General features: G+C 58.0%; 49 protein-coding genes (2 of these 49 only partly in view). 27 read left to right on the forward strand and 22 right to left on the reverse strand.

What is annotated here, in order from left to right:
- On the reverse strand, nucleotides 1-664 hold the 5' portion of the coding sequence (gene mdoH, locus F0155_RS14890; protein WP_150525329.1) for a glucans biosynthesis glucosyltransferase MdoH. Its footprint begins 1,166 nt before the window's first position; the window shows 664 of its 1,830 coding nt (coding positions 1-664); its start codon is at nucleotides 662-664; the stop codon falls past the left edge of the window.
- Nucleotides 665-734: 70 nt separating this feature from the next.
- Here mdoH and F0155_RS14895 point away from each other — a divergent pair, with 70 nt between their 5' ends.
- The 14 genes from F0155_RS14895 (at nucleotide 735) to F0155_RS14960 (ending at nucleotide 19,240) form a co-directional block, all read left to right on the forward strand.
- Nucleotides 735-1,763, forward strand: coding sequence for a zinc-dependent alcohol dehydrogenase (locus F0155_RS14895; protein ID WP_244303522.1), 1,029 nt, complete (start codon nucleotides 735-737; stop codon nucleotides 1,761-1,763).
- Nucleotides 1,764-1,797: 34 nt separating this feature from the next.
- Nucleotides 1,798-2,199, forward strand: coding sequence for a 6-pyruvoyl trahydropterin synthase family protein (locus tag F0155_RS14900; protein WP_150525330.1), 402 nt, complete (start codon nucleotides 1,798-1,800; stop codon nucleotides 2,197-2,199).
- Nucleotides 2,200-2,201: 2 nt separating this feature from the next.
- Complete coding sequence (locus F0155_RS14905) at nucleotides 2,202-3,278, forward strand: glycosyltransferase family 4 protein (RefSeq protein ID WP_150525331.1); 1,077 nt, start codon at nucleotides 2,202-2,204, stop codon at nucleotides 3,276-3,278.
- Nucleotides 3,275-4,087 (forward strand): class I SAM-dependent methyltransferase, encoded by an 813-nt coding sequence (locus F0155_RS14910; protein ID WP_150525332.1) that lies wholly within the window; start codon nucleotides 3,275-3,277, stop codon nucleotides 4,085-4,087. Before F0155_RS14905 ends, F0155_RS14910 begins: the two co-directional genes overlap by 4 nt.
- 294 nt (nucleotides 4,088-4,381) lie before the next feature.
- Complete coding sequence (gene bcsA, locus F0155_RS14915) at nucleotides 4,382-6,634, forward strand: UDP-forming cellulose synthase catalytic subunit (RefSeq protein ID WP_150525333.1); 2,253 nt, start codon at nucleotides 4,382-4,384, stop codon at nucleotides 6,632-6,634.
- 4 nt (nucleotides 6,635-6,638) lie between these two features.
- A complete protein-coding gene (locus F0155_RS14920; protein ID WP_150525334.1) occupies nucleotides 6,639-9,032 on the forward strand; it encodes a cellulose biosynthesis cyclic di-GMP-binding regulatory protein BcsB in 2,394 nt (797 codons plus the stop codon).
- Complete coding sequence (locus tag F0155_RS14925) at nucleotides 9,032-10,210, forward strand: family 8 glycosyl hydrolase (RefSeq protein ID WP_150525335.1); 1,179 nt, start codon at nucleotides 9,032-9,034, stop codon at nucleotides 10,208-10,210. Before F0155_RS14920 ends, F0155_RS14925 begins: the two co-directional genes overlap by 1 nt.
- Nucleotides 10,192-12,174 carry a tetratricopeptide repeat protein gene (locus tag F0155_RS14930; RefSeq protein WP_150525336.1) on the forward strand — a complete coding sequence of 661 codons (1,983 nt, stop codon included), beginning with the start codon at nucleotides 10,192-10,194 and terminating at the stop codon, nucleotides 12,172-12,174. Before F0155_RS14925 ends, F0155_RS14930 begins: the two co-directional genes overlap by 19 nt.
- Nucleotides 12,161-13,177, forward strand: a complete 1,017-nt coding sequence (gene bcsN, locus F0155_RS14935) for a cellulose biosynthesis protein BcsN (protein WP_150525337.1) — start codon at nucleotides 12,161-12,163, stop codon at nucleotides 13,175-13,177. Before F0155_RS14930 ends, bcsN begins: the two co-directional genes overlap by 14 nt.
- Nucleotides 13,178-13,380: 203 nt before the next feature.
- The gene (locus F0155_RS14940; protein ID WP_150525338.1) at nucleotides 13,381-13,632 is read left to right on the forward strand and encodes an acyl carrier protein; all 252 of its coding nucleotides are present in this window, start codon (nucleotides 13,381-13,383) and stop codon (nucleotides 13,630-13,632) included.
- 2 nt (nucleotides 13,633-13,634) lie between these two features.
- Nucleotides 13,635-14,819, forward strand: coding sequence for an acyl-CoA dehydrogenase family protein (locus F0155_RS14945; protein WP_150525339.1), 1,185 nt, complete (start codon nucleotides 13,635-13,637; stop codon nucleotides 14,817-14,819).
- Between the two features lie 3 nt (nucleotides 14,820-14,822).
- Nucleotides 14,823-15,731, forward strand: a complete 909-nt coding sequence (locus F0155_RS14950; RefSeq protein WP_150525340.1) for an amino acid--[acyl-carrier-protein] ligase — start codon at nucleotides 14,823-14,825, stop codon at nucleotides 15,729-15,731.
- 3 nt (nucleotides 15,732-15,734) lie between these two features.
- Nucleotides 15,735-16,733 (forward strand): DUF1839 family protein, encoded by a 999-nt coding sequence (locus F0155_RS14955; protein ID WP_150525341.1) that lies wholly within the window; start codon nucleotides 15,735-15,737, stop codon nucleotides 16,731-16,733.
- Nucleotides 16,730-19,240 carry a glycoside hydrolase family 2 protein gene (locus F0155_RS14960; protein WP_192913821.1) on the forward strand — a complete coding sequence of 837 codons (2,511 nt, stop codon included), beginning with the start codon at nucleotides 16,730-16,732 and terminating at the stop codon, nucleotides 19,238-19,240. Before F0155_RS14955 ends, F0155_RS14960 begins: the two co-directional genes overlap by 4 nt.
- A gap of 1 nt (nucleotide 19,241) precedes the next feature.
- Here F0155_RS14960 and F0155_RS14965 read toward each other — a convergent pair whose 3' ends face one another.
- From F0155_RS14965 to F0155_RS14975, 3 genes are all read right to left on the reverse strand, one after another.
- The gene (locus F0155_RS14965) at nucleotides 19,242-20,975 is read right to left on the reverse strand and encodes an alpha/beta hydrolase (RefSeq protein WP_150525342.1); all 1,734 of its coding nucleotides are present in this window, start codon (nucleotides 20,973-20,975) and stop codon (nucleotides 19,242-19,244) included.
- On the reverse strand, nucleotides 20,972-22,489 hold the full coding sequence (locus F0155_RS14970) for a lipopolysaccharide biosynthesis protein (protein WP_150525343.1): 1,518 nt from the start codon (nucleotides 22,487-22,489) through the stop codon (nucleotides 20,972-20,974). The genes F0155_RS14965 and F0155_RS14970 overlap by 4 nt, the downstream gene beginning before the upstream one ends.
- A gap of 77 nt (nucleotides 22,490-22,566) precedes the next feature.
- Nucleotides 22,567-23,493: a glycosyltransferase family 2 protein gene (locus tag F0155_RS14975; protein ID WP_150525344.1), complete on the reverse strand. Its 927-nt coding sequence runs from the start codon at nucleotides 23,491-23,493 to the stop codon at nucleotides 22,567-22,569.
- Between the two features lie 113 nt (nucleotides 23,494-23,606).
- Between F0155_RS14975 and F0155_RS14980 the strand changes: the two genes are divergently transcribed.
- On the forward strand, nucleotides 23,607-24,725 hold the full coding sequence (locus F0155_RS14980; protein WP_150525345.1) for a polysaccharide deacetylase family protein: 1,119 nt from the start codon (nucleotides 23,607-23,609) through the stop codon (nucleotides 24,723-24,725).
- Here F0155_RS14980 and F0155_RS14985 read toward each other — a convergent pair.
- From F0155_RS14985 to F0155_RS14995, 3 genes are all read right to left on the reverse strand, one after another.
- Nucleotides 24,717-25,745 (reverse strand): glycosyltransferase family protein, encoded by a 1,029-nt coding sequence (locus F0155_RS14985; protein WP_150525346.1) that lies wholly within the window; start codon nucleotides 25,743-25,745, stop codon nucleotides 24,717-24,719. The two genes, F0155_RS14980 and F0155_RS14985, sit on opposite strands and share 9 nt — an antisense overlap.
- An 18-nt stretch (nucleotides 25,746-25,763) precedes the next feature.
- A complete protein-coding gene (locus F0155_RS14990; protein ID WP_208999297.1) occupies nucleotides 25,764-26,843 on the reverse strand; it encodes a glycoside hydrolase family 5 protein in 1,080 nt (359 codons plus the stop codon).
- 104 nt (nucleotides 26,844-26,947) lie between these two features.
- Nucleotides 26,948-28,339, reverse strand: a complete 1,392-nt coding sequence (locus tag F0155_RS14995; protein ID WP_208999298.1) for an MATE family efflux transporter — start codon at nucleotides 28,337-28,339, stop codon at nucleotides 26,948-26,950.
- Between the two features lie 203 nt (nucleotides 28,340-28,542).
- On the opposite strand from F0155_RS14995, the gene F0155_RS15000 reads away from it, so the two are divergent.
- Entirely contained in the window at nucleotides 28,543-29,616 is a 1,074-nt protein-coding gene (locus F0155_RS15000; protein WP_425299961.1) for a glycosyltransferase family 4 protein, read from the forward strand.
- A 24-nt stretch (nucleotides 29,617-29,640) separates the two neighbouring features.
- On the opposite strand, the gene F0155_RS15005 is transcribed toward F0155_RS15000, so the two are convergent.
- Together F0155_RS15005 and F0155_RS15010 are read right to left on the reverse strand one after the other, a co-directional pair.
- Entirely contained in the window at nucleotides 29,641-30,957 is a 1,317-nt protein-coding gene (locus F0155_RS15005) for a UDP-phosphate alpha N-acetylglucosaminyltransferase (protein ID WP_150525348.1), read from the reverse strand.
- Entirely contained in the window at nucleotides 30,935-33,019 is a 2,085-nt protein-coding gene (locus F0155_RS15010; RefSeq protein ID WP_150525349.1) for a GumC family protein, read from the reverse strand. The genes F0155_RS15005 and F0155_RS15010 overlap by 23 nt, the downstream gene beginning before the upstream one ends.
- A gap of 394 nt (nucleotides 33,020-33,413) precedes the next feature.
- On the opposite strand from F0155_RS15010, the gene F0155_RS15015 reads away from it, so the two are divergent.
- Nucleotides 33,414-34,184: a WecB/TagA/CpsF family glycosyltransferase gene (locus tag F0155_RS15015; RefSeq protein ID WP_150525350.1), complete on the forward strand. Its 771-nt coding sequence runs from the start codon at nucleotides 33,414-33,416 to the stop codon at nucleotides 34,182-34,184.
- Between the two features lie 8 nt (nucleotides 34,185-34,192).
- On the opposite strand, the gene F0155_RS15020 is transcribed toward F0155_RS15015, so the two are convergent.
- Both F0155_RS15020 and F0155_RS15025 read right to left on the reverse strand, forming a co-directional pair.
- Nucleotides 34,193-34,951 carry a cobalt-precorrin-6A reductase gene (locus F0155_RS15020; protein WP_150525351.1) on the reverse strand — a complete coding sequence of 253 codons (759 nt, stop codon included), beginning with the start codon at nucleotides 34,949-34,951 and terminating at the stop codon, nucleotides 34,193-34,195.
- Nucleotides 34,941-36,035: a cobalt-precorrin-5B (C(1))-methyltransferase gene (locus tag F0155_RS15025; RefSeq protein ID WP_150525352.1), complete on the reverse strand. Its 1,095-nt coding sequence runs from the start codon at nucleotides 36,033-36,035 to the stop codon at nucleotides 34,941-34,943. The genes F0155_RS15020 and F0155_RS15025 overlap by 11 nt, the downstream gene beginning before the upstream one ends.
- 121 nt (nucleotides 36,036-36,156) lie before the next feature.
- Between F0155_RS15025 and cobA the strand changes: the two genes are divergently transcribed.
- Entirely contained in the window at nucleotides 36,157-37,026 is an 870-nt protein-coding gene (cobA, locus tag F0155_RS15030; protein WP_150525353.1) for a uroporphyrinogen-III C-methyltransferase, read from the forward strand.
- On the forward strand, nucleotides 37,023-38,330 hold the full coding sequence (locus tag F0155_RS15035; RefSeq protein WP_150525354.1) for a cobyrinic acid a,c-diamide synthase CobB: 1,308 nt from the start codon (nucleotides 37,023-37,025) through the stop codon (nucleotides 38,328-38,330). The genes cobA and F0155_RS15035 overlap by 4 nt, the downstream gene beginning before the upstream one ends.
- 27 nt (nucleotides 38,331-38,357) lie before the next feature.
- On the opposite strand, the gene cobM is transcribed toward F0155_RS15035, so the two are convergent.
- The 9 genes from cobM to F0155_RS15080 all read right to left on the reverse strand — a co-directional run bounded on the left by cobM (nucleotide 38,358) and on the right by F0155_RS15080 (nucleotide 46,791).
- Nucleotides 38,358-39,134 (reverse strand): precorrin-4 C(11)-methyltransferase, encoded by a 777-nt coding sequence (cobM, locus tag F0155_RS15040; RefSeq protein ID WP_150525355.1) that lies wholly within the window; start codon nucleotides 39,132-39,134, stop codon nucleotides 38,358-38,360.
- On the reverse strand, nucleotides 39,131-40,975 hold the full coding sequence (cobJ, locus tag F0155_RS15045; protein ID WP_150525356.1) for a precorrin-3B C(17)-methyltransferase: 1,845 nt from the start codon (nucleotides 40,973-40,975) through the stop codon (nucleotides 39,131-39,133). Before cobJ ends, cobM begins: the two co-directional genes overlap by 4 nt.
- A complete protein-coding gene (gene cobI / locus F0155_RS15050; protein WP_192913822.1) occupies nucleotides 40,945-41,670 on the reverse strand; it encodes a precorrin-2 C(20)-methyltransferase in 726 nt (241 codons plus the stop codon). Before cobI ends, cobJ begins: the two co-directional genes overlap by 31 nt.
- Entirely contained in the window at nucleotides 41,667-42,869 is a 1,203-nt protein-coding gene (cbiE, locus tag F0155_RS15055) for a precorrin-6y C5,15-methyltransferase (decarboxylating) subunit CbiE (protein ID WP_150525358.1), read from the reverse strand. Before cbiE ends, cobI begins: the two co-directional genes overlap by 4 nt.
- Nucleotides 42,866-43,078: a hypothetical protein gene (locus tag F0155_RS15060; RefSeq protein ID WP_150525359.1), complete on the reverse strand. Its 213-nt coding sequence runs from the start codon at nucleotides 43,076-43,078 to the stop codon at nucleotides 42,866-42,868. Before F0155_RS15060 ends, cbiE begins: the two co-directional genes overlap by 4 nt.
- Nucleotides 43,075-43,740, reverse strand: a complete 666-nt coding sequence (locus F0155_RS15065; protein ID WP_150525360.1) for a precorrin-8X methylmutase — start codon at nucleotides 43,738-43,740, stop codon at nucleotides 43,075-43,077. Before F0155_RS15065 ends, F0155_RS15060 begins: the two co-directional genes overlap by 4 nt.
- Nucleotides 43,737-44,960 carry a sirohydrochlorin chelatase gene (locus F0155_RS15070; RefSeq protein WP_150525361.1) on the reverse strand — a complete coding sequence of 408 codons (1,224 nt, stop codon included), beginning with the start codon at nucleotides 44,958-44,960 and terminating at the stop codon, nucleotides 43,737-43,739. The genes F0155_RS15065 and F0155_RS15070 overlap by 4 nt, the downstream gene beginning before the upstream one ends.
- Nucleotides 44,957-45,190: a DUF6732 family protein gene (locus F0155_RS15075; RefSeq protein ID WP_208999299.1), complete on the reverse strand. Its 234-nt coding sequence runs from the start codon at nucleotides 45,188-45,190 to the stop codon at nucleotides 44,957-44,959. Before F0155_RS15075 ends, F0155_RS15070 begins: the two co-directional genes overlap by 4 nt.
- 311 nt (nucleotides 45,191-45,501) lie before the next feature.
- Nucleotides 45,502-46,791 (reverse strand): Hsp70 family protein, encoded by a 1,290-nt coding sequence (locus F0155_RS15080; protein ID WP_150525362.1) that lies wholly within the window; start codon nucleotides 46,789-46,791, stop codon nucleotides 45,502-45,504.
- A gap of 235 nt (nucleotides 46,792-47,026) precedes the next feature.
- Here F0155_RS15080 and F0155_RS15085 point away from each other — a divergent pair, with 235 nt between their 5' ends.
- The 3 genes from F0155_RS15085 (at nucleotide 47,027) to F0155_RS15095 (ending at nucleotide 49,597) form a co-directional block, all read left to right on the forward strand.
- Nucleotides 47,027-47,431, forward strand: coding sequence for a DUF2946 family protein (locus F0155_RS15085; RefSeq protein ID WP_150525363.1), 405 nt, complete (start codon nucleotides 47,027-47,029; stop codon nucleotides 47,429-47,431).
- Nucleotides 47,432-47,515: 84 nt separating this feature from the next.
- Complete coding sequence (locus tag F0155_RS15090) at nucleotides 47,516-48,919, forward strand: PepSY-associated TM helix domain-containing protein (protein ID WP_150525364.1); 1,404 nt, start codon at nucleotides 47,516-47,518, stop codon at nucleotides 48,917-48,919.
- A gap of 159 nt (nucleotides 48,920-49,078) precedes the next feature.
- Nucleotides 49,079-49,597 carry a glycine cleavage system transcriptional repressor gene (locus F0155_RS15095; protein WP_150525365.1) on the forward strand — a complete coding sequence of 173 codons (519 nt, stop codon included), beginning with the start codon at nucleotides 49,079-49,081 and terminating at the stop codon, nucleotides 49,595-49,597.
- Between the two features lie 63 nt (nucleotides 49,598-49,660).
- On the opposite strand, the gene adhP is transcribed toward F0155_RS15095, so the two are convergent.
- Nucleotides 49,661-50,680, reverse strand: a complete 1,020-nt coding sequence (adhP, locus tag F0155_RS15100; RefSeq protein ID WP_150525366.1) for an alcohol dehydrogenase AdhP — start codon at nucleotides 50,678-50,680, stop codon at nucleotides 49,661-49,663.
- Nucleotides 50,681-50,868: 188 nt separating this feature from the next.
- Between adhP and F0155_RS15105 the strand changes: the two genes are divergently transcribed.
- From F0155_RS15105 to F0155_RS15125, 5 genes are all read left to right on the forward strand, one after another.
- A complete protein-coding gene (locus tag F0155_RS15105) occupies nucleotides 50,869-51,651 on the forward strand; it encodes a hydroxypyruvate isomerase family protein (RefSeq protein ID WP_150525367.1) in 783 nt (260 codons plus the stop codon).
- 171 nt (nucleotides 51,652-51,822) lie between these two features.
- On the forward strand, nucleotides 51,823-52,308 hold the full coding sequence (locus tag F0155_RS15110) for a cupin domain-containing protein (RefSeq protein ID WP_150525368.1): 486 nt from the start codon (nucleotides 51,823-51,825) through the stop codon (nucleotides 52,306-52,308).
- Nucleotides 52,309-52,327: 19 nt separating this feature from the next.
- Complete coding sequence (locus tag F0155_RS15115; protein WP_150525369.1) at nucleotides 52,328-53,110, forward strand: 3-hydroxybutyrate dehydrogenase; 783 nt, start codon at nucleotides 52,328-52,330, stop codon at nucleotides 53,108-53,110.
- A gap of 23 nt (nucleotides 53,111-53,133) precedes the next feature.
- Nucleotides 53,134-54,204 carry a patatin-like phospholipase family protein gene (locus tag F0155_RS15120; RefSeq protein ID WP_150525370.1) on the forward strand — a complete coding sequence of 357 codons (1,071 nt, stop codon included), beginning with the start codon at nucleotides 53,134-53,136 and terminating at the stop codon, nucleotides 54,202-54,204.
- Nucleotides 54,205-54,213: 9 nt separating this feature from the next.
- On the forward strand, nucleotides 54,214-55,446 hold the full coding sequence (locus F0155_RS15125) for an MFS transporter (RefSeq protein ID WP_204934484.1): 1,233 nt from the start codon (nucleotides 54,214-54,216) through the stop codon (nucleotides 55,444-55,446).
- 92 nt (nucleotides 55,447-55,538) lie between these two features.
- On the opposite strand, the gene F0155_RS15130 is transcribed toward F0155_RS15125, so the two are convergent.
- A protein-coding gene (locus F0155_RS15130) for a hybrid sensor histidine kinase/response regulator (RefSeq protein ID WP_161599816.1) crosses the window boundary here: on the reverse strand, nucleotides 55,539-57,671 show its 3' portion. 456 nt of this gene lie beyond the right edge of the window; only the last 2,133 of its 2,589 coding nucleotides appear in the window; the start codon falls outside the window, past its right edge; the stop codon is at nucleotides 55,539-55,541.

The raw sequence follows: 57,671 nt of genomic DNA on the forward strand, positions 1-57,671 counted from the left end.
CGAGTTCCACCAGCTTTTCGCCGGACACGACACTGTCCGCGTCGAGGGTCACGGCGAAGTCGAACTCACTGCCCCAGCGGTCACAAAAGTCCATGATATTGCCGGCCTTGAAGCCGGTGTTATCGGTGCGCCGACGATAGGTGATCCGAAGTGCTTCACCCCAACGGGCCTTGAGTGCGTCCACCATGGCCGCTTCTTCTGCCGCAATGTCAGCCTTTGACGTGTCACTTAGGACAAAAAGCGAGAAGTGTCCGAGTGCCTTGTTCCGCTCAAGATCGACCAGCATGGCGGTCAGCTTGCGGGACAAGGGAGCAATATCTTCATCTCGAATGCAGGACAAAAGGGCTGTTCTGGAGGTGGGTGCCTGATCTTTGCGTCCCAGATCAATCGGGCATACGCTCGCCACCGGATCAGAGCTGAACCGCATGAGCATGAGACCGATGACAGCGTTCAGAAAGCCGATGATCGTCCAGGGAAGCGTGATCATGAAGCAGATCAGCAACAGAATATCGATCTTGCTATAGCCGCCCGGCATCAGGGTCAGCGCCATCAGCGCGGTCAGACCAACAAAAGCCACTATGAACATCGAAACAAACAGCAGGCGCCGACGTGTCATTCGATCCGCGAAGGATCCGGAGGCGGACATGGTAGGTTGATCACGCATTCTTGTGCAGTCCAGTATTGCCGAGAAAAGCGAATTCTCTTTTGGTTTGGGATGTTACGCGCGAAAACGCGTGATAGTTCAGGACGGAGCGAAAATCCATCACAAGGGTGTCGAGATTGTGTCTGAAACTCGGAATGTAGAAGCGTTGTGGTACTCGGCTCCCGGCACCTGCGAACTGAGGAGCGAGCCTCTTGCTGCAATGGGCATTGGAGAAGTCGAGGTCCATACCCGCTTCAGTGCGATCAGCCGTGGCACCGAGCGCCTTGTTCTTGAGGGCAGGGTTCCCGAATCCGAGTATGAGCGCATGCAGGCACCGTTCCAGAAGGGGGCTTTCCCCTTCCCGGTCAAATATGGCTACGCCTGCACGGGTGAAGTCGTGCAGGGACCATCCGAGTGGCTTGGTCGCCATGTGTTCTGCCTTCATCCTCATCAAACCGGCTTCATTGCCGATCCCGCCAATCTCGTCTCTGTTCCAGCGGCTGTTCCGCTCAAAAGAGCGATCCTTGCCGCGAACATGGAGACTGCACTCAACGGTTTATGGGACGGAAATCCTTCACCTGCAGATCAAATTTGCGTGGTTGGAGCGGGAGTTGTCGGCCTTTTGACGGCCTATTTGTGCGCTCGCATACCCGGAACCGAAGTAACGGTGGTGGATGTGAACCCGGGCCGGCGCACCATCGCAGAGGCGTTCGGTTGCCGGTTTGCCTCATTAGCAGACGCGCCTGTCGACCAGGACCTTGTTTTCCACGCCAGTGCTAACGCGAGAGGACTGGAAACGGCGCTGAAAGCTGCGGGAAAAGACGCAACCGTCGTGGAATTGAGCTGGTATGGCGACAAACCGGTCGAGGTGATGCTGGGCGCTGATTTTCACAGCCGTCGTTTGACCCTGCGCTCCAGCCAGGTCGGCACCATCCCGGCCCACCGGCAGGCGCGGTGGACCTATCAACGGCGTCTGACTGCGGCGATCAATCTTTTGGCAGATCCGGTTATCGACAAACTTTTGACCCATGAGATTGCTTTCCATGACTTGCCAAAGCAGCTGCTGGAGCATTTAACCGGAAACCCGAATGTTCTGACGCCCGTCGTCCGGTATCCGTAATTTCATTCCAATCCCAGTTCTGGAAAGCCTGACCATGTTTGCTGTTGAAGTCCGCGACCACATCATGATTGCTCACTCCTTCCGGGGTGAACTGTTTGGACCTGCGCAGGCCCTCCACGGAGCGACCTTCGTTGTCGATGCCGCCTTTCTGTCGGAAGCCCTTGATGAAAACGGGGTCGTGATCGATATCGGCCGGGCACACGAGGCGCTGAAGGAAGTCCTTGGCCCGCTCAACTACAAGAATCTTGATGACATCGAAGAGTTTCGGGGAAAGAACACCACCACGGAATTCCTGACCAAACACATTCACGACCATCTCGCAAAAGCGGCAAGGGAAAATCGTCTGGGCCGCGCCGGAGACGAGTTGAAGGCAATTCGGGTCACTCTGTCAGAATCCCATGTGGCCCGCGCCTGGTACGAAGCGCCGGTCGCCTGATCATGACAGAGCTGACATTCGCCTATCCGGGGGATATCGACACGCCGACCGGCGGATATGTCTATGACCGAAGGATCATCGCCGGGCTGAAGCGGCTCGGTTGGACGGTTGATCTTCTTCCACTTGGGGAGGGGTTTCCGTTTCCGGACAAAGCCGTGGTTGAGAATGCTGTTGCACGGCTGCTGGAGCTTCCTGAAGGAAGACGGGTGGTGGTGGATGGTCTTGCTTATGGGGTTCTGGACGAAGCCGCGGCACGTCTTGGCGCGCATCTCGACCTGACCGCCCTTGTGCATCATCCTCTTTGCAAGGAGACGGGACTGTCAGCGGATGTTGCAGAAGCTTTTCTCGTGCAAGAGAAAGCAGCTGTTCGCGCTGTCGGTCGGATCATTGTCACCAGCCCGGCAACGGCAATGCAGGTGTCTGAACTGTTCGGCATCGCACCGGATGATATCCATGTCGTGCTGCCCGGAACAGAAGCAGAGCGACCGTCGGTCAAGCAGGTTTCTGACCCGACCGACGTGTGCGTGCGGTTGCTGTGCGTGGCAACGGTCACCCGCCGCAAAGGTTATGACCTTCTCATCCGGGCGCTGTCGACTTTGACCGCGTATCCCTGGCATCTTGATATTGTCGGAGACACAAGCCGCGATCCGGCGTGCTTTGCCGAAATTGAAACCCTGCTTGCGGAAGCGGGTTTGCAGGATCATGTCACTTTTCATGGCGCGGTGACGGCAGAAGAGCTTCCGGGCTTTTACGCGTCTGCCGACATCTTTGTGCTCGCAAGCCGCTATGAGGGCTATGGGATGGCGTTTACAGAGGCTCTGGCTCACGGTCTTCCAGTGATCGGCAGTGGTGGCGGTGCGGTGCGTGATACCTTGCCTGATGACGCCAGCATCTACTGTGAGACTGATGATGTGGAAGGTTTGAGAGCGGCGTTGGAGCAGCTGATCTCCTCGCCCGCTCGGCGGCAGCAGCTCTCCAGTGCAGCGCTGGTTGCTGCCGCACGATTGCCTTCCTGGTCAGATGCGGCAGACCGTTTTGCCAAAGCCCTGACTTCCAGACCTGCCGGAGCCCGCCCATGAGCACCTTTGACGCCGAATGGCTGGCGCTTCGGGAGGCCTACGATCTGCCTGCCCGCTCGGATGAAGTAGAGCAGGCGTTCATTCAGGCTTTGCCAAACGATCGTGTTCAGCTGATGGATCTTGCCAGCGGTTCTGGGGCAACTGTCACCGCGCTTTCGCATAAACTCCGGCAGTCCGGTCGGCAGGAGCAGAATTGGACGCTGATTGATTTTGATGCAGGTCTTTTGGCACGAGCGGTTGAAAAGCATGCAGGCAAGCCCGATCTGAGCGTTAGCGCCAGAACAGTCAATCTGGCCACCGATCTCTCCGCTCTGCCCTATCAGGATATCGATGCGGTGACGGCTTCGGCATTCTTTGATCTGGTCAGTCAGGAATTTATTGTCGAGCTCGTGGGGCATCTCGCGCGCCACCGGCTTCCGCTTCTTGCAAGCCTGACTTACGACGGGCGCACCGAGTGGACACCGCACAATGGGTCAGATGCAACGATCCTGGGCGCTTTCAATCAGCATCAGACTGGCAACAAGGGATTTGGTGCGGCATTGGGCCCAAATGCTCCGGCAATCCTTGCTGGTGAGCTGGAAAAGGCAGGCTACCGCGTGATCCGGCAAACATCAGACTGGGTGATTCCAACCGGACATCTGCCGATGCAGACCGCGCTTCTGGAGGGCTGGCTGCAGGTTGCCATGGAGTTGGAAGTAGATCCGCGGATACGCGCGAACTGGGATGCTGACCGACGTCGCCAGATGGCAGCAAATGGCCTGTCGATGACCGTTGGGCATGTCGATCTTTGTGCTATTCCTGAGGATTGACGGCCAGGGAGGCGATTTCCTTAGGGTTATTAGGGGTCTTCCAGCTAAGTCATTCCGCGGCAGAAATATTGAGAAACAAATCATATTTCAGAGAAAATGGTGCGGCATGGGGTCAGTTGAAAGAAAAACTAAAGATTGCACAAAATAAATAATACAACTGATGGGATATGTTCTTGTAATTAAGGTGGTTAGACAACGTAATTTAGATTTTGTTTACCAATAATATTGAGTCATTTTTTAACATTCATTGCAAGGATGCGTTAACTGAGTTGTTAGTTTTCAGGACGCGTATCCATGTCCCAAGTTATAAAAATCAGCCTGTGGGCGCTGTCTGCCCTGCTATTGGCTGGTCTGGTGGCCCTTCCCATAGGCACATCATCCCAGCTGGTGGTCGGACTCAGCCTTCTGGGAGCCCTGATTCTTATCTGGGCTTTCGTCCGGGCACCCATTCAAAGACCGCTGATGATGTGTGTCGGTACCATTCTGGTGCTGCGCTATCTCTATTGGCGCGTTTTTTACACGCTCCCCAACGTCCATGATCTTCCGGACTTTATCCCGGGCGTGATTCTTCTGGCGGCAGAATTGTTCTGCATCGGAATGCTGTTCATCAGCTTGTTTGTCGTCATGCGTCCCCTCGATCGGCCGCGTGCGCCGCAATTGAGTGATGAAGATCTGCCGACCGTTGACGTCTTCATTCCGACCTACAATGAGGAGATCGGGATTCTGATGGCGACCTTGGCAGCCGCCATCGGTCTCGACTACCCGACCCACAAGCGCACGGTTTACCTGCTGGATGATGGCGGCACGGACCAGAAGTGCATGTCGGATAACCCGGAAGCGGCTGCCGCTGCCAGGGAGCGCCGCAAGAAGCTCATGGCTTTGTGCGACGAAATGGGCGCGGTCTATCTCACCCGGTCGCGCAACATTTCAGCCAAGGCTGGTAACCTGAACAATGGCCTGCAGCATTCGACCGGAGAGCTCGTTGTCGTCTTTGATGCCGACCATGCGCCGACGCGGGAATTCCTGCGCGAAACTGTTGGGCATTTTTCGGTCGATCCGAAACTGTTTCTCGTTCAGACACCTCACTTCTTCCTTAATCCGGACCCGATTGAAAAGAACCTGTCGACCTGGCGTCGCATGCCGTCCGAAAACGAGATGTTCTACTCGGTCATCCAGCGCGGACTGGACTACTGGAATGCTGCCTTTTTCTGTGGTTCGGCCGCAGTGCTGCGTCGCTCGGCCCTCGCTGAAACGAACGGTTTCTCCGGCATCTCGATCACCGAGGATTGCGAAACTGCGCTTGAGTTGCACTCACGTGGCTGGAACAGCCTCTATGTCGACAAGCCCATGATCGCCGGTCTCCAGCCGGAGACGTTCTCGAGCTTCATTGGCCAGCGGTCCCGCTGGTGTCAGGGCATGATCCAGATCCTTTTGATGAAGAATCCGGTCTTCAAGCGAGGTCTGTCGCCAGCCCAGCGTATTTGTTACCTGTCGTCGGCGCTGTTCTGGGCGTTCCCGTTTCCGCGCCTGACCTTTCTGGTCGCACCGCTGCTGTTCATTTTCTTTGAACTTCGGATTTTCGTGGCTAACGGCCAGGAGTTTCTCGCCTATGCGGTGACCTATCTGTTGGCGAACATGATTCTCCAGAACTACCTCTTCGGGAAGGTCCGTTGGCCGTGGGTGTCCGAACTCTACGAGTACATCCAGTCGTTCTATCTCGGCCCGGCGATTGTTTCTGTTCTGCTGCGCCCCAAGAAGCCGACCTTCAACGTGACCGAGAAGGGACTCACCACTGATCGCGATTCGCTGTCCTCTCTGGCAGGTCCCTATTTCGCGTTCTTCGGCATCCTTCTTGTCGCGATGATCTATGGCGGATGGAAGTATTTCGATCAGGCCGTCGACAAGGATCTTCTGATCGTTGTTCTCATCTGGAACACGGCGAACCTTGTGCTCGCGGCGGGCGCGCTCGGTTGCGTGACCGAACGGTCGGAAAAGCGCAAGACACAGCGCCTTGAAGTCAACCGCAGCGGCTATCTGGAATATTGCGGGAAATACTACCCGGTCAGCATCTTTGATGCGTCAAGCGAAGGCGCCGGGGTGTTCTTCCTGCCGAGCGCATCGCTGCCACCGCGCATCGAGGGGCATGCCTTGGGTAACCTCTACATCACGCCGGTCGATGGCAGCGAAACCACCACAAGCGTACCGATTATCGTGCGGCGCGGCCTCTCGTCGGGCGGGCGCACGGGCTATGGCGTGCAGTTCTGCGCCGTCTCCAGCCTGCACCACAAGCTGATCGCCGAGCTGATGTTCGGACGCGCGGATCCGCTCGCCGACTTCTGGAATGTTCGGCGGGTTGGCAAGGGCATCATTCGGGGGACGGCACACTTCCTCTCCATGTCCGCTCGCCAGATCTTCCGTGCAATCAAGATTGCCTGGCGCGACTGGGTGCCCCGGTCTTCGGGCACTCCGGAAACAAATCCGCCGGTTCCCCTTCAGGGCGCGTCTAGCCCACCGGCCGGGGTCCTCGCACCGGTGATGGAGAAATAGGTTCATGACCGCAATTTCAGAAAAAAAGCGCCAGAAGGCGAGTGGGCGTCATATGGCTCGGCTGAAATACTCTCTGGGGATTCTGGCATGCGTGGGGTTTGCGAGCCTGCCCGCGTTCGGTTTGGAACTCCAGACACTGGAGCTTCCCGATACCGCGTTCCGGCCGCTTCCAGCTCTTTCGACCGACCTTCGCCTGACCGGGGAGGCCGACTATCGCGAATGGCCGGTTTATCTCACCGCGTCGCAGGCGGAACAGAAGCTCGTTTTCGAGGCCGCTCTGACATCTGCTGTTTCCGTCATGCCAGAAGGATCGCTGATGCGCGTGACCGTCAATGGTCATGTCATTGACGAGCGGTCGATTGAGGCAATCGGCAAGCAGCAGCTGATTGCGTTCGATGTTACTCCCGGTGCATTTCAGCCTGGCTACAACGTGGTGCGTATGCAGATGCTGCAAAGGCACCGTGTCTCTTGCGAAACGGCTGCCACCTATGAATTGTGGACCGAGATAGATCCCTCACGGACAGGCCTGCGCTTTGAAAAGCCCAGCCTGGATCTCCTGTCCTTCAAGGATATTGCCGCTCTCGCGCCTGACCATCGCGGCGCAATTCGGCTCAGGGCCGTTCTTGGACCAAATCCATCTGATGCGCAACTGACGCGCGCGGTCCGGGTCTTGTCTGCTGTCGCCGTCACTTCAGGCTTCACCTACCCCTATGTGGAAGTGGTCGGGTCCGGAGGGGCTGGCGATGGTCTTGATCTTTTCATGGGAGATGTCGATCAATTGACGGCGCTTGGGGCGCCGCTCATTCCCGAACTCAACACACTTGCCATCACGGAGAACGGATCAGGGGTCTCCTTGGTGATCCATTCAGATGATGACGACACTGTCGACACGCTGGTCGCGCAAATCCTGGAGAACGGTCAGGACTTTTCTGCTGACGAAGCGAACAAGACACTCGGCGCCCTTTCCCGGGCCCTGAACAAGACTGTGGAACCCGGCTCTGAACTCTCACTGTCGGAACTGGGGGCCGAGACCATCGAGTTTAACGGTCGCCTTTTGCGGACCCACTTCAATCTGCGCATGCCGGAGGACTTCTATCCGGTTGAAACGGATTCGGTGGAGCTCAATCTGGCTGGAGGATATTCGTCCGAGCTGCAGGACAACAGCCAGATTGTTGTTCGTGTGAACGGTCTGATTGCTGCCGGTATTCCGCTTTCCCAGAAGGATGGAGAAGTCTTCCAGCAAAAGACGCTGCGTCTTTCGCTGGCCAAGTTCCGCCCCGGCGTAAATACGGTCGAAATCTCCACGCAGCTTATCAAGGCGCAGGACGAAGATTGTGACACCCTTGCCGCACTGAGCGCACCACCTCGGTTCCTGCTGCTGGACGATACCAAGGTCAGCATTCCGGAACTGCCGCGCATTCTGGCGCTTCCCTCATTGAATGCGGGTCTCACTGGTGGTCCAGTTGGTGAACGGGATCAGCTCCAGCGTATTTTCATCCCTTATTCCGATCCAGGCATGATGTCGGCAGCGGCAACAATTGCGGTTCGTCTCGGACTGGACAGCGAAGGGCAGGTTCCCGCGCAGATTATCTATGGACGCCCGGATCAGGAAAGCGGCGGCGCGATCATCCTGGGCTCGCATTCGAACCTGCCGCAATCAGCTTTGAAGAGCGTCGGGCTTTCGCCGGAACGCATTCAGACCGCGTGGACGCAACCTGCTCCCTACTACGAGACGGCCGAGTACGTGAACATTCACAGCTCCGTTCAAAGACGCGTTGTCTCTTTGCAGTCGATCAGCGATCAGGAGCCGTTGATGACGGCGTCCATCGGTTCAGGTCCGGAGGCGCCGCAGGTGCAGAAGCCGATCGTGCTTTCAAGCCTTCCTCGCGCCAATGATGCCGAGATCATGAAGCGCTGGGAGGAGAACGTCGACGGCAAGTGGAACATCAAGAATTCGCTGGCGGGTATCGGCGAAATCCTGACCGGTACCGAAGAGCTAGATGACGAAGTCACGAAGGATGTGGGGTCCACGACATCGCTGGTCATTGCGCAAGGAGAAGCCGCCGGGAGCAAGGACGGGTTCTGGACTGTGTTTGCCTCGCCAAGTTCCACCATTCTTGCCTTGTCCATTCAGGACATCGTCAGCCCTCATCGCTGGAGGCAGGTGCGTGGCAAGGAAGCGCGGTACGACATGATTGCCGACACGATCGAAGTTACATCGATCGCGCCGACCCGGTACTTTATTACGCAGCCGTATTCACTGAAGAACTGGCGGCTGGTCACTGCAGGGTGGTTGTCGAGGAACCCGTTCATATATGCAGGCTTGCTCCTTGTTGTTGCGGTTTTCGTCGCATTCACAACGCGCATGATGTTGTCCTTGAACCGGAGGGGTCAGTGATGATCCGGTTCCTGTGGGCAGTTCCGATCCTGTGCCTGGCAGCGGTTACGACGCAGCCCTATTGGGGTGAGCCGTTTCACAAGGCCATGGCCTTCATGACGGCAGATGCCCCTGATCCGGCAGGCGAGGTGAAGGTGGAAGTTGTCAACGTCGCAAGGGTTCAGCCGGGAGCACGGCCAGTCGAATCTGCGGTTGCCGATCGTCTGAAGTCACCCGGATTCTGGAAGGCCTATCAGGACAGCTTTGTCAGCCCGCAAGGGCGTGTCATCGATACGGCCAATGGCAATATCAGTCATTCCGAAGGGCAGGGCTACGGGATGCTGCTTGCCTTGGCGGCTAATGATCGCAAGGCCTTTACCCGCATCTGGGACTGGACCCGCAGCCATCTGGACATTCGCAGCGACGCGTTGTCGGTCTGGAAATGGGACCCGCAGACAGCTCCCAACGTCACCGACGAAAACAATGCGTCAGATGGCGACATTCTGATCATCTGGGCTCTGAACGAGGCGGCCAAATATTGGAAAGACGACAGCCTGAAGGATGTTGCCCGAACCAAGACCAGGGATCTGGCGCGGCTTGCCATCACAAGGGTTGGTGAACGGGATCTGCTTTTGCCGGGAGCGCGAGGGTTTTCGGAAGGAGAGCGGCAGGACGGTCCGGTCGTCAACCTGTCCTACTGGGTGTTTCCGGCCTTCGCCGCGCTTCAGGAGCTTGACCCGGATACGGACTGGACCGGTATTCGCGAAGCCGGGCTTGATCTGCTGGCAGGCAGTCGGTTCAGCTCCCGCAACATGCCACCTGAATGGCTTGCCCTTGGGGGAGACCGGCCCAAACCGGCCGAAGGCTTCGAAACCGTCTTCAGTTACAACGCGGTGCGCATCCCGCTCTACCTCGCCTGGTGGGGCGGAGGAGAGCGGCACCTGCTTGCTCCTTTCGTTGCAGCCTGGTCAGACAGCGCACCCTCAATCGTCAATCTCAAGACAGGTCGGTCCAGAGGTCACCTGTCGGGAGACGGCTATCGCGCGGTTGCCGATCTCACCTTTTGCGCAATGAACGGTAAGGCGCTCCCGCGCGATGCGGACCAGCTGACTGACGAACACTACTATCCGGCGACCCTGAAGGGACTCGTCCTGATCGCTTCCAATCACAGGTATCCCGAATGCAGACAGAGTTTCTAACGCGCAGCTCGCATATTGCCCTGATGGTTGCCGCTCTGTGGCTGTCCTATCCGGACATCGCATGGAGCAACGCGACTGCTGTCATTCAGGTCGATGAGAGCGCTCTTCGCTACTATGCCTCGCAGAACAATCGGGAACGCGTGGATGCCGAGATCCGGCGCTTGAAAACGCTCCATCCGAGCTGGGCACCGCCGAATGATCTCTACAAGGCCGACAACTGGATCAACCCGGAACGTGACCTTTGGGAGCTCTACGCGTCCGACCAGCTGAGTGATCTGCGACAGGAGATCAGCCGTCGTCAGCAGAAAGATCCGCAATGGCAGCCGTCTTCGGACCTCCTGAACAAGGTTGCGGTAAAGGAAGCACGCATCCGGTTGATCGAGGCCTCTGACGGCAAGCGCAATGGCGAGGTTGTTCGTCTGGTCGAAAGCCAGCCGCTCCTCCTGACAATTGAGGACCTCGACGTTCTGTGGCGTGTCGCTGAAGCCTATTCCGATACTGGCGCCGTTGCCGATGCTGCGGACCTCTATCTGCTTGCCCTTGGCAGCGGATCGGTGTCTGCCGACCTGAAGCAGGCGACTTCGCAAAAGGCGGTTGCGGCCCTGCCGTTGGATGAGGCTTCGGAGTTGTTGGACAAGCTTCGCGACCGGCAAAAGCAGGGGACGCTCGATTTCGAGATTGGTCCACTTGCTCGCCAGATCGGACAAAGGTGGATTGCCGGGTATCTGGAAGGCAATTTTACCGAACAGCCGCCAACTCATCTTGTGGCAGCGCTGGAGGATGATCCTGACAATGATCCGCTGATGGTGAGCGAACGATTGCTCGCATGGTATGACCGGATTTTGGGGCGGCACGGCGAAGCGCTGCGCAGGTTCGATGAGGTTTTGGCGAACGGACCGAATGCCGATGCGACGCTGGGACGTATCCTGTCGCTTGAAGCGCTGGGCCGTGTTGGCGAAGCCTGGTCCCTTGCGCGGGACATGAAGGAAGCTTCTCCACTCATTCGAACGGCTTTCGTGCGCCTGACACTTTACACCGTCAATGGCAGCGGACTGGCAGCGCTTACCGCGGACGATCTGAAGGCATTTGCTGACGACATTCGCGAAGCACGGGATCCGGCGGGCGCTTCCGCTCTGGCGTGGTTTGCGTTCAAGGCAAACCAGATGGAAGCTGCTGCCGGCTGGTTCTCGACAGCACTCAAATGGGGTGGTGGGTCGAAGGATGCCGAGGGCCACATTCTCTCGGTGGAGAAGCTGACCAACACACACGAAGCAATGAAACTTCAGGCGGCATATGTCCAGCGCTACCCTGAGCTTGGTGCCCTGCGGCTCAAGCCTGCCGTTGTGCACAAGGGCGGCTCGGGGCGGTCCAGCAGCAATGGTGGCAGCGGTATTGGGCCGGCTCTCAAGGCACGCGAACGGGGAGATTCGCGAGGCTGTCTAACAAAGCTCGCGGCCCTGCCCAAACAGGGAGCGGATGCGGAATTGCTGCGAGGCTGGTGCCTTCTGGATCTGGATCGTCCGGAAGAAGCCGCAAGGTCCTTCGATATTGCCATGCGGGGCAAGCATCAGGTCGCAAAGGATGCGGCTTACGGACGATCTTTGGCGTTGCTGCGTGTGGGACGAACATTTGACGCTATCGAAAGTGCCGGACAGGTGCCGCAAACACGCGTCCGTCGCCATGAACTTGCCGCCGCTGCACTCGCCCAGACTGCAACGTCGGCATTCGATGCCGGCAACTATGTTGAGGCTCTGGAAGCATTGAACAAGCGTCGCGCCATCACCCGCGAACCGCGCGACCTCATGCTGCTGCGTGGCTGGGCCCTCTACTACACGGGGGATCGGCAGCAGGCGGCAAGTCTGTTCCGCTCGCTGGATCAGCAATTGTCCACCAAGGAAACAAGATCTGCCGTCATGCAGACAAGCGGGATATGGGGAGGAGCGCCAGTTAATGGGAACCGATAAAAGACGCCGCCAGTTACTGGTTCTCCCGCTCGTTGCTGTGATCGCTTCCTGCGGGCAGATCCCCTATGCCCAGAATGCGTACAACAACTCGCCGTTCTCCGGTGATAGCGTGGCTGCCTATGCCGTAAACGCCCAGCGTCCACTTGCCGAGTTGCCATTCGGAGCGGGAAGGGTGATCTCGGTCAACGAGAACCCGGACGGACTAGACCTTGTCCAACGTATCGTTTTGCAAGGGGAACCAGGCACGATCGGGACAAACTATATCGACGTTCGCCTTGTACGCAGCGCGACCGAGCGACCGGCCATGACCGACGCAGAGCTTTTGAAGGAGTTGAGAGCGGCAAACCCGGAGCGGCGTATGTCGATCTCCAGCTATATGCCCGCCAACAGCTACGGACCTTTTGGCGTAGCGAGTGACGGCATCGGCTGCTCGTATATTTGGCAGAACATAAACAGCAACTCGCGGAACAATTTCAGTTTCTTCCGTAAGCCCGCACTGAGAGCTGTAAATGTGCGCGTTCGCCTGTGTCAGGGCCGTCCGAACGAGAAGCTTGCGATTTCCTACATGCAGCAACTCCGGTTGTTTGTTGGTGGGGTTCCGCAAAGCGAGACCGCAACAATAGCCGGTGTTGATGACCTTTTGATGCAGGAGCCGGAACCCGTGCGTCCGGCACCTCAAAAGACAAGGCCGGTCACGCCGACGGTCGCCTATCAACCGCCCGCGGTGCGGCAGACACCCGTCGCTCAGCTGGAACAGAAACCGTCGTATCTGCTGCCTGTCCCTCCGGCGGACATCCCGAATGTGCCGGCAAGACAGTTTCCGTCGGCCATAACGCAGGAAGTCCTGCTGACACCTGTTACTCCGGAAGTTCCGGTTATGCAGCCGGTGGTGCCAACGACCACAGCTGCCCCGCGTGTCATCTTCCCGCCAGTCGCAACAGAACCTGTACCGACTTCCGGGGATGTGGTGACCACGGCCGCGATACCCATTCCCTTGCCGTAAGGGGATGTAGATACGGAAATGCACTTTCGGCACACATGCAGGCGATCGCCTGTGTGTGTTGCCAAGCCGTCGGGCGCATTCTTGTAATTGGTGTCAGGATTTTTAACAGTTACTTTAAGTTGGTGTTTTAGGGCTATATCGACCAGACACATTGCCGGGTTCCGCTGCGAACCGCGACTAAACCTTGAGACAGGGCTTTAGAGATGAACGATATTGTCCGCGAGTTGCTCGCCAAGCATGGAAGCCTGCCGGTTTCCGTGGACCAGATTTCTGATGATGCCGATCTATATGATGCCGGGCTGTCCTCCTTTGCCTCCGTTCAGCTGATGCTGGCTCTGGAGGAGCATTTCGATGTGGAGTTTCCCGAACACCTTCTGAACCGGAAGTCGTTCTCTTCGGTGGAAGCCATCGTAGCTGCTCTTGCGGAGATCACCGGCGACCAACAGGCAGCCTGACCATGACAGCAGCAGGGCCGGTAACGGCATCAAGCTTATCAGACCGCGCGACGCGGGTTGCCAAGAGTGCTTCGGAGTGGGCAGACAAGGTTGATCGAGAGGCACGGTTTCCTGCCGAAGCACTGTCCGCATTGAAGGCCGAGCGGCTGATGGGCGTCATGATCCCGGCGGAATTTGGCGGCGAAAACGCGTCACTGACCGAAGTTGCCGATATCTGCGTCATTCTCGGACAGGCCTGCGGCTCTGCCGCAATGGTCTACGCGATGCACCAGATCCAGATCGCCAGCCTGTGTGGCTATGCCGTGGGCAGCGGTTGGCATGAAGACCTGCTGCGCCGGATCTGTGATGAACAGTTGCTGATCGGGTCGGCTACAAGTGAAGCAGGCGGGATTGGCGGAAACCTCCGCAACTCGATCTGTGCCATTGAGAGCGAGGGCGATCGCATTCGCCTGGAAAAGGACGCGACCGTCATTTCCTACGGCGAAGCGTCCGATGCGATCATGGTGACCTCGCGCCGCCACGCGGAGGCTGCCGCCGGAGATCAGGTCTCCACCGTATTCATGAAAGACCAGTACACACTGGAAAAGACGTCCAACTGGGACACGCTCGGCATGCGAGGGACCTGTTCCGACGGGTTCATTTTCCGCGGAGAGGGGAGCAAGGAACAGATCCTGCCGCGTCCCTTTGCTGAGATCGCCGCACAATCGATGCTGGCGGTTTCGCATCTGCTATGGAGCGCGCTGTGGTACGGAATTGCCGTTGACGCGTTCAACCGTTCCCAGTCCTTCGTCAAGGCGGCTGCTCGCAAGAACCCGGGGCAGACACCTCCCGGAGCCCTCCGTGTTGCCGAGGCCGCAAATCTGCTTCAGCAGATCAAGGGCAATGTGGTGTCCGGCCTGAAGCAGTTTGAGCAGGCGAAAGGAAATCCCGACGCGCTGAATGCCATGAGCTTTGCGGTTGCCATGAACAACATCAAGGTGGGGACGTCCCAGTCGATCCTGACGGTGATCAACCATTGCATGCTGATCTGCGGGATCATGGGATACAAGAACGGAACGCCCTACAGTCTTGGTCGCCATCTGCGTGACGCCCATTCGGCTCAGCTGATGATTTCCAACGACCGTATTCTCGGCAATACGTCCAACATGCTTCTGGTCAACAAGCCAGATCCCAGCCTGGCAGGATGAGGCATGAGTTCATCGAAATCATTTCTGGACCAGCTGTTTGAAAGCCGCATCCTGCATGCCAGCGGGGTGGACGGTCTTTATGCGCGAAGTGGTACGTTCGAGGATGTGGTCAGCCGCTTTGAGACATTTGCGCTGACTTTCGGCGAGCACGAGATCACCGAAGCCATGGTGTTCCCGCCCGGCATGCCCATGGCAGACTTTGAGACCAGCGGCTACATGAAGAACTTCCCGCAGTTGGCGGGGACCGTCCATGCATTTTGCGGCGGCGACCATGATCACATGGGCCTGTTGCAATGTATGGCAGCGGGCGAGGACTGGACCAAGGGGCAGGAAGCAACCCAGGTCGCGCTCATCCCTGCGGCCTGCTATCCACTCTATCCGATTCTGGCGAGGCGTGGCGCTCTGCCGGAGAACGGGGCCTATGTCGCCTTGCAATCCTACTGCTTCCGGCATGAACCCTCGAAAGATCCTGCGCGCATGCAGATGTTTCGCCAGCGGGAATATGTGCGTGTTGGAACCGAGGACCAAGCGATGGCCTTCCGGGAGACCTGGAAGGAACGCGGTCAGGAAATGATGAAGCGCCTGTGTCTGCCGCATGAGGTCGATATTGCCAATGATCCCTTCTTCGGTCGGGGCGGACGCATGATGGGGGCCAGTCAGCGTGAGCAGGCTCTGAAGTTCGAGATGCTGGTTCCGATCAATTCGGTTGAAAGCCCCACCGCCTGCATGAGCTTCAACTACCACATGGACAATTTCGGAAAGGCCTGGGACATCAAGCTTCAGGACGGGTCGCCGGCCCATACGGCCTGTGTCGGTTTCGGCCTTGAGCGGATCACCCTCGCGCTCTTCCGCCATCACGGGCTTGATGTTGCCGCTTGGCCGGAAGACGTCCGCAAGGCCCTTTGGGGTTAAGCCGTGTCACACGCCATTTTCCCGGACATCGATCCCGCGACCTATCAACGCCACGCCCTTCATTCGGCAGAGCGCGACTGGCCGGAGACCAACTGCTATCTGGATGTCTGGATCGAACTGTTGAACGCGATGGGCCTTCCGCCGGAGGCCTGTCTGGGGTCCATGATCACGCAGGACTTTGAAGGTGATCAGTTCACCTTCTTCAAGGTACCTTTGGAGGACCTTGAAACCCTGTTCGGCATTCGGGTCACCGAGCTTGCGATCTATGACCGCGTTGAGGTTCACGTTCTTGAGCAGCTCGCACGGGGCCGTCTGTCACTTGTCGAAGTCGACAGCTTTTTCTTGCCGGATACCCAAGGCTTCGGTTATCGCCAGTTCCATGGCAAGACGACGATTTCGGTGAACCGTCTCGACCTTGATGCCCGCAGGATGGATTATTTTCACGGCCTGTCCCACTACCGGGTGGAAGGGGATGATGTTGACGGCATTTTCCAGCGGGGGGACCACGCCCGGGACTTGCCGTTCATGCCGTATACGGAGTTCGTGAAACTTCCGGAGACCTTCCCCGAGACCGGGCAAATTGCCGACCGGGCCTTGCATCTCCTTCATCACCACATGGCGCGGCGACCGGCTGAAAACCCCATCAAAGCCTTTGCAGCTGTTCTGCCGCATCAGGTGAGCCAGCTGTTAGACAAGCCCTTTGAAGCCTTCCATCTTTATGCCTTCAACACGTTGCGCCAGCTTGGGGCAAATTTCGAGCTGTTCGCAACGCATCTCGAATGGCTTGGTGCACATGGGGCAGGAGAGTTTGGACAGGCCGCAGAGCATGCTCGCCAGATTTCCAAAACCTGCAAGACAGCGCAGTTCCAGCTGGCCCGTGCAGTGACGCGCAAGAAGACCGACAAACTTGAAATACTGCTGGAGTCTGCCGTTGAAGCCTGGGACAACCTCGTTCAGACTCTGGACACTGTCCTTGTGTCCAAACAGGCCGCCGCTTCGTGAGCGATAACGCAATTCACCTGCCTGTCGTCTCTCCCCGAGGATGGGAGATCAGTCCGCCGGAACAGGTTCTCTCCGGAGGATGGAGATTGCTTGTAACGTGCGCGGGGGAATATGCAGATGCGTCGCTTCTGCCCGCGACGGGTGATTGGATCCCGGCACCGGTTCCGGGCACCGCTGCAAAGGCGCTTGCTGAGGCAGGGCGCTTTGATCCCGCTGATCCCTTGCCGCTGCATGACAAGGATATCTGGTACGTCACAAGTTTTCGGTCCGAGCAGTCCGGACCACGCCGGTTGGTCTTCGGTGGTCTGGCGACACTTGCAGAAGTTTATCTGAACGGGGAAAAGGTTCTAGCGAGTGAAACCATGTTTTCAGCGCAGGAGGTCTGCGCGCGGGTCGAGGAAAACAATACGTTCGCCATAGTCTTTCGGGCACTGGAGCCAGAACTTAGCCGCAAAGGGCCAAGGGCCCGATGGAAGACGCAGCTGACCCCGTCACAGGGCCTTCGCCACCTCAGAACGACGCTGCTTGGCCACATGCCCGGCTGGTGTCCGGATGTGCACGCGGTCGGTCCGTGGCGTCCAATCACCCTTCATGAAGTGGATGCCCCGTGTCTGCGCGATCTCGCGATCAGGGCGGATCTCGCACATGATGGCACCGGACATCTCTATGTCTCTTTTGATTGGAACAAGATCGGCGAAACCGCGATCGTTGAATGCGCGGGCCGATCCGTGATGCTTGAAGCTCGGGCGGACGGGAAAGTGGCTGGCGAGTTGTCTTTGCCGGGCATTGAGCCGTGGATGCCTGCAACGCACGGAAACCCGGCCCTTTACGACATCTGGCTGGGTTTTGGCGGGCAAAAGATGCATCTGGGAAAGACCGGGTTCCGCAGGATCGAGGTGGATCGCGGCTCGGATGCGAAGGGCTTTGGGCTTCATGTGAATGGCGTGCCGGTATTCTGCCGCGGAGCTGTCTGGACCACCGCTGATCTCGTCGGCTTGTCGGGTGATACCGACACTTGTCGCCCGCTGCTGGAGCTGGCGCGGGATGCAGGCATGAACATGCTACGCATCGGCGGTACGATGGTCTATGAAAGCCGCGCGTTTTTCGATCTCTGCGCGGAACTGGGCATCATGGTCTGGCAAGACTTCCAGTTCGCCAATTTCGATTATCCGGTCAGCGATGTACCGTTTTCAGCCGCGGTCAAAGCGGAAGCGGACCACCAGCTCACTCTCTTGCAGGGCAATCCCGCGCTGACCGTTCTGTGCGGGGGCAGCGAAATCTATCAGCAAGGCGCGATGATGGGTTTGCCTGAAAGTCGCTGGCGCGGTGAGCTGACGCGCACGGTGCTTGCTGACTGCAGCCAAGAGCGAAGACCGGATGTACCTTATGTGGAGAACGCCCCCTGCGATGGGGCCATGCCGTTTTCCTCCAATGAGGGCATAGCGCATTATTACGGCGTTGGGGCTTATCGGCGGCCTCTTGAGGATGCCCGCCGGGCTGATGTCCGCTTTGCAGCTGAATGTCTCGGCTTTTCCAATGTGCCGTCCGCGCAATCCCTCACGGAGTTCGGTCTCGCAACGCCGCATGGCCCGGGCTGGAAGGCCGGTATTCCGAAGGATCGCGGCGCGGACTGGGACTTTGAGGATATTCGCGACCATTACCTCAAGACCTTGTACGGAATAGAACCGGAGGCGTTGCGGCGGGAGCGCCCTGACCGGTATCTCGATCTGTCGCGGTCCGTGGTTGCCGACATTCTGGAGGCCACGTTTGCAGAGTGGCGGCGGCAAGAAAGCAGCTGCAAGGGGGCTCTGGTCTGGAACTTTCAGGATGTTCGGCCCGGCGCCGGGTGGGGAATGCTGGATGTGGCAGGGCGGCCCAAGGCGTCCTATTTTGCGCTCAAGCGAGCCTTTCGCCCGCTGCAAGTCAGCCTGACCGATGAAGGCACAAACGGCCTGATGGTTCACCTCGCTAACGAGACACCGAACGAACGACATGTGCAGTTGGAATTGACCTGTCTGCGAGACGGGCGATTGCCGGTGGTCAGGGGCGCGCGGGACCTCACCCTTGCATCCCGGGATGCTCTGACAATTGCAGCAACAGACATCTTTGGCGCGTTCTTCGATACCACATATGCGTTTCGGTTCGGCCCGCCGTCTCATGACGTGACCTTTGCGCGTTTGACAGATCAGGCAACAGGTGAACTGCTTGCCGAAGCCACCTATTTTCCTCTCGGGTTTTTTGACGAAAAACACCCGCTGGAGCTGGACTGCACTCTCACAGAACGCGACGACGGGACATGGGAGCTGGAGCTGGAAACACAGCGCAGCTGGCGCTTTGTCCAGATCGACTGTCCCGGGTATCGTTCTTCCGACGACGGGTTCCATCTGCATCCCGGTGCAGCACGAAAGATCCATCTCTCCCCTGAGACTGCATCGGTAACGTCCTCGCGCCCGAAGGGAGCGCTCAGGGCCTTGAATGCGGACAATGCGGTGGTGTTTTCCGGATAAATCAGGTGCCGGGCCGGGCTGTTGCCAGATCTTCGAGCTTGTCGAAAAGGGCAAGCCTTGCAGGCCGAGGCGTCAGGTTATGGTCGGCACCCGGAAGGATCATCAAGGATGTGTTCGGATAGGCTGCGAGCCCCTTTTGACCCTTGCCGAAATACAGCGCGAGCTGCTCAAGGCTCTGATCTGCATCACTGCAAACGAAGTGCATCGCAACATCACGTTCTTTAAGTGCGCGGAACATCTTGTGGCATTCGGCGCGAAACCGGGCGTGTTTCGAGATATTCGGAAAGATCGGTGCCAAGAGATGTGACAGTCGGGTTTTCGCATGGCTGCCAAGACCGCGAAGAACGCCCGGAATGGAAATGTCACCCGTAACGAGGCGCTTGAGTGTTTTCGGATCGACAAAGCGCTTCTTGTAATCGCCCATGGATCTCGGGCCCATGCGGGCCGGGTCGGTGAGACTTTCCTCCGGGTCCCAGATCAGGCGAACCTGATTGCAGAGCAGCAGCTGGCTGATCCGGTCATCCCGATAGGCCGCGTGAAAGGCGGTGTAGGCTCCGCTGCATCTGCCAACCAGGGTGATCGGGCCTTCGTGACGCTTGCGAAGGAAATCCAAGATGGCATGCGTGTCGAGAATTGGTCCGTCCGAATATAGAACCTGTTCCGGCGCTCCGTCCTGCGGGCCGCTGTCGCCGATATTTGCGAAGTCGACGCGCAGCGATACAGCGCCCTTGGCCGCAAGGCGTCTTGAGGCATCGACCCACGCGCGCGCCCAGCCGCCGTGGTGGTCATAGCCTGAATTCAGGAAGACAAAGACCGGGGCATTTTGGGTGATTGCCCTGGGGCGGCATTCGATTGCGTAAAGCCCCGGTGCCTCGCCGATGTAATGCCCTTCTTCCTGAAAGTCTGACCCGTCAAGAGCGGCTGCCGGGGGAGGCATATTTTCGGTCCGTCGGTTTGGTCTGGAGTTGCTCTCCGCACACCAGTCAGCAATCTCGTCAAGGAGAGTGTGGGGAATAACCGAAGCTGTAGGGTCCTCCATCAACCGGTCATAGCCGACAAAGGAAAGTTCATCGATTTTGCTTCCGCTCTCTCTCAAACCTGATGAAAACTGCTGGTCAGCGTCAATGCCGGGGCGGGCGACGACAAGGGACGGTTTTGTTGTCGATGGCGTTGTGGCGGATTTGATGTCGGAGACCAGCCGGTCGTCCATCACCAGCCCGGCGATCGAGGTGGCATCCTTTGCAAGAGCAGTTTCCGGCAACCCCAAGCCTTCGATGATCACTTTGGCGCGAAGGGTTGTTTCGCGGAAATAGCGCCGCGGACTTGTCACAGGAGCCGCATGGACAACACTGCGAACAGAAGGGTGGTCGGCGAGAAGGCCTGCAATAAAGCTCCCGAGGCCAAAGCCGAAAAGAACCACATCCTTGCATCCACTCTGGCGCTTCAGCAATTCGATCCCGGCTTCTGCCGCCGCTAACCAGCTTTCAAGGCTTTGGCCTTCAGGTGGATCAAGGGCATCCACGGTTCCCGGATAATCGAACCGCAGGGAGGTCATCCCCTTTGCAGCAAGGCGTTCGGCGAGCGCCCTGAAGAACTTGCGGGTACAAAGCTCGTCAAACCCCCAGGGGCGCAGCAAAAGCACGCTGGTTGCAAGCCGATCTTCTGAGGGCGGAAAGGTGAGGATGCCGTGGCATCCGGCGAAAGCGACCGGAAGGGTGTTAGAGGCGGCACTCATGGCTTCGCATCGTCTTTGCGAGACACCAGAAGCAGGAGAACGGCAATGCTCACATCACGCAGGCGCTGCGGAATGATATCCGGCAGGTTTCCATCAAGAGCCAGGACATCACCGATTGGAATGCATCTGAACAGGCGCAGGGACACGAGATAGGCAGCCGCTCCTGCCAGAATGGCAAGGCACAGCCCGACAAAGCCAGAATAGGCGACGAGCGTCAGGTGGGCAGCGAGTGCGCAGGCTGCCCCGGAGAGAAGCAGTTTTGCCATGTTCGCCAGATCAAACCGCACGCTCAAGCGATGCCAGCAATACCACAGAAGCCACCCAAGCCAGATGGAGTGAATGGCTGCGCGGGTCCATGCCGCGCCAATGCCGCCCCAATTGGGAACGACCATGGCGAGAGCTGCGACGGAGACGACGGCCAGAATGGGTGTCGAATACAGAAAGAACGACGAATGCTCCCGCGCACTTACGGTCAGCGAAGGCACCAGGGAGAGGGCGGTGGCAAGGGCGGAGGCGACAATGATGATCGCCATTGGAATTGCCGGAGTGAACTCGGAACCAAACAGCAGCGGCAGCAATTCGGGAATGACCGCCGCTCCGCCAAAGCAAACCGGGATCATCAGCAAGGTTATCCAGCGCAAGACCCGTTGGTAGGTTGTGTTGATGCGGGTAAGGTCGTTGTTGTCGTGATGCTTGCCCATGTGAGGGGTAAGCGCGGCAACCATCTGCGCAGGCAGCTGCACTACAAGGCTGGCTAGGGTCAGGCCTGCAGCGTAGTAACCGATGTCGGTCGTTGAGAAATACAGGCCGAGAAACAGGATTTCGATGCGTCCCCAGATAAGCAGCCCCATACCATCCGAGAACCATTCGTTGCGGCCATGCGCTCGCATGCGCGGTTCCACTTCGACATCGTCTGCCGGGCGATGGCGAACATACTTGAAGATCTTGAGGGCTTGCGGAATGTAGCGCGCCACATAGCCGGCGAGCGCACCGGGTACGCCGAAGAAATATCCGCCGAGAAGGACGAGCGGGAGCTGGAAAAGGCAGCCGATGAAGACAAGGCGCCCCGTTTCGTCAAACCTGTTCAGCCCGCGAGCGGCAGCTTCGGCCACCGAGGCAATGCTGAAAACCAGAAACAGGACCGCAATCATCAGCCATGTGTCGGGCGAATAGGTGTAGTCACTTCCGCTGGCATGCAACCAAACACCGTAGCCTGCGAATCCAATCGTGGTGAGACTTACCGGAATAGCGAAATTTGGAAGGAGCACGCGTGTGAGGCCGCCGCCGGGGTTGCCGGGCCTGTCGAAGCCCGCCATGTAGCGGTTGAGGATGTGCGGGACACCGAAATTCGCCACGAGCGTCGTTGTTGTGGCCAGCCATAGCGAGAAGGCGATGGCGCCACTGCCTTCGGCGCCGAGTAGACGCGCAACGGCAATGCTGCAGAAAAATCCGAAAGTAAGGGAAACGATACCGGCCAGAGTGCTGAGTGCCGAGGCTGAAATGAAACTGGCCATGGATCTGTGTCGGAATACTCGGAGAAACAACAGGTTACGGAAGGATCACAAGAGATTGGGATTTTAGGCCATGTTCGTTAATTTTCCGAACCCAGAAGCCGTCTCAGGATGCGCTTCCTGACGATGCGACTGGTCGCCACGAGCCGAAGCATCGCCACGAAATCCCGCTTCGCCTTGGCTCGATGGAATGCCCCGATGGGCGCCATCTGGTCGAAGTCTTCGATGCGGCGGTCCAGCGCCTCAAGCTCTTCCGGTGACATCCGGTCTTCCATGTCAGTGCGGAGTTGGCGCAAGGCGGACAGGAGTGCCGTGGTGTCAGCGGAGCTGCGCGAATGGGGCGAAGCAACCTTGCTAAGAGGGCCGACTGGCAGGGCGTAGACATAGAGCGGTTCTTTGACATACAGCACCCGCGCGCCAGAAAGCAGGATCTGCAAGTTCAAAAGCAGGTCTTCGCCTGCCCGAATGCTCTCATTGTAACGAATGCCGTTCTCTTCAAGAAAGGACCGTCTGATCAAAGGTTGGAGATAGCCGAGATCATGTTCGCCCTCACGGCGCGCGCGCACAAAGTCGCTGAAGGTGAGCGGGCCGGTTTCGCGGTCAAGATAGATTGCCCCGGTTTGAGTTTTCGCGGTTGCATCGTAGCCCATGATGTTATCGGCAATGAAGTCGGCAGTTTCGGATTGTTCGAGCAGATGCGATAGCCGGTTGGGAAGCCACCAGTCATCGGAATCAAGCAAACCGATCCACACGCCGGTTGCGGCATCGAGCGCAGCATTTCGGGCAGCCGATGGCCCCATGTTGCGGGCAAGACGGATCAGCTTCACCCGTGGTTCGTTGCCATAGCGGTCCTGAACCTCGATATACGTGCCGTCCGTCGAGCCATCATCCACGACGATGACTTCGACGGCATGTCCCTTTTGTTCAAGGGCGCTGTCAATTGCAGTCGCAATGCAGGCCTTTGTGTTAAAGCACGGTATAATCACAGAGACATCTGGTGCTTGCATCAGGCACTCGCCAAGGGATTGTCGGAAGACTATCAAGGAACCAGTGGTTCTATACCGCTGCGGATCGTTTCCGCAAATGAAGGATTGCTCACAGTCGTGAAATTGGCAGCTAGATGTCGCATTTTTTGAGAAACTTGAGACGTGTCGGTCGGGAGATCAGGGATGTGCCGCTTGGGCAACTCCCCGAAACCCTGACCGGTTTTGCAAAGCCTAAACTCGAAAAGGCATTCGAGGAGGCACTCTACAGGTCTGGCCTCATGGCCTTCTCAAGTCGTCGCTTTTCAGGTCTCGGCATTGCACTGATGTTCCACGAGATTCAGGATGATGTAGAAGGCGAGCTTTACACCGGCTGCCCTCAATCCCAGCTGGCCCGCATCCTTGCCGAGGTGAAGAAATCCGGGCGCGAGATCGTCACCATCGAGGAAGGGCTGCAGCGTCTGAAAGACCCGGCAAACTCCAAGCCCTTTGCCTTGTTGACCTTTGATGACGCCTATCGGGACAACCTGTCCAACGCACTTCCGGTTCTGGAGGACGCGGCAGCTCCCATGACGCTGTTTGTGCCAACGGGAATGATAACCCGCCAAATTGACACTTGGTGGTTGGGCTTGCGGGACCTCTTGCGTGTGAACCAAGAGCTGCATTTCCCGCCCATGGACCGTCTTTTCAGATGCACGGACCTTCTGGAAAAATCAGCGGCTCTTCGGCAGATTACGGCCTGGATTGGCACTGACCAGTCAAGGGCGGAGCAGCTTGGCAGCTTTCTCTCGGCGTTGGGCATTGACGGGCCAGCCCTTGTCGACCGCTATGCCATGGACCGGGAGACCTTGCAGGCCTTTGCAGCTCATCCGCTGGTGACTATCGGCGCTCATACGGACACCCATCGCATCCTTTCTGCACTCGACGACGAGACAGTTCTGACCGAATTCGTTTCCAACAAGGCGTTTCTTGAAGAGTTGACCGGTGTTGAAGTCAGCTATCTGGCTTACCCCTATGGAACGGAAGGGGCATGCGGATTGCGGGAGGCCGACATGGCAGCAAGAGCGGGGTTCAAGGGAGCCTTTACCACGCGCCCCGGGCACCTGTTCCCCGAACATCTCTCATCGCCATTTCTGTTGCCGAGAATTGATGTCGGCTATTTTCCGCAAAGGCAATCGGCTCTGGCCAGTCGGCTGACCGGCTTTCAGCGTGCGCGGCTGACGCGCTGGAGGGAACCGGTGGCGACCTTAACCTGAGGCACGGGTGCGAAGTATGTCCTCATAAAGTGCGACGTGCTTTTGCGCGATTGTTGACCAATCGAAGCGGTCCGCGATTTGGCTTGCCCGGCCACGGAGCTCCTTCAGGCTATCTTCGGACACGCCTTGCCCGAACAGCAGGTCAGCCGCCTGTTCCGGCGTATCCGCTTGAAGTGAGTTTTGACGGATCCAGTCCGGGGTGGCATCGCCGTATCTTGTGACCAGCGTACAGCCATTCACCAAAGCTGCAGCCATGCTGCCCCTGCGTTCATCCGCTCCAGAGGGAAAAGGAAGATAGGCGAATTCATGCGCAGCAAGCTGGCGGGCGACTTCGCTTGCCGGAAGATCGATATGCAGCGCGAACCCGATTTCTTCCGCCTTTGATCGAATATGATCGAGGAAGGCTTCCTTTCCGGCCACGGGTGCCCCTATTACCGATAGGCTCGCGGGATCGATGCCGGCTTTCTTTGCCAATTCAGCGAACGTGATGAAGTCTTCAAGGCCCTTCCCCGGCCAGAACAGGCCGAAATAGGCAACACTGCTCCGCCGCCGCTCCACTCCGTCAGCCTTTGGAATATTGCTGCCGATGGGAATGATATGGTCCTGTCCCTTTCGGGTCGGGTAACTTTTTGCAAACCGGTCCAGTTCTTCGGTGCGCGAAAACACCCGCGCAGCCATCTTCAAGGCGATCGGCGCAAACACGAACCGCCAATAGCTGCGGTAAATCTGAAACTCGTGCAGTGTAATTACCGTCGGGCAATCGAGCTTGAGGTATCCTGTGGTTGCAGGAAGGAGCGAGCGTTTGTACCCGATGCTGGGATATTGGACATGCACAATGTCCGGCGCACTTTGCCTGAGGGCGGCCCTGTAACGACCAGCATTGAAGATAGACCAGTCGTCCATGGCAATCCGGTCGACTTGAATTCCCTTATGCTCAAGGGCATTGGACAGCTGACGCGCGTAGTCGCCAACGCCGCATTTGCCTTCAGTCCAAGTTCCTGAAACCAGAGCTACTTTCATAGAAAACTGCCGAAATTCCTATTGTTCGCGAACCGGCTGCTGAAGAGCGGCGCAATTGTCCGGTTCTGAAATCACCGGCTTCCAATAGGCAGAAAGCAGCTTTGTCTGCGGGCGGTCTCCAGCTTCGGTCGGTTGTAGGGACAGGTAGTAGTCCCCCCACCATTCGCCGGCAGCCCAGGCCGTCCAGCCGATCCACACATCGCTGTTTCGATTGAGGTAAAGGATCACTTCTGCCATGCCTTGCAGGCAGTCGGGCGAGCTGGTGCCGCCAAATTCGCCCAGAAATCCAACGTAGCCTTTGTCTCGAAACCAGCCCTCGACACGGCGGAGGGCCGCGATCGCGTCATCCGTTCGCGGGCAGGTCAGGTTCGTGCCGGAGAAATTCTCGTCGAGATATTGATGGATATCGAAAACATAGTTGTTCAACGGGTCCACAACGCCAGTCAGAAGATCCGCATTTGAGCCGCCCTCCTGCTCGTCAAACCAATGCACTGCACCGGTCCACAGGGTGCCCGGCACCATGATCATGTTGGACGCACCGGCCTTGCGAATGGCGGCAATGGACGCATTCGTCGCCTCAAGCCACGTTGCGGCGGTGACCTCGATCGGTTCGTTCATCAGGAGGTAGATCACGTCGTCCCGGTTGGCAAAAAGAGGCGCAAGTCTCGCCCAGAAATCGGCGAATGCCTCAATCGTGACATTCCCGGTGCCGATCTTGTGCAAACCATATTCGGCAAAATTGTGTGGGCTGAGGACGACTTTCATGCCCCGTGCCGTAATGCGCTCCACCACGTCCGTCAGGCGGCCAAGTTCGTCTGCATCAAACGGCGCATGCAGCGAGGTCTGCAGGCGCTCCCATCTGAATGGAAACCGGACCGTGTTGACGCCAAGACCCGCAAAATGATCAAGCGTTTCATCGGTCGGGTAGATGTAGTTTGTCCCGAAAACACCCGGAAGACTGCCGAACTCTGCCCCGGCGATGTTAACGCCGCGCAGGCATGTCATGGCCTGCGCAGGACCTGCACCAAGCATGGCAAGGCTCAATAGCGCACACATGGCGCGCACCGAAATCGCGCGCAAGAGACGGCTTGGTTTCAAATGGCTCACCGGTTGTTAGTCGCGGGTCTGGTCCAGCCCCCATGGCGGACGGGCAGACCCAATGGCTTATCGGGTTGGGTATAATGACCATAGGTTGAAAAACGTTACCATACCCTTTGACCAGTAACCTGATGAAGGCGTTTCTCTTCTCCTTCGAAGCTGTCCGGGTTTGGGGCAGGTTCAAGGTTTGTCATCAGCCGCCGCGCGGCAAGGATACCGACAAGTGCGAACAGGATCCCGCCGAAAGCCTGTCCCGCCAGAACACCTGCGGCCCCTGCGAAAGAAGCACCAAGCAGCACAAAGGGCAATGTGCCAATCGTATGACGTGCCCAGTTCAGTGCGGTGGAGTAGATCGGTTTGCCCAGATTGTTGAAGCTGGCGTTGCAGACAAACAATGCCCCATTAAAGAATTGCAACAAGGCAAGCGGACCACAAAACAGGAACAGAAGCGCCGCCATCTCTCCGGTCGCGTTAAACATTCCGGCAATCAGATCCCGCAGCAGGAACAAAAGCACCGAGACGAAGAGCACATAGAGACCGACAAACAGCAATCCGTCGAGAAAGGCGCGACGGACGCGGTCAAGGCGGCCCGCTCCGAAATTCTGGCCGATAATCGGCCCAATCGCGCCGGAAAGGGCAAGGACGACAGCAAAGGCCAGCGGCGTCAGGCGGCCGATTACCGCCATGGCAGCAACAGCATCAGTGCCGTATTTCGCCATTTCACGTGTCACGATCGCGTTGCCGACCGGCGTGGCCAGATTGGTCAGAACCGCAGGGCCGGCAATGGCCAGCATGGGGCGGAGGTCCTGTGAAACCGCAGAAAGCGAGGGGCGTGCATAGCCGTTGCATCGGGAAACCACCAGCCAGATGCCGCCTGCCATCATGAAGGCACGTGCAACAACCGATGCATAGGCTGCCCCGTCCAGCCCAAGATCCAGCCCGAAGATCAGGATCGGATCGAGGATGGCGTTGACGACACCGCCGCCCAGTGTTGTCAGCATGGAGGCCTTTGCAGCTCCATAGGCCCGCAGGACCGCCATGGAGGTCATCGCAAGACCCATGCAGATCATGGTTGGCAGGATGATGGTGCAGTATCGTGTGGCAAAATCCAGTGTCGCCCCTTCCGCACCCAGAAGGCTGAGGATTGATGGCAAATTCGGGACCACCACCATCGGAACCAGCAGGGACACCAAAGCAGCAAGCATGGCAACGGAAGTGGCAAGCCTGCGGGCTCGTTCTGCTTCATAGGCGCCAATCGCCCGGGCGACGAGGCTACCTGCTGCAATGGAAAGACCGATATTGATCGAGTTCGTGAAAAAGAGGAGTGTCCCAGCATACCCGACTGCGGCAGCCAGCTCTGCTTTCCCAAGCATGGCAATGAACATCACATCCACGAAATCGACAGCAAAGACGGCCAGAATGCCGATTGAGGCAGTCGAGGACATGACAGCAACGTGCCGCATCAGGTTGCCAGTGAGGAAAACGGCTTGGGACATGACGGGTTCCCTGAAGGTTGGGTGAAAATGCGGCGGCGAAAGGAACTGTTCAATTATGGTCTATACAAGCCGTGACAGGTTTGGCCACGGCATATTTCGCGAAGGACGCAATGGGAAACGCAGAGGTAGAGGGCCGGGACACGACAAGCGGCAATGATTTTGGGGGCACCCGCATTGTTCATGTCGTCAGACAGTTCGCTCCCATGGTTGGCGGACTTGAGGATGTGGTGCTTAACCTTGCGAAAAACCAGACCAAGCGCTTCGCAAATGTCAGGGTGATTACTCTGGACCGACTGTTTGTGAAGCCGGATGAAAAGCTTCCGCACCACGAAATCATCGACACTATTGAAGTGGTGCGTATCCCTTATTGGGGCAGCAAGCGATATCCGGTCGCGCCAGAAGTCCTTCAGCACCTGAGGGATGCGGACCTCGTTCATGTCCATGCCATTGATTTCTTTTTCGACGCTCTTGCCGCGACACGGTCACTGCACAGACGCCCTCTTGTTGCCACGACGCATGGCGGCTTTTTTCACACGGACCGGAATGCCGGCCTGAAGAAGGTGTGGTTCAACACCGTCACCCGTTTTTCCGCATCCCGTTATCGCGGCATTGCCTGCTGTGGCGAAAATGACTTCGAGCTGTTCCAGCCATTGGCACCCGATCGCGTCCGGCTGATCGAAAACGGAGTTGATCTGACGAAGTTTGCAGACGCGGCGTCGATCAAGCCTGTCAAACGATTGGTGACGGTCGGCCGGTTTTCGCAGAACAAACGCCTTGAGCGGGTGCTTGATGGACTTGCGGCAGTCAGGGCACGGGACGAAGCGTTTGAACTGGATATCATCGGCTCCCCCTCGGATCTTTCGATTGAGGATCTGGAAAGGGCAGTCGAAAGCCGCGGTCTTAATGGGGCTGTCGATATCCATGTCGGCCTTTCGAATGATGGGGTCCGAACAGCTTTTTCCGGGGCGAGCCTGTTTGTCAGCGCTTCCGATTATGAAGGTTTTGGCCTTGTACTGATCGAGGCGCTGAGTGCGGGCTTGATACCGGTGGTGCATGAAAATGCAGCCTTCCGGAGTTTGGCCGGGCATCATCCGACCGTCCGTTTGACCGACTTCTCAGCGCCGGAGAAGGCTGCCGACGCTGTGCTGGAAACGTTCGCGCATCTTGTTTCCGATGAGGATCTGCGGGCGCGGGCGCAACAATCCTCCCGACGTCATGGTTGGGAAAAGACCGCCCGTGACTATGAAGAGTTTTACGCCGCAGCCTTGGAGCCGTAGCGCTGTCCGGTCCTTATGGCTGCGCTACCTGCCTTGCCCATAGGCCAAACGCTCCCGGATTACCTCCGCGCGGCTTTTTTGCCTGTCTGTTTCTGAAACAGTCGTCGACGCCTGTCTGCCGGGCAGGAAATTGTCTGCAGCGCCTGCCGCAATCCAGAAAAGCGCAGCCATCTTGATCGAATAAAACGCATTCGAGACGGAGAACATCAGGCAGACATAGGTTGCAGCCAAAACCTTGAACTTGAAAGCCTCGTCCGATTTCGTCGGTGCATAGATGAACAGCGTCCAAAGGGCCAGCATGCCGACAATGCCGATCTGTCCAAGTGTGTAGGCATAGCCATTATCGTCCAGGAAGGGCAGCGTTCGATCCAGCCCGAATACGGCTGCGGGCGACAGTTCCTGCATCAGCAGGGCCGAGTTGAGAATTCGGCCCGGGAAGTTGTCTTCCCATCGGGTTTCGGTGGTCAGAGATCCGTAGAGGGCGAGGATCAACGTGATGGCAAAGGGCAGGGCCCACCAGATGAACTTGGGCGCGAGGCGGTAAACTGGAGCCACAATCAGAAAGGCGATGCACACATACCCGCCAAACCGGGCATCACCCATGATGATGACCACGATGGCGAGTGCGTAGAGGATGAAGCGAAAGCGCATGTGGGTGCGGAATGTCGCCCACAGGAACAGGAACGCGCCAAAGTTTCCCATTGTCACCGGCTCGAGAAACACCGAGGAGGATCTGATGTCTCCCAGAAAGGGCAGGAAGTAGCGTCCGCCGACACGCGTGGCACTGATGAAGAGGTTTGAGCCTTCAATATAGTTGTCGTCAGGCTGGAGGGTGCCTCTGGCGACGTAGTATTCGAAAATGTTCACGATCCCAGTGAAAACATCCAGAAACAGCATCTCGAAGAGGCCGAAACTGATCACCAGTGTCGCACAGAGAAATACCAGGCGATCAACATCCTCGATGGCGCGCATGTTCCGGCCAATGAAGTAGAAGGTGATGGGGATCAGAATGTCGCGGATGGCCTTCAGGTCCAGCTCAGGCCGAAGCGACATGATCAGCACGATATATGTCAGGTAGACAAAAAGCACCGCATAGAAGGAGATGCGGCGATCAAGTGCGAGAACAAGAGCGACCGAAAGCAGTGTCATCTCGGATAGCATGACCGTGTTTTCGCTGATACGGGCAACGTTCGTATTCACGAAGGCCAGCATCAGATTGAAAAGAAAACACCCGGTGACGACAGCGAAAACCGTGAAAAGCCAAAGCCGATAGTTTCGGTCGGCCTGTTCCTGCAGCCAGCCGGAAACGGCTGTTCGATCATGCAGCTTCCAGGACGACATTGCCGATCACCCGATCTTGCCATGGCTGGAGATATGCAAGTGTCCGGTCCAGATCACCGACATTCGTCTCGCCGATGGTGCTGACCAGAAGTACTCCGTCGCAGTGTCGAAGAAGGACGGGCAGGAACGGGCTGTTGCGCGCAGATCCCGCATCGACGATCAGAAAGGATTCGTCTGCCGCCAAATCCGGCCCGCCACCATATTTGCGACGGCTGTTGAACTGCTCGACCTTCAGATAGCGCGCGAGCGCCCCGGTCGGTTCAAGTGAGCGGCTTCGGCTTTCCGAACGATGTCTGTCATCGCCGCCACCTGCGAGCCTGGACAGGTTTCCGATACGGTCCTTGCGATCGTTGGATCTGGAGCGGCGTTTCTCGGGCTCCAGTGTCTTTGTTGTGATCTTTGTGGCGGTCTGCGCCAGCAACACATCTTCACCCATTTCGAACAATTGCGTGGCAATTGCCCGGGCGACCGACTCCGACTGTCGGGCATCATCGTCTATGGAAAGAACAAGAATGTTCGCGGAGTCATGATCTTCAAAGTCATGACGCAGCGCATAGGCAACCCGGCTGAGAGCAAGTCCCTTTTGTGTCTCGCTTCGACGTTCTGCCCCGGTCAGCTTGTGAACAAGCGTTCCAAGGATTGGAATACCGACCGGGCGCATGTTCGGAACCAGAGAGACAATCGGCAAACCCGTCCGCTTGACCAGATCCCGTTCAGAAGTGACACGGCCCCGCAGAACGGTCATCGCGACGCTCAGTCCGGCGGGTACGGCCACGCCGAAAAGCGCCGCTGCCAAAAGCACGATGAGAGAACTCGGTCCGCTGGCCTTGGATGGGACTTGCGCCTCGCTCAGGATACGGGATTCGTTTGTGTCGAGCTCCGGCTGTTCTTCAAGTTCCTTGGCCCGGCGCAGGAAGGCCTCGTAGACGCTGCGGCTGGATTCCGCTTCAAGCTGAAGCTGGCGCAGTTCAACCAGATCCTTGCCCTGTTCCGAGTTTTCCGATTGCAGCGCACGGGACTGCGCCTGGAGCGCTGCCAGCGTTCCCTGCGCCTGTTCGTACTGACTTTTGATCGTGCGTTTGATGCGCTGAAGCTCGCTGTTGATCTGGCGCTGGGTATCAGCCAGCTGGGATCTGAATTCACGTAAGGTTGGGTGACTTGCGCCCAGCGTTGTGGCGGCCTGAGCTTCCTGCTGGGCCACACGTGCATATTGAACGCGCAAAGAATTGAGTGTGGACGTTTCCGTCGTTTGCGGCAAACCGCCTGCCTCGACATCTGCGAGGGTCAGGGGGGCGACGAGGTCAAATGTAGATTTGGCACGCTCCAGCTCGCCCTGCGCCTGGGCAATCTGGGTGTTGAGTGCCTGAATCTGCTGATCAACAACGAGCCCGGCGGTGCCGGTGCTGATCAGGCCCTTTTCGCTCTTGTAGGCTTCAACAGCGTTTTCGGCTTCCTCCACCCGTTGTTTCAACGCGGTGGCCTGCCTTCCGAGGGAAGAGCTCGCCCGCGTTATGACATCGCTTCGCGATTCCACGGTGTAGGACAGATAGGATTGTGCGATCTCATTGGCGATGGTGGCCGACATCACCGCATCCGGATGGTCGACGACGACCAGAAATACAAAGGAACGACCCTGCCGTTCCACCCTGATCCGCTCTCTCAGGTTTGCAATTGTTTTTGCCCGCAATTGTGTATCGGACAAGGTGCTCGGTGCTGCGGACCCAAGCAGACGCTTCAGCAATCTTGGCTGATGAAGTGCAGGATCGTTGTCCAGACCGAGCTTCTCGGCCACCTGGTTGAGCACCTGGGTGGAGACGAAAATATAAGCCTGACTTTCCAGTTCTACGCTCTGGAAATCCGCGCCGGCAAGACCGGAGCCCGGACCATTTGCCAGCACCTGCACACCGCCTTGAGGCTCAATGAGAATTTCAACCGCCGCGCGGTAGCTGGGGGTCTTGAAGGCCAGAAAACCGAGGGCAAGCGGGATTGTCAGCAGTGGCCCGATCAAGAGCCACAGCATGTTCCTCCGCAAAATACCCGGGATGTCCGAAATATCGACCATTCACTTCCATCATCAAGATCTGCGGAGGCACTTTGGGACCCTGACCTGCTCATGCCTCCGGTTGACAACCGAAGTGCGTGGCAAACGCCGCAAACATTCCATCCCCATGTATCCCTGATCATGATTAACAGAGTGCAAATGTCTCGCTCAATGGTTGCAAAATCTACGAAGTTCAATAAATAGGAAAAGAGGAATATGATCTTGCTCTCTGCAAGGGAAGGTTGCCGTCAACGCTGTCACGGTCGAAGGAGAATTTCGGAGATCCGTGCAACCGTTGATTAACCACCGTAGATGTTAACACGTGATGTTAACTCGATATTTCAAAGGGGCGTCAATTATCTCAGGTAGTGTACCCGACAGCACAATCGCACAAGAGCATCGGTCCGACGCGAACATGTTGCAGCAGGAAATAACAAGTGGGCTGCCGCTTCGGGCGGAGAAAATCAGTATCGGGCCGTTCGACCTGAATGCGTTGACCGAGCGTGATGCTATTTCCGAAATTCGGGCCGCCATCGTGATGCGCCGACGGATGAATGTCGCGATCTGCAATGCCCACACCCTGTTGACCGCCTTTGATGACCAGACTTACGCCGATGTCCTCCAGAAAATGACCCTTCTGAATGACGGGATCGGTGTGAATATCGCCAACATGGTCCTGAATGGCAGGCGGTTTCCGGCAAATCTCAATGGAACCGACTTTGTTCCACAGCTCTTGAAAGAGATAGGCATTCCGCTGCGCATCTATCTGCTCGGTGCTCGTTCCGAGCAGCTGGACGGTGCGGCCGCAGCCATTGCGGCGGACTATCCGCTCCACAAGGTGGTTGGAAAGCGCAACGGTTATTTCGATGCGGTGGATATCGAAACTATTTGCGCCGACATTTCTGCTGCCAAACCGGATCTGCTGCTTGTTGCGATGGGCAATCCGCGGCAGGAGCGCTTCATCATGGAGCATCAGGACAAGCTCCATGTGACGGTGGCAATCGGGGTCGGTGCGCTGTTTGATTTCATGTCAGGAAGCGTTGTCAGGGCACCGCGCATCCTGCAGTTTGCCGGACTGGAATGGCTGTTCCGCTTTGCTCAGGAACCCAGACGCCTCTTCAGACGATATGTTGTTGGAATTCCAAGGTTCCTGTATCGCGTCTGGCGTCTCAAACGTGACGCGTAGCTGATCCGTCAGGACGTCATCAGCTGTGCGGATATCATCTCCAGCAGCTCTTCAACCGCGCTCGCCGTTGTTGTTGACGGGAGCTTGGGGCGCTCGACCATAGTTACCGGCAGCTTCAGGAGCCTGGCAGCCTCCAGCTTGGCGAAGGCGCGTGTTCCACCGCTGTTCTTGCAGACAAGTCTCGTGATGCGGTGCCTTTGAAGCAGGTCAAGTTCGGCTTCAACAGATTGGGCCGGTCGCGCCAGCTCCAGATGCCAGCCCGAGGGGAGGGCATAGTCGGGTGGTTCGATCATTCGCGCCAAAGCAAAGAGGTCGTCGCGCTTGAGAAACGGTTGCAGGTCCTTGCGCCCAACGGCAAGAAACACACGGCTTTGGGGCTCAAGCTGATCGCAGGCCGCGTCCATGGACGACACTCCGGTCCAGTTGTCCTCTTCAGACGGAAGCCAGCTTGCGCGTTCTAACCGTATCAGCGCTGTCCCTGTCTGCTCGCAGGCAATGGCTGCGTTCCGGCTCATCTGCGCCGCATAGGGATGGGTCGCATCGACAACCAGCCGCACGTCCTTTTTGCGCAGATAATCAGCTAATCCCTCCACCCCGCCGAACCCGCCAATGCGGGAAGGGAGCGGCAAGTCGGGCAGGTCGCTGACGATACCAGCATAGGACACCACCGCTGCAAGGTTCGGCGATGCTTTGAAAACCGCATGTGCCAGTTGGCGCGCTTCGAAAGTGCCGGCAAGGATCAGCAGATCAACCGTGTCAGCTTTCAAAGCCGGTCTCCCCGAGCACTTTGCCCTTCCGGTCGACAATCAGCACTTCCACCTTGATATCGGCATCCCGAAGGATGTTGCGTACCGCTTCTCGCGCCTTGAAAGCGAGAGGTGTTGAAAGGTCTATACCTTGCCCTTCTGCCTCGTCGAGAATTTCCTTTGCCGTGTTGGCAGAGTGCGCAAGGTCAATCAGGTCCGCTGGCGCATCAGCTTTTTCAAGCAGGGTTCCCAGAAAGGCGAAATCGACCTGGCTTCGTGCAGAGTGCAGATCCAGCGCTCCCTGGGCCAGTTTGGTGAACTTGGCAAAGCCGCCCGCCATGGTCAGACGTGGCAAGGGATGGGCGCGCAGGTATTTCAGCAATCCGCCCGCGAAGTCGCCCATATCGAGAAAAGCAGCTTCGTCAAGCTGGTAGCGCTCGCGAACGGCGTCTTCCGAGGTTGAGCCCGTCGCACCAACCACATGGGTAAGGCCGCTGGCCCTGGCGACATCGATTCCTCTATGGATCGAGGCAATCCAGGCGGCGCAGGAAAACGGCCTGACAATGCCCGTGGTGCCCAGAACCGAAAGCCCGCCGATAATACCGAGCCGGGGGTTCATGGTCTTGAGAGCAAGTTCAGCGCCCCCTTCGATGGAAATCTCGATCTCAAGATCCCCCGCAACGCCCGTCTCGGCACAAATCTCCTCCACCGCCGCCCCAATCATCTGGCGGGGGACAGGGTTGATCGCCGGTTCTCCGGGCGGGATTGGCAAGCCCGGTCTGGTCACCATGCCCACGCCCGGTCCTGCCTTGAAAATCAGTCCGCTTCCGGTTGGAAGCTTGCGGACTGTCGATGAGACAAGTGCGCCATGAGTGACATCGGGATCGTCACCTGCATCCTTTATGATGGAGGCGGTTGCCCGGTTCCCGGAAAGGCTGTGCCCGGCAAGGGCAAAATCGGTTTTGGCGCCTTTCGGCAGGGTAATGGTCACCGGGTCGGGAAAGTCGCCCGTAACCAGTGCTGCAAAGGCTGCCTTGGTTGCAGCTGTCGCACAGGCCCCCGTGGTCCAGCCGCGCCGCAATTCTGTTGGAACCGAACTTTTCATGCATCTGGTTATAGCGCAGTTTTTTCCGTCTGCCGCGCGGCATTTGTGTCGATGTCGGAGTCAGGCCTTTCCATGTCCGAAATCCCCTTTGCCAAATGACACCAAGGGATTACAAGAGGGTATGAGTGACGGAATCGACAAGCTGCCACAGTCCGACGCCTTGCCTGTATTCGAGGCGGGATGGGTCTGGCTGGCCGGTGCGGGACCCGGAGATCCGGGTCTGTTGACCCTGCATGCCCTCAATGGCCTGCAGCAGGCGGATGTCGTTGTCTATGACGCGCTGGTTGACACGTCGATCCTGCAATGGGTGAAGCCCGGTGCAGTGGTGGATTATGCAGGCAAGCGCGGTGGCAAACCGAGCCCGAAGCAACGTGATATCACCCTCAAGCTGATTGACTATGCCCGTGAAGGAAAGCGCGTGCTTCGTCTGAAGGGCGGCGACCCGTTTGTCTTTGGTCGCGGCGGCGAAGAGGCCCTCGGGCTAGTTGCCGCAAAAGTGCCGTTTCGCGTGATCCCCGGCATCACCGCCGGAATCGGTGGTCTCTCCTATGCGGGGATCCCGGCAACACATCGCGATTGCAACCAGGCTGTCACCTTCCTCACTGGTCATGATCAGACAGGTTTGACACCAGATGCGATTAACTGGGACGGTATCGCCAAAGGGTCTCCGGTGATCGTCATGTATATGGCGATGAAGCATCTGGAGACGATTGCCGACAAACTGATCGCCGGTGGGCGCTCTGCCAGCGAACCGGTGGGCATCGTGTGCAACGCTTCCCTGCCGTCGCAGCAGGTTCTGGAGACCACACTGGGCGAGTGTGCCGAAGCGGCGAGAACGTCAGCGCTTGAACCGCCTGCCATCGTCTGTGTTGGCGAAGTCGTGCGCCTGCGGGCAGGACTGGATTGGTTGGGCGCGCTCAATGGGCGCGTGCTTGATGCCGATCCGCTGGATCTCAAGAACACTCTTGAGGCAGCTGCGGGCAGGTTGTGACCAACGGAGCCGCAAAAGGTATTGTCATCGCTGCGCCGTCTTCCGGCAGCGGCAAGACCACCGTCACGCTTGCACTCCTTCGCGCGCTCAAATCAGCCGGACATAAAGTGGTTTCGGCTAAGTCCGGCCCGGACTATATCGACCCGAAATTTCATGAAGCAGCCAGCGGGGAAGAGTGCATCAACCTGGATGCCTGGGCGATGAAACCGGCTGGCATCCGCTCCATGACCGGCGCGCATTCTCATGGACAGGACCTGCTGGTCGTTGAGGCCGCAATGGGTCTTTTTGACGGGGCTGCAAACGGCAAGGGCTCTGCTGCAGATCTTGCGGTCATTCTGGGCTTACCGGTGGTTCTCGTTGTTGATTGTGCCCGACAGGCGCAATCGGTCGCCGCTCTGGTCAGCGGGTTTGCGCATTTTCGCTCAGATGTCGATATTTGTGGCGTCCTCTTGAACAAGGTCGGAAGCGCCAGACATGAGGCAATGCTTCGAAAGGCCTTGGCCCCTCTCGGCATTCCGGTGATCGGGGCACTGCCAAGAAAACCGGAACTGGCCTTGCCCGAGCGCCATCTCGGCCTCGTACAGGCTGGCGAGCATGAGGCGCTGGAAGAGTTTCTTACTGCTGCGTCAAACCTTTGCAAGGATCATGTGGATCTGGACCTTGTGGCAAGTTTGTGCGGGAGGTTGGCTCCCGCCGAAGCCACAGGTATTCTGCCGCTGAAACCACTGGCGCAACGCATCGCAATTGCGCGCGATATCGCCTTTGCCTTCTCCTATCCGCACATGCTCAACGCATGGCAGCAGGCAGGAGCGGAACTCAGTTTCTTTTCGCCGCTGGAAGATGAAGCGCCCGATCCTAAGGCCGGTGCAATCTTTCTGCCCGGTGGCTATCCCGAACTCCATGCCGAAAAGCTCGCCGCAGCACGCAGGTTCAAGTCAGCTGTGCTGGCTTCGGCAGAAGCCGGAACGCTGATCTATGGGGAGTGCGGCGGCTACATGACACTTGGCGAAAGCCTGATCGATGCCAACGGCACCGCCCATGAAATGCTGGGTCTCCTGCCGCTGCAAACCAGCTTCGCAACCCGCAAGCGGCACCTCGGCTATCGCCAGCTGACACCTGAACCGGGTGCGCCATTCGAAGCGCCTCTTTCAGCTCACGAGTTTCACTACGCCTCGATCCTGCATGAGGGCGACTGCAATCGGCTGTTTCAGGCCGCCGATGCAGAAGGCAACCGGCTCGATCCGATGGGCCTCAGGCAGGGATCTGTCATGGGCTCATTTGCCCACATCATCTGCGAAGCCTGAAGCCGCTCGATCTGATCAGGTTCGGCTTCACGCCTTCGCGGTTTTCCGCTTGGGCCGCAGCACGTGGACATGGTCCGCGTCATAAAGGGCGCTGTCGCGGAAATCCTGATCCGGCTTCAAGGCGTGTCCGACAAAGACAAGCGCCGTACGGGTGATCTTTGCCGCGCGGACCTTTTCGGCAATGGTGGAAAGGGTGCCGTGAATGAAGGACTGGTCCGGCCAACCCACACGGTAGGCAACAATCACCGGGCAGTCCGATCCGTAATGCGGGGCCAGCTGCCGCTCGATTTCCCGCAAGTTTCGGATCGAGAGATGGATTGCGAGGGTCGCCCCGCTCTTGCCCAGTGTGTCGAGGTCTTCGTTGTTCGGCATGGCCGAGCTTTTCATGGCCGTGCGCGTGACGATGATCGTCTGGGCAACTTCCGGGATCGTGAGTTCCGTCTTGAGGGCCGCAGCAGCGGCTGCAAAGGCGGGAACACCGGGGGTAACGTCATAGTCGATGCCCAAGGCGTCGAGACGGCGCATCTGTTCGGCCGTCGCGCCATAGATCGACGGGTCGCCGGAATGAACACGGGCCACATTCTGACCCTTTTCATGGGCGTCCTTGATTTCGGCAATGATCTCGTCGAGCGTCATGGGCGCCGTGTCGATGACACGGGCACCTTCCGGCGCAGCGGCCACGATCTGTTCAGGCACCAGCGATCCGGCATAAAGGCAAACCGGGCAGGACTGGATCAGTTTCAGGCCGCGCACGGTGATGAGATCAGGATCGCCGGGACCGGCTCCGATGAAATGAACGGTCATTCTGCAGCTCCTTGCAGCTGGTCCTTTGGGGCGTCGATGCGCTTGGCATAGCCGCGCGGCGTGTAGACAAACGGCTTGCCGTCGCCGCGCAACACGGCTTTGGAATTGGACGACCCGACAAGGACTGTGGTCAGCATGTCCACTTCATCCACTGTCAACTTGCCCAGCGTGGTGACACGCACGGTTTCTTCCAGGCGGCCGAGATTGACGCCAAGCACGACCGGGGTGGTTTCCGGCCGGTGTTTCAGCAGGATTTCGCGCGCAGCCGCCAATTGGGATCGGCGGCGTTTGGACACCGGATTGTAGAAGGCGACAACGAAGTCGCCGCTAGCTGCCGCATGAAGACGCTTTTCGATCGCTTCCCATGGGGTGAGCAGGTCCGATAGGGATATCGCACAAAAGTCATGGCCAAGCGGCGCGCCGATACGAGCCGAAGCTGCCTGCAGGGCGGAAATGCCGGGGGCGTTTGTCACGCTGATCCGGCGCGCTGCATCAGATACACCGCCGTTCGCCTCGTCGCGGTCCAGCAGTTCATAGACCAATGCACCCATTGCGTAGATGCCCGCATCCCCTGACGAAATCAGCGCAACATTCTTGCCCTTGCCCGCTTCCTCCAAGGCAAACCGCACCCGATCCTCTTCCGCGCCAAGCGGGAAGTTGTGATGGGTCTTGCCCTTGATGTGGGTGGACACGATGTCGAGATAGAGCGAATAGCCGACAACATCTTCTGCCTGGGACAGGAGACGTGTTGCCTGCGGCGTACGCCACTCATCGGCCCCGGGGCCAATGCCGATGACCGAAAGGTGACCACGTGCCCGGCCAACGGATGTTGGATCAACCGGACTGGGCGCGCGAGCGATCGCGCAGGTCGCATTGGCCGTCTTCTGCTTTTCGACGACCAGCTCGCCATCGGGTCCAACAGCTGCGAGAGCAGCGCCTTCGCTAACGCCGTGGCAGCCGACTTCTTCAAAGACGACGTTTGACGGATTTTTCAGACGCGGCGTTTCCGCCTCCAGCGTCGCTGCATCAAAGACACGGAACGGAACTCTGAGATGATCGCTGAGTGCGGTCATCGCGGCCTCGTCGGCCTTGAGGTCAATGCTGGTCACGCAGGCAATTGCGCCTTTGGCTAAGCCGCTTTCGGAAATCTGACCATCTACAAGATCGATGAGTTCCTGCGGATCGCAGCCGCGGGCACAACCGACGCCAACCACGTGCGTCTGCGGATGATAGACCAGCCGCGTCGGCGATCCTTCATCTGCGCGCTCTGTGACGGCAAGGCTGATGGCGGCATCATCGGCGACAGGAAAGCCGGCGGAGGAGAGCCAGTCCGACGTTCCCTCAATCCAGACGGATGCGCCGGAGAGGATCTCCGCCATCACCGGTTTCGCATCTTCCGGATTGGCCAGCACCAGCCCTTGCGGCGGCGCATCGAGCGCAATTCCAAAGGCACTGTCGCCTGCAGTGGTGATTGCCGCGTGGCCATCAAGAATACCTGAGATGTCGCGGGCTAGATCATTTGCACCCCGGTGTCCGCCCAAAAGCGGCACCACGCTTTTCCCATCCTCGGACAGGGCAAGAACCGGCGGCTCGGTGCGCTTGTCGGAGAGGACAGGAGCAAGAGCCCTGATCAGGATGCCGCTGGCGCAAATGCCGATGATCGGGTGTCCTGCGGCAAACAGCAGGCGAATATGGTCCAGAGTCTCGTTGAAAAGCGTGTCCGCTTCACGAATGCGACCGGCAAGCCCATGGATTGCTGCCCCCGGAAGGGCAGCCTCAAGGCGGCGGGCCGTTGGAAGACCGGCTTCGTTCAGGACGAGAAGGATGGGGGAAGCGTCCACGCTTCGTCTCCCTTGTAGATGAGGATCATGGAAAAATAGGGGGCCTTTTCAGCGGGCACATTGGCCAGCCGGAAGACCCGTTGTTCTGGAAGGCTGGCCCGTTCCACATAGCCTGCCTTGTCCAGCAGGCCCATGTCATCAAGAAGAGCTCTGAGCCGGGGCAGATGGCGGCCAACTTTCATGATGGCAATGGCTTGCGAGTTTTCGATACGGGGGCGCAGCTCCGTGTCGTCCAGCGGGCCGGGCAAAACCGTCAGAACGTCGGTCCGGCTGGTGAGCGGGCGCCGCAACTGAGCGGCGCAGGCTGTGAGCGACGTGACACCCGGAACGATCTCGCAGGGGAAACGGTCGGACAGACGCTCGAACAGATACATGAAGGAGCCGTAGAAGAACGGGTCGCCCTCGCAGAGCGTGACAACATCTTGCCCCGAGGCGAGAACCTCGGCGATTTCCAAGGCGGCCTTGTCATAGATCTCCTGCGCCGGAAAACGGTCGACCCGCATGGGCACCACAATCGGGATTTCACGAGCGTCTGCCGGAATGACATGTGCCGCGATGGAGCGGGCAAAGCTCTCACCGGAATCCGGGGCCGGATAGGCAATCACCCGGGCCGAGGAAATCAGCCGGTGCGCCTTCAGCGTCATCAGTTCCGGATCGCCGGGGCCAAGGCCCACGCCATAGAGCGTTCCCGTCATGGTTTTACAAAACTCCATTGTGTGACCGGCATGAGTGGTCGCCAGCCGGTCAACCCGCCAACAGCGCTTGCGCGATGGACAGAAAGCCGGGTCAGCTCACCGCCAAACTCCTGCCAGGCTTGCTGAAGCACCGCTTCGCCCTCCAGTGTCACCGCGTTGGCGACCAGCCGTCCGCCGGACTTCAGAGCCTTGTGGCAGGTTTGAACGAGGCCATCTGTCGTCAAACCGCCACCGATGAAGATCGCATCCGGCGCAGGCAGGCCGTCCAGACCGTCCGGGGCAGCGGTATTGCGCACATCAAACTGGGGAACACCGAGTTCAAGCGCATTTAGATCTGCCATCTGACGACGCTCGTCATGCGGCTCAAGACCAATGGCCTTTCCGCGAGGCGATGCCCGCAGCCATTCGATCCCGACGGACCCGCACCCGGCACCGATATCCCAGAGTGTTGCTCCGGGGTGGGGCTGAAGAGCGGCCAGCGTGACAGCGCGGATTTCGCGCTTGGTCATCTTGCCGTCGTGATGAAAGGCATCATCGGCTAGGCCAGGCGTCTGGTGCAGGAACCTTGCCCCGGCAAGCGGTTTCAGCTCGATGGCCAGCGTGTGAAAATCGGCTACGTCTTCCCGCCAGCCTTCTGCAGAACCTTCCACGATCCGCTCTGCGTCTCCGCCCATATGCTCCAGAACAGTCATGCGAGAGGGGCCGTATCCGGCATCCGTCAATATATCGGCAACCCGCGCAGGAGTTTCGCTGTTGCTGGTCAAGGCAAGAATACGCGCGCCCGGATAAAGCACCGTCTTCAAGGTTTCCACCGGGCGACCGTGCAGGGAAATGCAGTCGCAGTCTTGCACCGCCCAGCCAAGGCGACTGGCTGCCAGCTGGAAGGCGGAGAGGGAAGGCAGCACGCGCATCTCGGATGCCGGAAAATGCCTTGCCAGTGTCGAACCAATTCCGAACCATTGCGGGTCGCCGGTCGCCAGAATGGCAACCTTTTGTCCGCGAAGCGCTTTTAGATGGTCATAAACCGCGGAGAACGGGCTTGGCCATGTTCGCTGTTCGCCGGAAACAGGACCAATCAGCTCGAAATGCCGTGCCCCGCCATAGATGACATTTGCCGTTGAAAGCAGATGTCGGGCGGCAGACGAAAGCGAGCCATCCTCGCCAATGCCGATGAGGCTCAACCATTTTCCGGACGTCATGATTTCCGCTCCAGATTGAACGGTTTAATGGCGGGTTTTGTAGCGAGTTCTTCTGTCTTGCCTTCAGAGGAAGGTTGAACGCCGCGTTTTCCGCGGGACTTGTGATGGGCTTTCGGGTCCTCGCCGGGCGCGGCAGGTGTTCCGCCATGGGAGCGGAAACCGTAGGACTTGAGCGGCTTGCCGGTCTTGATGGACTTTCTCTCGCTCATGCACGTTCCTCCGGCAAGCCCGCTGCAAGCGCATTCACGGCGGCCGCTGCAATGGCTGATCCGCCGCGCCGTCCTTTCAGCGCCAGAAAGGGCAAATCAAGCATGTTGGCGGCTAGGGCGTCCTTGGACTCCGCCGCGCCAACGAACCCCACCGGAAAACCCAAAACCGCGGCAGGTTTCGGCGCACCCTTTTCGATCATTTCCAGAAGATGGAAGAGCGCAGTTGGGGCATTGCCGATGGCAACCACGGCGCCATCCAGATGCGCGCGCCAATGTTCAACAGCCGCGGCAGACCGGGTGGTTCCGATCGACTGCGCAAGTGCCGGCACGTCTTCCCGATTGAGGGTGCAGATGACCTGATTGTTTGCAGGCAGGTGCCTTGGAATGATCCCGTGCACCACCATCTCCACATCGCAGAGCACAGGCGCGCCCTTCGTCAATGCATCATGTGCGATTTCGGCTACCCCGTCAGACCACATCAGGTCATGGGGAATATCCGTCATCCCGCAGGCATGGATCAGGCGAACCGCCACTGGCTGCAGGGCCGGTGGCAGGATGCCAAGATCAGCTTCGGCCCGGACGATCGAAAAGGACTGCCGGTAAATCGCGGCAGGATCCTTTTCATACGCAAATGAGCCGGTGCCCGCGTCGTCCGATATCACCCGTTCTTGTCCATTGACTTGGGTCCAAGCGGGTGATCCGCATGGGGGTAAGGGTGATGATGGTGATCGTGCCCATGCCCGTGATCATGCGAATGCCCGTGATCATGCGAATGCCCGTGATCATGCGAATGAACGTGATGATGCCCATGATCGTGCGAATGGCCGTGGTCATGCCCGTGGTCATGATGGTGATGATCATGGCTGTGGTGATCATGCCCGTGCCCGTGCCCGTGCCCGTGATGGTCATGGTGATGATGATGACCGCCCTTGCGCACTTCCTTCTCGCAGGCCCCGGTGCAGATCTCGTCGCACAGCTTGCATTCCGCTTCCGCGCCAAGACCTTCCACATGATGGTGGTGGCTTTCCTGCGCCAGGCCGATTTCTGCCTCAAAGCCAAGCACCTGCTCGCGGTACTTGCACATCTGGCAGTTCATCAGGTTCTGGCCTTCCAGAATCTCGGTCACCCGGTCCGCCATCGTGTCAATCACTTGCGGGTGGTCGTTGAGATAGCCTGCCTTAAGGAACTCGATCTCCGGGTGAGCGGCGGCAACTTCATCTGTCGCTGTATAGATCCGCTGCACCAGAACGCCGGTGAAGAGGAAGTAGGGGAAGACGATAATGCGCTTGTAACCAAGTTTGGCTGCATGCTCGAGGCCCGGTGTTACAAGCGGAAAGGTGACACCGGAGTAGCAGGTTTCTGCCCATCCAAAGCCGAACCCTTCCCAAAGGAGGCGGGTGATTTTGGCCACGTTGGAATTGGCATCGGGATCCGACGCTCCGCGTCCGACAACCATCAACAAGGTTTCATGCAGCGGAATGTCGCTCTCGGCAGCGTCAATGGCTTCCTGAATGCGTGCCCCGGCGGCGCGCACCATGCGCATGTCGACGGCAAGTTCGCGGCCATAGGTGATCTTCATACCCGGGTTCTGGGCCTGATAGGTATTCAGGACAGAAGGAATGTCGTTCTTGGCATGACCAGCGGCAAAGAGCATGCCCGGCACAGCCAGAACATGCGTGCAGCCCTTGTCCTTAAGCTTGTCGAGGCCGTCCTTGATGACCGGATTGGCAAATTCAAGATAGCCATATTCAACAGGCCAGCCGGGAAAACGGGCCGTCAGCCCCTCGGCCAATTGAGCGAACTGCTTCACGGCGCCCTTGTTGCGGCTGCCGTGACCACAGATCATCAGGCCGAGTTTCTCGCCCGTGTGTCTGTAACTCATTGGGCTGCCTCGGTGTCCGCATCTGCAGTTTCGCCTTCCGGCTTTTCATCCTGCTTCTTGCGGGTCTTCGTGGCGACGATGGCTGCGACTGCAGCAGCAGCGGCCAGTGCGCCCATGGCAATCCAGTGCGAATGGCCGGCAAGTTCGCCGACATGCCCTGCATGGGCATGGGCAAAACCTGGCAAAAGGGCAGCTGCGGCCATGGTGGCCAGACCGGTTACGTTTTTCAAAGGTGTCTCTCCCTGCTCATTCCGGCTCACGGAGAGCCGGTCGCATCACATGGTTCAAGTGGAGGCCCGGCAGGAGAGAAAGCGGGCACAGCTGACCTGCGGCACATTGCAGGAAGCAGAACCTGTGACAGCTCCGGAGTTGGTCCCCGAATTGGGTCAACCTCAGCCAGAATCGCTTTCAGTCCCTCAAGGGACGCCGTCGAATTCCGGCAACCTAGAGAACGGAGCCTGCTGGATCAAGCACGAAAACGACATGGAAAGGCAGCGGTGCGGTAAGCGGGCTCGCCAGCGCGCCTTTCCCGGCGAAATGCCTATTGCACGGCCCAGGCTGCGGCATCTTCGCGCGTGCCGATCATGGCCAGCCCCTTTGCGACGGAGGTCAGCTCTTCACCGCCCGACAAACGGCTCGCTCCAAACCGGGTCTCGAACTGTCGGCGCAAGGCCGGAACGAAGGAGGTGCCGCCGGTCATGAAAACATGATCGATATCTCCATCTGTAAGACCAGCTTCCTGAATGGTCTTGTCGAGGGCCTGATCCATGCGTTGAAGGTCCGGAGCGATCCACTCCTCGAAGTCGCTGCGGGAAACCGTTGCGACAAAATCTTTTCCAAGAGGCGCAAATCTGAGTTCCGCCTGATCCTCGCTGGAGAGGGCGGCCTTGGTCGTCGAAACAGACTTGAACAGGGGGTAACCCTGATCTTCCTCGACCAGCTCGATGAACAGCTCGATCTTTTCCTGATCATCGCAGTAGCGCAGCAGCTTCTTCAGTTCCTTGTAGTCATTGGAGGTCTTGAAGATCGACAACAGGTGCCAGCGCGCGAAGTTGGTGAAGAGGTTCGGCGGAACCTCCAGTGTTTTGCCCATACTGGAATAGGTCGTGCCCTTGCCGATTTCCGGAAGGATGACCTTTTCCAGAATGCGGTAGTCGAAAGTGTCTCCGGCAATGCCGACACCGCCGCGCCCCAGCGGATCTGCAGACAGGACATCGCCCTCCTTGCGGAATCGCATCAGGGAGTAGTCGGTCGTGCCACCGCCAAAATCGGCGACAAGAACAGTTGCGTCCTTCTCCAGCCGATCGGCAAAGGAAAACGCCGCACCAACGGGTTCATAGACAAAGAGCACGTCTTCCACGCCGAGGCGGTTCAGTGTCTCGCGGTAACGGGCCATGGCAAGTGTCTCGTCGGGAACATTGCCAGCAAAGACCACTGGCCGCCCGACGACGACGCGGGTGCCTTGTGGAAACAGGGGCGCACCATGATGGTCCCCTGCCTTGCGCAGGAAGGTTTCCATCAGGTCCTCAAACTCAAAACGTGTCCCGAAGACGCCGGTGCCATTGAATAGGCTGCTGGCGACGAAGGTCTTCAGCGACTGGATGAACCGCACGTCGTCCAGGCTTTCCAGAAAGGCACGAATGGCCCAGGGACCAATGGCTGCCTCCGGGCGCCGTTGCGGGCCGCGGTCAATGAAACTGAGCACCGTTGGAAGGCTCGCAAAAGCCTCGTCTCCAGCGCCAAGCTGGACCGGAGTAAGGGTGCGTTCGCTGTTCCCGCTCACCATCACCGTGTTGGACGTTCCAAAATCGAGTCCGAGGGCCAGCGCCATTTTGATTTCTCCAAGAAATGAGCGCACACCCGCCAGGCAAGGTGGCAGGCCGCGGGAAATTCAGGATGTGTCCAGAAACGGGGACGGCGTTCCTAGACTGATTGCAGGCAAAGGGCAATTGTCTTTTCCTGAAAATTCCTTCGGTAGCGAACGTGAATTCGCTCGCCTTCATGTTGCAGGCGGTTTTCGTTTTGGCTAGTCAGCTGCATCCAGAGAGGATGAGGGTGCGGTCTCCGTGACAGGTGCAGGCAAAAAATGGCGGTCGATTGCAGGAGCGTTGCTCCTGTTGCCGATGCTGTTGTCTGCTGTCATCCCGCAGGGCTTCATGCCCACAACGACAGAAGATGGCTACATTTCTGTCACACTTTGTACGACCGAGGGCTTGCGCACCGTTCTTTTGAACGAAGAAGGCGCCGAGGTCTCTCCGGCAAAGGGGCAGGACCTCCCGGAGAACCAGAGGCGAGCGGGCGAGCACTGCCTGTTTGCTGCAACTGTCGCACTGTCCCTGCCCGAACAGGTTCGGTTCCAGGCCCCTCTGGAACTGGTTTCTGTTTCCCTCGAACAGCTGACTGATTTCGATCTTTCTCCGCAGGGCCCGATCCTGCCGATAGGTGCCCGCGCACCACCTGCCTCCGCCTGATCTCAAACAATCCCAGAATGAAAACAGGTTTTCGGGACCGGAGCTGTCATATATGCGCCGAGTGTCCCGACATGGAGACAAACAATGGCACCCCAAGAGCTGCCTGCGCAGTCGGCTGCGCCCACCAAGGACATGTTCTATCGCGCTGCATGGCGTTGGCATTTTTACGCGGGGCTTTTCGTTGCCCCGTTCATGATCATCCTCGCCGTAACGGGCATGATGATGATGTATATCGGCTATTTCGATGGCCGGGACGGCGAGAAGATCACTGTTCCGGTCGGCGTGGAACGGCTGGCAGTCTCGGAGCAGGCTGCCGCCGCGCTCGCCTCTATCCAGGACAGTTCTCTGGTGGAGTGGCTGAAGCCGCGAACCGATGCGAATGTTTCTGTCTTCCGTGTCCGCCATGGAGACTTTCAGTCCATGGTTGCGGTCGATCCCTATACCGGGGACGTAGTTGATACCTGGGTTCGCCGGGACGGCTGGTACGACTTTGCCGACGGCATCCACAGTGACCTGCTTCTGGGAACAACGGGGGACCGCATTCTGGAGATAGCTGCCGGTTTCGGCATCGTGCTTGTGATCACGGGGCTCTATCTCTGGTGGCCGAGAGATCGCGGACTGCTGCGATCCCTTCTTCCGGATCTTTCGAAACATGGACGTGAGAAATGGCGCGAGCTCCACGCGTCTTTCGGGATTTTGGTCTCTGTCTTCCTGATCTTGTTTCTGATTACCGGCATGTCGTGGACCGGTATCTGGGGCAGCAAGCTTGCTCAGGCGTGGAGCACCTTCCCGGCGGAAAAATGGAACAATGTGCCCCTTTCCGACGACACCCATGCCAGCATGAACCACGGCAACCTGTCGGATGTCCCATGGGCGCTTGAGCAGACCCCAATGCCGGCTTCCGGCTCGGATGTTGGTGTGACCGGGACGCCTGCTGGTCAGCCGGTAAACATTGATACTGTCGCGGCTCTGGCAGGCCAGTTAGGATTTGATGCAAGGTTCCGGGTCGCCTATCCACGCGGTTCAACCGGGGTCTGGACAATCAATCAGGATACAATGAGTGCTGACGCGGAAGACCCGTTTGCTGACAAGACTGTTCATGTCGACAAGTATACCGGCAAGGTTCTGGCGGATGTCCGCTTTGCCGACTATTCGCTGGCCGGCAAGTCCATGGCGGTCGGCATTCCCATGCATATGGGGCTGATGGGGCTCTGGAACCTTGTGCTCAACACGCTGATCTGCCTTGTCGTGATCTTCCTGTCGATCAGTGGTTTGGTCATGTGGTGGGTCCGCCGACCGAAGGGAAGTGCGCTTCGGGTCTTTGCGCCAAAGACACCGGAAAACCTGCCGCACTGGCGCGGTGCGATGATCGTGATGCTGTTTGTTGCAATGGCATTCCCGCTTGTCGGCATCACGCTGATCGTGGTCCTCACACTGGACTATCTGATTGTCAAACGCGTGCCGGCGCTGCGCCGGGCTTTCGCATGATTTGACGACTGCACGGCCAAGGAAGGGCGCGGGACATCCCGCGTCTTTTCGGTGGTCATGCGAGGGCATGTCGCTCGCGGGCCGGTTTGCCGTCGCAAGTGCCTTGTAACGCGCGCCAGGAAAGGGCTCTATAGTTAGGAAAGACCATTGGAGGGCGCCATGACACAGTCACTCGTATTCACCGTTCTTGCCTCTGATCGCCCCGGCCTCGTGGAGCGTTTGGCAAAACTGATTGCCGATGTTGACGGCAATTGGGTGGAAAGTTCCATGGCCCGGCTTGGCGGCGAGTTCGCCGGTATCGTGAGCGCCGACATTCCCGATGACGCCGTGGATCAGCTGAAGGGCCAGCTTGCTGGGCTCTCTGACCAGGGGATCACGGTTTCCATCCGTTCGGAAGGAGCTGCAGCGGAAGAGGCGACGGGTACACGGGCCCATCTTGAAATCACGTCTCAGGACCATCCTGGAATTCTACGGGACGTCACCCAGGTTCTCGCCCGCCATCAGGTCAGCATCGAGCAACTGGAAACCTCTGTCGAACAGGGTTCGATGCAGGGTGGCGCCATGTTCCGCGCGTTTGCCGAGCTGCGTCTGCCAGACGGTGTGACACCTGAAATGCTCAGCGAAGCCCTGCACGAAACCGCAGGCGACCTGATTGCGGATATTCATCCGGCAGAGTGACACTCATAAAAAAGGGCGGCGTGAAATCACGCCGCCCTTTCTCGAATCCACAGCGTGCCCGGGTTACATCGTCATCACGATGCGACCGTTGATATCTCCGGCGCGCATCTTATCAAAGATGGCGTTGATATTGTCGAGCTTGTCTTCCGAGTAATGTGAGGCGACCTTGCCTTCCGCGGCGAACTGAAGGGATTCCATCAAATCATTGCGGGTCCCCACGATCGATCCGCGAATGGTCTTGCGTGTGAGCACCGTGTCGAAGATCGGCAACGGAAAGTCCCCCGGCGGCAGGCCGACCAGAGACATCGTACCCCGGCGCCCCAGCATGCCGAAGGCCTGACTGAAGGATTTGGGCGAAACGGCTGTCACCAGTGCGCCTTCCGCACCACCACCTTTTTGCACTTCTGCGACCGGATCGACTTCTGCCGCATTGATGGTCATGTCAGCGCCGAGGTCACGGGCGAGCTTCAGCTTGCTGTCTGCAATATCCACGGCAATGACGTGAAGGCCCATAGCCTTGGCATATTGGACAGCAAGATGGCCGAGACCACCAATCCCGGAAATGACAACCGTGTCGCCCGGACGGGTATCGGTTTCCTTCAGGCCCTTGTAGACAGTCACCCCCGCGCACAGGATCGGCGCGGCAGGGGCAAAACCCAGATTATCCGGCAGGCGTCCGACGTAGTTGGGATCGGCCAGAACATATTCCGCAAATCCGCCGTTCACGCTGTATCCGGTGTTTTGCTGGTCGCCGCACAGGGTTTCCCAACCGCCAACGCAGTGGCGGCAATGGCCGCAGGCCGTGTGAAGCCACGGAACGCCGACGCGGTCACCTTCCTTGACGGACGTAACCCCTTGGCCGACTTCGCACACGAAGCCTACACCCTCATGGCCGGGAATGAAGGGCGGATTGGGCTTGACCGGCCAGTCTCCTTCGGCTGCGTGAAGGTCGGTGTGGCATACGCCACAAGCCTCGATCTTCACGACGATCTTGCCGGGCGTGGCGGTCGGCCTTTTGACAGCGGAAACATCGAGCGGTGCACCAAAGGCGCGCACCACAGCCGCTTTCATTTCGTTGGGCATCAATTGCTCCAATGTCGATAAAAAACACGCGGGCACACTGCTCAACCAGAGCGAGATAGGCAATACGCACCACACCGTATGAAGAAGCACGCAGTAACAGGATTACATGTCGATACGTCAGGAGATTTCCGCTATTCGAAAACCGACGAATTTTGCGCGAATGGGAACGCGCTTTGGGAAATGACGACATGATCCGGTTTTCAGCAAATCTCGGCTTTCTCTGGACAGAATTGCCGCTTGTCCAAGCCATTTCCGCGGCCAAGGCAAACGGGTTCGAGGCCGTGGAAGTCCACTGGCCGTATGATGTGCCTGCTGAAGACCTGAATGGCGCACTTGCGAAAGCGGATATCCCGTTGCTCTGCCTCAACACCCGGCCCGGCAATCGGGAGGCGGGCGAGTTCGGTCTTGCTGCCCTGCCCGGAAGGGAGGCCGAAGCGCGTGCGGCCATTGACGAGGCTTTGGACTATGCGCGAGCGGTAAATGCCCGATATGTGCATGTCATGGCAGGATTGGGAGAGGGGCTCTTTGCCCACAACACCTTTGTCGCAAATCTTGACCACGCGTTGAACAGGGCGAGCGACCTGGGGCTCACCATTTTGATCGAGCCGATCAACCACCTGGATGTTCCCGGATACTTTCTGGGCTCCTTCGTGCAGGCGGCGGACATTATCGTGGCGTTCGATTCTCCCAATCTGAAGATGATGTTCGATTGCTATCACGCGGAAAAGTCAGGAGAAGACATTCAGGAGATCCTTCCTGAGCTCCTTCATCTGATCAGGCACATACAGTTCGCATCGCCCGAGGGACGAGCTGCACCAAAGCTCGATGATCCGTGGTTTCAGGGCATTCTGGAAACCCTCGAAACGGTCGGTTGGGGTCAGCCGATCGGTGCCGAATACAAGACGAATGGCGCGACTGAAGAGACGCTGGGTTGGATGGGGTGCAGGACATCAGTTCAGGATCGCAGTTGAAACCCTTTCCGAAGTATATTCGAGTAGCTTTCTGTTACTAAAGGTTTGTTGCAGATAGGTCATATGCATTGAATCCATAGGCGCGATAGCCTTCTTTCTTTCTCTCCCAAAAGCGATATTCCCGGCCCGGCCAAAAGGTCGCAACGTATCCCGGTCTTTTGGAGAGACAACATGAAAAGCCATGCCCTTTTTCTCGGGCTGTCCCTTGGGTTGAGTGCTGCAGTTTCGGCCAGTGCCGTTCAAGCAGGCGAGTGCCCGCCTGAACACGTTCTCACTGAAGCGCGCAAAATTGACAGCATCCCCAGCTCCAAACTGACGCGGCAGGTTCTTGCAAATGTTCGCCTGGAGGGCTGGCGCGACATGGGTGCATTCATCTTGAGAATGCGCCGCCTTGAATTGCAGCCGGGCGGATTTGTACCGACACACTCTCATGGCGACCGACCGTCCATTGTCTATGTCGTCAAGGGAACGGTGATTGAGCACAGCAGCTATTGCGCAGTGCCGATTGAGCATGTCGCAGGCGATGTTACGCCGGAGTTTGGTGCAGGGCACGCCCACTGGTGGGAGAACAAGGGTGACGAAGTTGTCACTTTCATCTCAACCGACGTGCTGCCCTACAACAGCCCGAACGAACCCTTTGTAGGGTTTGAGAAATAGGGTCTGAGGAAATATTGAAATGACACTTGCAGGAAAAACTGCCGTCGTTACCGGCTCTTCAAGCGGTATCGGCCTTGGAATTGCTGAAGGTTTTGCTCGCGCGGGCCTGAACATCATGATGAACGGCATCGAACCTGCCGACGCAGTCGAGGCCGAACGGGCCCGACTGGAGGCTCTTGGCGGCAAGGTCCTCTATACGTCGGCAAACCTGATGGATCCGGCTGAAGTGCGCGGTCTGGTCAAGGCGGCTGAAGACGCCTTCGGCGGTGTCGATATTCTCGTCAACAATGCCGGGATCCAGCATGTTGCGCCGGTCGAGGACTTTCCGGAAGGCAAGTGGGATGCGATTATTGCCCTGAACCTTTCGAGCAGCTTCCATGCCATCAAGGCCGTGGTTCCGGGGATGAAGGCCCGCGGCTGGGGACGGATCATCAACATCGCTTCGGCCCATGGCCTTGTCGCGTCCCCCTTCAAATCGGCATATGTCGCTGCAAAGCATGGCATTGTCGGGCTGACTAAAACCGTGGCTCTCGAGACGGCTGAAGTCGGTATCACCGTCAATGCAATCTGTCCTGGATACGTGCTCACACCGCTTGTTGAGAAACAGATCCCGGATACGGCGAAAGCGCGTGGGATTTCCGAAGAAGCCGTCAAACGGGACGTCTTGCTGGCCGCACAGCCCACGAAGCAATTTGTCACCGTAGAGCAGCTGGCAGGGACTGCCCTGTTCCTGTGTTCCGACGATGCCGCCTCTATCACCGGTTCCGCCATCCCGGTCGAGGGTGGCTGGGTTGCTCATTGAGTTTGGCGCTGAAGGAACATCTCATGGCTAAACGCTCCACTATCGAAAAAACGGTTAATCTGGCTTTGCAAGGGGGCGGGGCGCATGGTGCCTTTACCTGGGGCGTGCTGGACAAGCTGTTCGAAGATGACCGGATCTGGGTCCAGTCGATCTCGGGCACATCTGCTGGCGCGATGAATGCGGTTGTCGCGGCTCAGGGCATGTATGACGGCGGCGCTATCAGTGCCCGGAAAGCGCTGCGCAATTTCTGGAAAGATGTCAGCGATGCCGGCCGGCTCAGCCCGATGAAGCGGACGCCAATTGATCTTGTCTTCGGACAATGGAGTCTGGATTATTCGCCCGGCTATCTGATGATGGACCTGATGAACAGGCTGGCATCGCCCTATGACACCAATATCTTCAACTATAACCCGTTAAGGGCGCTGGTCGAAAAGCACGTCGATTTCAATCAGGTTGGCGTGGAAGATGACAATTTCACACTATTTGTGTCGGCAACGGACGTAGAAACCGGTCGTGCGCGGATTTTCCGCCGCGCGGAGCTGTCTGTGGATGTCATCCTGGCGTCCGCGTGTCTGCCGTACATGTTCCGCGCGGTGGAGATCGACGGGCGCCATTACTGGGACGGCGGGTTCATGGGCAACCCCGTTCTTTCGCCTTTTGCCGAATCCAGTCCGGTGGATGATATCGTCATTGTGCAGATCAATCCGATTGTACGCGAGGGAATTCCGGTAACCGCGCGCGAGATCCTGAACCGGGTAAACGAAATCAGCTTCAACGCGTCCCTCTTGCGCGATTTACGCGCGATCCATGAAAAGAACGTGTTGATCGATAGTGGCGAACTTAGTGCCGAGCGGCACCGGCGGATGCGTGTCCATATGATCGAAGCGCGAAAGCGGATGATCCCATTGGGTGCGTCTTCCAAGCTCAACACGGAATGGGCTTTCCTTGAGCACCTGTTCGATATCGGACGGGATGCCGCAGGAACCTGGCTCTCCCGTCACTATGATGATCTGGAAAAACGCGAAACGCTGAGGCTCGACGAGATGTTTGCCAACGCTGGTGGCACATCGAGCGGATCCTATCCGGACTTCTAGGAAAGCATGATGGCAAGCGATTTCGGAGCATCCATTCTCATGGGGGCAACGCCCGCCCTCGATCAGGTTCCCCGTGAAAAGCGTCAGGAAGTCGTAACGAGGGCGCTTGTCATAGCCCTCATCGCCTTTCTCACCCTGATCGATCTTTTCGGCTCCCAGGCCTTGTTGCCTACACTGGTGGCCCATTACGGGGTATCGCCTGCCATCATGGGGTTTGCTGTCAATGCCAGTACATTCGGTATGGCAATCGCCGGATTGATTGTGGCGCTGTTTGCATCGGTCATCGACCGTAAACTGGCGATCTGGATGAGCCTTGCCCTGCTTTCAATTCCCACATTCTTGCTGGGTCTCACGCAGGACCTGACGACGTTCACCGTGTTGCGGGTCGTACAGGGTTTCTTCATGTCAGCAGCGTTCACGCTTACCCTGACATATTTGTCGGAAGTGTGCACGGTAACTGCCGCGAGCGGTGCGATGGCCGCCTATATCACTGGCAATGTAGCGTCAAACCTGTTTGGCAGGCTCCTTGCCGCCGGTATTGCCGACAATATCGGACTGTCCGAAAGCTTTTTCACCTTCTCGGCTCTGAACCTGTTCGGCGCAGGCTTGGCCATCTTGTATCTGGGCCTGCGCGATGGACCACGAGGCGAAAGTCAGACAGTCAGGTTGTCTGTCTGGCAGGCGTGGGTGGATCACATTTCCAATCCGAAGCTTCGTGCCAGCTTCGGCATCGGATTCATCATCCTTTTTGCGTTCGTCGGAACGTTCACTTATGTCAATTTCGTATTGGCAGAAGGTCCATTCAGCCTGCCTCAGGCGACGATCGGCCTCATATATTTCGTTTTCCTGCCGGCGATGCTGACCACGCCCATTGCTGGGAGCATTTCACGAAAATATGGTGCGCGTGCGGTATTCTGGTCTTCCATTTTCCTGAGCATGGCTGGCCTCATCATGCTCCTGACGCCGCATCTGGCGATCGTCCTGCTTGGCCTGGCTCTTATTGGAATTGGGCTTTTCTTTGGGCAGGCTGCCGCGACCGGATACGTTGGACGCACGGCAACTCACAGTCACGCTGCCGCCAATGGCCTTTATCTCACCAGCTACTATGTCGGCGGTTTGGTCGGCGCTTTTGTGCTTGGTCAGGTTTATGTCCTGTCGGGTTGGGCTGCAGTCGTGCTGGTTCTCGTGGCGGTACTTGCCGTGGCCCTGGTGCTGGGGCGCGATTTGAAAGAAGGAACGTAGTCGCTCTGCTGGCCGCAAATACCCGTTACCTTTGCCCTCACTTCAAGACGTCGCATTAGACATCGAACAAAGTGCGCTCAAAAAATATGTCCCTAGTCGGGGTGAGGCCTTTCAGCTGCCGCCAATGCTGCGGACAGCGTCTGTTGCAGCTTTTTCATGGTGTAGGGTTTGCGCAAGGTCGCATAGACATTCGGGTCCTGAAAGGCCTTTGATTGCGCCTCTTCGGCAAAGCCGGTGACGATGACCGCCATGACTTGCGGGTCAATCTGCTTCATTTCGGCCAAAGCCTGTGCTCCGTCCTTGTTCGGCATGTTGATATCGAGAAGGACAAGGTGGATGTCATGCCTGTGCAGGGAGAAAACCCGAACGGCGTCCTCACCGTCAACCGCTGTCAGAACCCTGTGCCCCAGTGCGCTCAGTATCGACGCGCCGACATCTCTCAGGTCCTCTTCATCCTCAACCAGAAGGATCGTTGCCGAGCGTTTTGAATCTGACAATGGCGAAAGAGTAACGATCTCCGGTTTGCCCGGTTGTACGGTTTCAGCGACACTTGGAAGAAGGATGGTGAACGTGGTGCCCTTGTTGACCTGCGTTGTAACGAAAATTGCACCATGGTGATCCTGAACGGTACCAAGTGCCGCAGCTAGCCCAAGCCCCGTGCCTTCAGAGTTCGATTTGGTTGTGAAAAACGGGTCGAAGATGCGTGGCACCAGTAGGGAGGCAATACCTGTACCGGTGTCCGCAATCCGGATCCTGACATGATCGCCGGTACGCAGATCGAAATTCGGGTGTTTCTGGATGTCTCGGCGCGACAGATTGCAATTGTCTATCGTGATATCGAGAGAACCGCCGTCCGGCATGGCCTGTATGGCATTCAACCCGATATTCATGAAGACCGCCTGCAGGCTGCTGGCATTGCCAAGCGCGTGGGTGTTTGTGGCGTTGTTCTGGAAGGAAACGCTGATACGCCGGTCAATCGTGTTCTTCAGGAGTTCGAGCGTGTCCTCGACGATGTCGCCGAGGTCGACTTCCGATAGCGAATATTCCGCAACCCGTGCAAAGGCAGTCAGCTTTTCTATCAGCTCCGAAGACTGTTCCGCGGCCCGTATAATTTGGCTGACAAGCCGTTTGGTCCGGTCAGAAAACTTGTCGCTGTCATGCAGTTCGATCAATTCAACGGCACCAAGGATCGCTGCAAGGCTGTTGTTGAAATCATGGGCAATTCCGCCTGCAAGCTGACCGATTGCCTGCATCTTCTCGCTCGTGCTGATGCGTCGCTCGCGCAAATAGTCATCGGTCACATCCCGGAACACAAGAACAACACCAACGATCTGGCCGATGGCATCACGGATGGGTGCCCCGGAGTCGGTGATTTGATATTCGGTGCCATTTCTGGACAGCAGGGCCGTGTGGTTGGCGAGGCCGACGATATTGCCAGCCTCAAGCACACGATCAACAGGACTGGGCACCACTTCGCCGGTCTGGCTGTTGCGGATGACAAACACTTCATTGAGGTGTCGTCCAACAGCCTCGGCGGCTCGCCAACCCGTCAGACTTTCGGCGATCGGGTTCATCCGGGTAACTCGCCCAAGACGGTCCGTTGCAATCACGGCATCCCCGATCGAGTTCAAGGTGATGCGCAGATTTTCCTCGCTGATCCTGAGAGCCTTTTCCGTTTGATATCGGCTGTGAATATTCGCAATGCAGACGATAACCAGCGAGACCGAGCCATCGATTTCGACCAGCGGCGCGTAGGTGACCGAAATCATCTGCTCGCCGACGTCTGTCGCGTAAAGCATGTCGAATGATATGGTCGCACCCTTGAAAGCCTCTGCAAGCCGTCCCTGGACAATGGGCCAGTTCACGGGCCCGACCAGTTCCTCAACATGCTTTCCGGCCTGGAGATCCTGTTCGGTTATGTTGCGAAGGTTGCGAAAGGCAATATTGGCGGAAAGCACCCGGTAGTCGGGGCCGACGCCACACACGGCTACGGGAATATTGTCCAGAAGAACCTGCATCTCTGCCTGCGTGGCCGCCAGGTTACGAATGGTCGGATGCAGGATACTGCGCCATGCAAACAGGATGATTGCCAGAAAGACGACCATGCTGGCAGCAAAGATCTGCCAGATCTTGCGGACTGTGCGACCGCGGATGTCTTCCAGGAGATTGGAGCGCTGGAAAACCGGGTCCAGCACCTGACCGCTCTGGATGGAAAACACAAACTG

Origin of the sequence: Roseibium sediminis (genome assembly GCF_008711325.1) — a bacterium.
Classification (GTDB): Bacteria; Pseudomonadota; Alphaproteobacteria; order Rhizobiales; family Stappiaceae; genus Roseibium; species Roseibium sediminis.

What these genes read in the sequence shown, in the direction of transcription:
- cobM (WP_150525355.1), bottom strand. Translation starts at nt 39,134, where the DNA reads ATGACCGTTCATTTCATCGGAGCCGGTCCCGGCGATCCTGATCTCATC.
- F0155_RS14900 (WP_150525330.1), top strand. Translation starts at nt 1,798, where the DNA reads ATGTTTGCTGTTGAAGTCCGCGACCACATCATGATTGCTCACTCCTTC.
- F0155_RS14995 (WP_208999298.1), bottom strand. Translation starts at nt 28,339, where the DNA reads ATGTCCCAAGCCGTTTTCCTCACTGGCAACCTGATGCGGCACGTTGCT.
- F0155_RS15080 (WP_150525362.1), bottom strand. Translation starts at nt 46,791, where the DNA reads ATGGCGCTGGCCCTCGGACTCGATTTTGGAACGTCCAACACGGTGATG.
- F0155_RS14910 (WP_150525332.1), top strand. Translation starts at nt 3,275, where the DNA reads ATGAGCACCTTTGACGCCGAATGGCTGGCGCTTCGGGAGGCCTACGAT.
- F0155_RS15025 (WP_150525352.1), bottom strand. Translation starts at nt 36,035, where the DNA reads ATGAAAAGTTCGGTTCCAACAGAATTGCGGCGCGGCTGGACCACGGGG.
- F0155_RS14940 (WP_150525338.1), top strand. Translation starts at nt 13,381, where the DNA reads ATGAACGATATTGTCCGCGAGTTGCTCGCCAAGCATGGAAGCCTGCCG.
- F0155_RS14905 (WP_150525331.1), top strand. Translation starts at nt 2,202, where the DNA reads ATGACAGAGCTGACATTCGCCTATCCGGGGGATATCGACACGCCGACC.
- cbiE (WP_150525358.1), bottom strand. Translation starts at nt 42,869, where the DNA reads ATGACGTCCGGAAAATGGTTGAGCCTCATCGGCATTGGCGAGGATGGC.
- F0155_RS14945 (WP_150525339.1), top strand. Translation starts at nt 13,635, where the DNA reads ATGACAGCAGCAGGGCCGGTAACGGCATCAAGCTTATCAGACCGCGCG.
- F0155_RS15105 (WP_150525367.1), top strand. Translation starts at nt 50,869, where the DNA reads ATGATCCGGTTTTCAGCAAATCTCGGCTTTCTCTGGACAGAATTGCCG.
- F0155_RS15070 (WP_150525361.1), bottom strand. Translation starts at nt 44,960, where the DNA reads ATGAGTTACAGACACACGGGCGAGAAACTCGGCCTGATGATCTGTGGT.
- F0155_RS15115 (WP_150525369.1), top strand. Translation starts at nt 52,328, where the DNA reads ATGACACTTGCAGGAAAAACTGCCGTCGTTACCGGCTCTTCAAGCGGT.
- F0155_RS15090 (WP_150525364.1), top strand. Translation starts at nt 47,516, where the DNA reads ATGGCACCCCAAGAGCTGCCTGCGCAGTCGGCTGCGCCCACCAAGGAC.
- F0155_RS14975 (WP_150525344.1), bottom strand. Translation starts at nt 23,493, where the DNA reads ATGCAAGCACCAGATGTCTCTGTGATTATACCGTGCTTTAACACAAAG.
- F0155_RS14980 (WP_150525345.1), top strand. Translation starts at nt 23,607, where the DNA reads ATGTCGCATTTTTTGAGAAACTTGAGACGTGTCGGTCGGGAGATCAGG.
- F0155_RS14930 (WP_150525336.1), top strand. Translation starts at nt 10,192, where the DNA reads ATGCAGACAGAGTTTCTAACGCGCAGCTCGCATATTGCCCTGATGGTT.
- adhP (WP_150525366.1), bottom strand. Translation starts at nt 50,680, where the DNA reads ATGCCCAACGAAATGAAAGCGGCTGTGGTGCGCGCCTTTGGTGCACCG.
- F0155_RS15060 (WP_150525359.1), bottom strand. Translation starts at nt 43,078, where the DNA reads ATGAGCGAGAGAAAGTCCATCAAGACCGGCAAGCCGCTCAAGTCCTAC.
- bcsN (WP_150525337.1), top strand. Translation starts at nt 12,161, where the DNA reads ATGGGAACCGATAAAAGACGCCGCCAGTTACTGGTTCTCCCGCTCGTT.
- F0155_RS14985 (WP_150525346.1), bottom strand. Translation starts at nt 25,745, where the DNA reads ATGAAAGTAGCTCTGGTTTCAGGAACTTGGACTGAAGGCAAATGCGGC.
- bcsA (WP_150525333.1), top strand. Translation starts at nt 4,382, where the DNA reads ATGTCCCAAGTTATAAAAATCAGCCTGTGGGCGCTGTCTGCCCTGCTA.
- F0155_RS15015 (WP_150525350.1), top strand. Translation starts at nt 33,414, where the DNA reads ATGTTGCAGCAGGAAATAACAAGTGGGCTGCCGCTTCGGGCGGAGAAA.
- F0155_RS15125 (WP_204934484.1), top strand. Translation starts at nt 54,214, where the DNA reads ATGGCAAGCGATTTCGGAGCATCCATTCTCATGGGGGCAACGCCCGCC.
- F0155_RS15120 (WP_150525370.1), top strand. Translation starts at nt 53,134, where the DNA reads ATGGCTAAACGCTCCACTATCGAAAAAACGGTTAATCTGGCTTTGCAA.
- F0155_RS14925 (WP_150525335.1), top strand. Translation starts at nt 9,032, where the DNA reads ATGATCCGGTTCCTGTGGGCAGTTCCGATCCTGTGCCTGGCAGCGGTT.
- F0155_RS14950 (WP_150525340.1), top strand. Translation starts at nt 14,823, where the DNA reads ATGAGTTCATCGAAATCATTTCTGGACCAGCTGTTTGAAAGCCGCATC.
- F0155_RS15110 (WP_150525368.1), top strand. Translation starts at nt 51,823, where the DNA reads ATGAAAAGCCATGCCCTTTTTCTCGGGCTGTCCCTTGGGTTGAGTGCT.
- F0155_RS14970 (WP_150525343.1), bottom strand. Translation starts at nt 22,489, where the DNA reads ATGGCCAGTTTCATTTCAGCCTCGGCACTCAGCACTCTGGCCGGTATC.
- F0155_RS15005 (WP_150525348.1), bottom strand. Translation starts at nt 30,957, where the DNA reads ATGTCGTCCTGGAAGCTGCATGATCGAACAGCCGTTTCCGGCTGGCTG.
- cobI (WP_192913822.1), bottom strand. Translation starts at nt 41,670, where the DNA reads ATGACGGGAACGCTCTATGGCGTGGGCCTTGGCCCCGGCGATCCGGAA.
- cobA (WP_150525353.1), top strand. Translation starts at nt 36,157, where the DNA reads ATGAGTGACGGAATCGACAAGCTGCCACAGTCCGACGCCTTGCCTGTA.
- F0155_RS14920 (WP_150525334.1), top strand. Translation starts at nt 6,639, where the DNA reads ATGACCGCAATTTCAGAAAAAAAGCGCCAGAAGGCGAGTGGGCGTCAT.
- F0155_RS14965 (WP_150525342.1), bottom strand. Translation starts at nt 20,975, where the DNA reads ATGAGTGCCGCCTCTAACACCCTTCCGGTCGCTTTCGCCGGATGCCAC.
- F0155_RS15095 (WP_150525365.1), top strand. Translation starts at nt 49,079, where the DNA reads ATGACACAGTCACTCGTATTCACCGTTCTTGCCTCTGATCGCCCCGGC.
- F0155_RS15010 (WP_150525349.1), bottom strand. Translation starts at nt 33,019, where the DNA reads ATGGTCGATATTTCGGACATCCCGGGTATTTTGCGGAGGAACATGCTG.
- F0155_RS15000 (WP_425299961.1), top strand. Translation starts at nt 28,543, where the DNA reads ATGGTTGGCGGACTTGAGGATGTGGTGCTTAACCTTGCGAAAAACCAG.